The sequence below is a fragment of the Pleionea sp. WD8-19 genome (assembly GCF_055326765.1).
On record NZ_JBUZOU010000001.1, the window covers coordinates 115,344 to 173,014 of the forward strand.

The 57,671-nt window shown below is 43.5% G+C and carries 48 protein-coding genes (1 of these 48 only partly in view); 20 read left to right on the forward strand and 28 right to left on the reverse strand.

The window, feature by feature from the left end; all coding sequences use genetic code 11:
• Together dxs and glsB are read left to right on the forward strand one after the other, a co-directional pair.
• Nucleotides 1-413 carry the end of a 1-deoxy-D-xylulose-5-phosphate synthase gene (gene dxs, locus ACTUJY_RS00450; RefSeq protein WP_463614062.1) on the forward strand. 1,453 nt of this gene lie to the left of the window's left edge, so only the last 413 of its 1,866 coding nucleotides appear in the window; its start codon lies beyond the left edge, outside the window; the stop codon is at nt 411-413.
• Nucleotides 414-432: 19 nt separating this feature from the next.
• Nucleotides 433-1,353 carry a glutaminase B gene (gene glsB, locus ACTUJY_RS00455; RefSeq protein ID WP_463614063.1) on the forward strand — a complete coding sequence of 307 codons (921 nt, stop codon included), beginning with the start codon at nt 433-435 and terminating at the stop codon, nt 1,351-1,353.
• An 8-nt stretch (nt 1,354-1,361) separates the two neighbouring features.
• Here glsB and ACTUJY_RS00460 read toward each other — a convergent pair whose 3' ends face one another.
• The 10 genes from ACTUJY_RS00460 to glyA form a co-directional block, all read right to left on the reverse strand.
• Entirely contained in the window at nt 1,362-2,039 is a 678-nt protein-coding gene (locus tag ACTUJY_RS00460) for a retropepsin-like aspartic protease family protein (protein ID WP_463614064.1), read from the reverse strand.
• A complete protein-coding gene (locus ACTUJY_RS00465; RefSeq protein WP_463614065.1) occupies nt 2,006-2,506 on the reverse strand; it encodes a phosphatidylglycerophosphatase A family protein in 501 nt (166 codons plus the stop codon). Before ACTUJY_RS00465 ends, ACTUJY_RS00460 begins: the two co-directional genes overlap by 34 nt.
• Nucleotides 2,507-2,517: 11 nt before the next feature.
• The gene (gene thiL / locus ACTUJY_RS00470; protein ID WP_463614066.1) at nt 2,518-3,489 is read right to left on the reverse strand and encodes a thiamine-phosphate kinase; all 972 of its coding nucleotides are present in this window, start codon (nt 3,487-3,489) and stop codon (nt 2,518-2,520) included.
• A gap of 34 nt (nt 3,490-3,523) precedes the next feature.
• Nucleotides 3,524-3,955 (reverse strand): transcription antitermination factor NusB, encoded by a 432-nt coding sequence (gene nusB, locus ACTUJY_RS00475; RefSeq protein WP_463614067.1) that lies wholly within the window; start codon nt 3,953-3,955, stop codon nt 3,524-3,526.
• Entirely contained in the window at nt 3,955-4,419 is a 465-nt protein-coding gene (gene ribH, locus ACTUJY_RS00480; RefSeq protein WP_463614068.1) for a 6,7-dimethyl-8-ribityllumazine synthase, read from the reverse strand. The genes nusB and ribH overlap by 1 nt, the downstream gene beginning before the upstream one ends.
• A gap of 97 nt (nt 4,420-4,516) precedes the next feature.
• Nucleotides 4,517-5,635, reverse strand: coding sequence for a bifunctional 3,4-dihydroxy-2-butanone-4-phosphate synthase/GTP cyclohydrolase II (gene ribBA, locus ACTUJY_RS00485; protein WP_463614069.1), 1,119 nt, complete (start codon nt 5,633-5,635; stop codon nt 4,517-4,519).
• Nucleotides 5,636-5,701: 66 nt separating this feature from the next.
• Nucleotides 5,702-6,355: a riboflavin synthase gene (locus tag ACTUJY_RS00490; RefSeq protein ID WP_463614070.1), complete on the reverse strand. Its 654-nt coding sequence runs from the start codon at nt 6,353-6,355 to the stop codon at nt 5,702-5,704.
• Between the two features lie 106 nt (nt 6,356-6,461).
• Complete coding sequence (ribD, locus tag ACTUJY_RS00495) at nt 6,462-7,571, reverse strand: bifunctional diaminohydroxyphosphoribosylaminopyrimidine deaminase/5-amino-6-(5-phosphoribosylamino)uracil reductase RibD (protein ID WP_463614071.1); 1,110 nt, start codon at nt 7,569-7,571, stop codon at nt 6,462-6,464.
• 12 nt (nt 7,572-7,583) lie between these two features.
• Complete coding sequence (gene nrdR / locus ACTUJY_RS00500) at nt 7,584-8,048, reverse strand: transcriptional regulator NrdR (RefSeq protein ID WP_463614072.1); 465 nt, start codon at nt 8,046-8,048, stop codon at nt 7,584-7,586.
• Between the two features lie 82 nt (nt 8,049-8,130).
• A complete protein-coding gene (gene glyA / locus ACTUJY_RS00505; protein WP_463614500.1) occupies nt 8,131-9,384 on the reverse strand; it encodes a serine hydroxymethyltransferase in 1,254 nt (417 codons plus the stop codon).
• A gap of 223 nt (nt 9,385-9,607) precedes the next feature.
• Between glyA and ACTUJY_RS00510 the strand changes: the two genes are divergently transcribed.
• Nucleotides 9,608-10,333, forward strand: coding sequence for a DUF6901 family protein (locus ACTUJY_RS00510; protein WP_463614073.1), 726 nt, complete (start codon nt 9,608-9,610; stop codon nt 10,331-10,333).
• A gap of 38 nt (nt 10,334-10,371) precedes the next feature.
• On the opposite strand, the gene ACTUJY_RS00515 is transcribed toward ACTUJY_RS00510, so the two are convergent.
• From ACTUJY_RS00515 to ACTUJY_RS00530, 4 genes are all read right to left on the reverse strand, one after another.
• Nucleotides 10,372-11,148 (reverse strand): alpha/beta hydrolase family protein, encoded by a 777-nt coding sequence (locus ACTUJY_RS00515; RefSeq protein WP_463614501.1) that lies wholly within the window; start codon nt 11,146-11,148, stop codon nt 10,372-10,374.
• A 1,193-nt stretch (nt 11,149-12,341) separates the two neighbouring features.
• Nucleotides 12,342-12,950 (reverse strand): transglycosylase SLT domain-containing protein, encoded by a 609-nt coding sequence (locus ACTUJY_RS00520; protein ID WP_463614074.1) that lies wholly within the window; start codon nt 12,948-12,950, stop codon nt 12,342-12,344.
• A 163-nt stretch (nt 12,951-13,113) separates the two neighbouring features.
• Nucleotides 13,114-14,445, reverse strand: a complete 1,332-nt coding sequence (pepQ, locus tag ACTUJY_RS00525; RefSeq protein ID WP_463614075.1) for a Xaa-Pro dipeptidase — start codon at nt 14,443-14,445, stop codon at nt 13,114-13,116.
• Between the two features lie 12 nt (nt 14,446-14,457).
• The gene (locus ACTUJY_RS00530) at nt 14,458-15,717 is read right to left on the reverse strand and encodes an NAD(P)/FAD-dependent oxidoreductase (RefSeq protein ID WP_463614502.1); all 1,260 of its coding nucleotides are present in this window, start codon (nt 15,715-15,717) and stop codon (nt 14,458-14,460) included.
• Nucleotides 15,718-15,832: 115 nt separating this feature from the next.
• Between ACTUJY_RS00530 and ACTUJY_RS00535 the strand changes: the two genes are divergently transcribed.
• From ACTUJY_RS00535 to ACTUJY_RS00550, 4 genes are all read left to right on the forward strand, one after another.
• On the forward strand, nt 15,833-16,744 hold the full coding sequence (locus ACTUJY_RS00535) for a dihydrodipicolinate synthase family protein (RefSeq protein ID WP_463614076.1): 912 nt from the start codon (nt 15,833-15,835) through the stop codon (nt 16,742-16,744).
• Between the two features lie 78 nt (nt 16,745-16,822).
• Nucleotides 16,823-17,827 carry a 4-hydroxyproline epimerase gene (locus ACTUJY_RS00540; RefSeq protein ID WP_463614077.1) on the forward strand — a complete coding sequence of 335 codons (1,005 nt, stop codon included), beginning with the start codon at nt 16,823-16,825 and terminating at the stop codon, nt 17,825-17,827.
• A 19-nt stretch (nt 17,828-17,846) separates the two neighbouring features.
• The gene (locus ACTUJY_RS00545; protein ID WP_463614078.1) at nt 17,847-19,352 is read left to right on the forward strand and encodes an aldehyde dehydrogenase (NADP(+)); all 1,506 of its coding nucleotides are present in this window, start codon (nt 17,847-17,849) and stop codon (nt 19,350-19,352) included.
• 173 nt (nt 19,353-19,525) lie between these two features.
• Nucleotides 19,526-20,191, forward strand: a complete 666-nt coding sequence (locus ACTUJY_RS00550; protein WP_463614079.1) for a GntR family transcriptional regulator — start codon at nt 19,526-19,528, stop codon at nt 20,189-20,191.
• A gap of 136 nt (nt 20,192-20,327) precedes the next feature.
• Here the strand turns inward: ACTUJY_RS00550 and ACTUJY_RS00555 are convergent, their stop codons facing one another.
• The 5 genes from ACTUJY_RS00555 to ACTUJY_RS00575 form a co-directional block, all read right to left on the reverse strand.
• Complete coding sequence (locus ACTUJY_RS00555; RefSeq protein WP_463614080.1) at nt 20,328-28,424, reverse strand: calcium-binding protein; 8,097 nt, start codon at nt 28,422-28,424, stop codon at nt 20,328-20,330.
• Between the two features lie 9 nt (nt 28,425-28,433).
• Entirely contained in the window at nt 28,434-29,132 is a 699-nt protein-coding gene (locus ACTUJY_RS00560) for a hypothetical protein (protein WP_463614081.1), read from the reverse strand.
• A 260-nt stretch (nt 29,133-29,392) separates the two neighbouring features.
• The gene (locus ACTUJY_RS00565; RefSeq protein ID WP_463614082.1) at nt 29,393-29,815 is read right to left on the reverse strand and encodes a hypothetical protein; all 423 of its coding nucleotides are present in this window, start codon (nt 29,813-29,815) and stop codon (nt 29,393-29,395) included.
• A gap of 68 nt (nt 29,816-29,883) precedes the next feature.
• Nucleotides 29,884-30,474 carry a hypothetical protein gene (locus ACTUJY_RS00570; protein WP_463614083.1) on the reverse strand — a complete coding sequence of 197 codons (591 nt, stop codon included), beginning with the start codon at nt 30,472-30,474 and terminating at the stop codon, nt 29,884-29,886.
• Nucleotides 30,471-32,594 carry a type I secretion system permease/ATPase gene (locus ACTUJY_RS00575; protein ID WP_463614084.1) on the reverse strand — a complete coding sequence of 708 codons (2,124 nt, stop codon included), beginning with the start codon at nt 32,592-32,594 and terminating at the stop codon, nt 30,471-30,473. The genes ACTUJY_RS00570 and ACTUJY_RS00575 overlap by 4 nt, the downstream gene beginning before the upstream one ends.
• Nucleotides 32,595-32,907: 313 nt before the next feature.
• On the opposite strand from ACTUJY_RS00575, the gene ACTUJY_RS00580 reads away from it, so the two are divergent.
• Together ACTUJY_RS00580 and ACTUJY_RS00585 are read left to right on the forward strand one after the other, a co-directional pair.
• Nucleotides 32,908-34,911: a methyl-accepting chemotaxis protein gene (locus ACTUJY_RS00580; protein WP_463614085.1), complete on the forward strand. Its 2,004-nt coding sequence runs from the start codon at nt 32,908-32,910 to the stop codon at nt 34,909-34,911.
• Between the two features lie 631 nt (nt 34,912-35,542).
• A complete protein-coding gene (locus ACTUJY_RS00585; RefSeq protein WP_463614086.1) occupies nt 35,543-37,963 on the forward strand; it encodes a ligand-binding sensor domain-containing diguanylate cyclase in 2,421 nt (806 codons plus the stop codon).
• 27 nt (nt 37,964-37,990) lie between these two features.
• Here ACTUJY_RS00585 and ACTUJY_RS00590 read toward each other — a convergent pair whose 3' ends face one another.
• Entirely contained in the window at nt 37,991-38,884 is an 894-nt protein-coding gene (locus ACTUJY_RS00590) for a cation diffusion facilitator family transporter (protein WP_463614087.1), read from the reverse strand.
• Between the two features lie 269 nt (nt 38,885-39,153).
• On the reverse strand, nt 39,154-40,833 hold the full coding sequence (locus tag ACTUJY_RS00595) for a peptidylprolyl isomerase (RefSeq protein WP_463614088.1): 1,680 nt from the start codon (nt 40,831-40,833) through the stop codon (nt 39,154-39,156).
• Nucleotides 40,834-40,926: 93 nt separating this feature from the next.
• Between ACTUJY_RS00595 and ettA the strand changes: the two genes are divergently transcribed.
• A complete protein-coding gene (ettA, locus tag ACTUJY_RS00600) occupies nt 40,927-42,597 on the forward strand; it encodes an energy-dependent translational throttle protein EttA (RefSeq protein ID WP_463614089.1) in 1,671 nt (556 codons plus the stop codon).
• A 32-nt stretch (nt 42,598-42,629) separates the two neighbouring features.
• Entirely contained in the window at nt 42,630-43,085 is a 456-nt protein-coding gene (locus ACTUJY_RS00605; RefSeq protein ID WP_463614090.1) for a hypothetical protein, read from the forward strand.
• A gap of 48 nt (nt 43,086-43,133) precedes the next feature.
• Here the strand turns inward: ACTUJY_RS00605 and ACTUJY_RS00610 are convergent, their stop codons facing one another.
• The 6 genes from ACTUJY_RS00610 to ACTUJY_RS00635 all read right to left on the reverse strand — a co-directional run bounded on the left by ACTUJY_RS00610 (nt 43,134) and on the right by ACTUJY_RS00635 (nt 49,852).
• Nucleotides 43,134-44,162 carry a LacI family DNA-binding transcriptional regulator gene (locus ACTUJY_RS00610; protein WP_463614091.1) on the reverse strand — a complete coding sequence of 343 codons (1,029 nt, stop codon included), beginning with the start codon at nt 44,160-44,162 and terminating at the stop codon, nt 43,134-43,136.
• Nucleotides 44,163-44,424: 262 nt separating this feature from the next.
• Nucleotides 44,425-45,291 (reverse strand): GGDEF domain-containing protein, encoded by an 867-nt coding sequence (locus ACTUJY_RS00615; RefSeq protein ID WP_463614092.1) that lies wholly within the window; start codon nt 45,289-45,291, stop codon nt 44,425-44,427.
• Between the two features lie 282 nt (nt 45,292-45,573).
• Nucleotides 45,574-46,869, reverse strand: coding sequence for a DUF945 family protein (locus tag ACTUJY_RS00620; RefSeq protein WP_463614093.1), 1,296 nt, complete (start codon nt 46,867-46,869; stop codon nt 45,574-45,576).
• 80 nt (nt 46,870-46,949) lie between these two features.
• Entirely contained in the window at nt 46,950-48,239 is a 1,290-nt protein-coding gene (gene pepB / locus ACTUJY_RS00625) for an aminopeptidase PepB (protein ID WP_463614094.1), read from the reverse strand.
• Between the two features lie 96 nt (nt 48,240-48,335).
• Nucleotides 48,336-48,920, reverse strand: coding sequence for a GTP cyclohydrolase II (ribA, locus tag ACTUJY_RS00630; RefSeq protein ID WP_463614095.1), 585 nt, complete (start codon nt 48,918-48,920; stop codon nt 48,336-48,338).
• 122 nt (nt 48,921-49,042) lie between these two features.
• Nucleotides 49,043-49,852 (reverse strand): alpha/beta hydrolase, encoded by an 810-nt coding sequence (locus ACTUJY_RS00635; RefSeq protein ID WP_463614096.1) that lies wholly within the window; start codon nt 49,850-49,852, stop codon nt 49,043-49,045.
• 37 nt (nt 49,853-49,889) lie between these two features.
• On the opposite strand from ACTUJY_RS00635, the gene ACTUJY_RS00640 reads away from it, so the two are divergent.
• From ACTUJY_RS00640 to panC, 9 genes are all read left to right on the forward strand, one after another.
• A complete protein-coding gene (locus tag ACTUJY_RS00640) occupies nt 49,890-50,219 on the forward strand; it encodes a Rieske (2Fe-2S) protein (protein ID WP_463614097.1) in 330 nt (109 codons plus the stop codon).
• 40 nt (nt 50,220-50,259) lie between these two features.
• Nucleotides 50,260-50,967, forward strand: a complete 708-nt coding sequence (gene sfsA / locus ACTUJY_RS00645) for a DNA/RNA nuclease SfsA (protein WP_463614098.1) — start codon at nt 50,260-50,262, stop codon at nt 50,965-50,967.
• A 194-nt stretch (nt 50,968-51,161) separates the two neighbouring features.
• The gene (gene dksA, locus ACTUJY_RS00650; RefSeq protein ID WP_463614099.1) at nt 51,162-51,614 is read left to right on the forward strand and encodes an RNA polymerase-binding protein DksA; all 453 of its coding nucleotides are present in this window, start codon (nt 51,162-51,164) and stop codon (nt 51,612-51,614) included.
• A gap of 82 nt (nt 51,615-51,696) precedes the next feature.
• Nucleotides 51,697-52,596, forward strand: a complete 900-nt coding sequence (gluQRS, locus tag ACTUJY_RS00655) for a tRNA glutamyl-Q(34) synthetase GluQRS (RefSeq protein ID WP_463614100.1) — start codon at nt 51,697-51,699, stop codon at nt 52,594-52,596.
• An 85-nt stretch (nt 52,597-52,681) separates the two neighbouring features.
• Nucleotides 52,682-54,055: a polynucleotide adenylyltransferase PcnB gene (gene pcnB, locus ACTUJY_RS00660; protein ID WP_463614101.1), complete on the forward strand. Its 1,374-nt coding sequence runs from the start codon at nt 52,682-52,684 to the stop codon at nt 54,053-54,055.
• Nucleotides 54,052-54,540: a 2-amino-4-hydroxy-6-hydroxymethyldihydropteridine diphosphokinase gene (gene folK, locus ACTUJY_RS00665; protein WP_463614102.1), complete on the forward strand. Its 489-nt coding sequence runs from the start codon at nt 54,052-54,054 to the stop codon at nt 54,538-54,540. The genes pcnB and folK overlap by 4 nt, the downstream gene beginning before the upstream one ends.
• Nucleotides 54,537-55,190, forward strand: a complete 654-nt coding sequence (locus ACTUJY_RS00670; RefSeq protein WP_463614103.1) for a deoxynucleoside kinase — start codon at nt 54,537-54,539, stop codon at nt 55,188-55,190. The genes folK and ACTUJY_RS00670 overlap by 4 nt, the downstream gene beginning before the upstream one ends.
• Nucleotides 55,191-55,217: 27 nt before the next feature.
• Nucleotides 55,218-56,015 carry a 3-methyl-2-oxobutanoate hydroxymethyltransferase gene (panB, locus tag ACTUJY_RS00675; RefSeq protein WP_463614104.1) on the forward strand — a complete coding sequence of 266 codons (798 nt, stop codon included), beginning with the start codon at nt 55,218-55,220 and terminating at the stop codon, nt 56,013-56,015.
• A 179-nt stretch (nt 56,016-56,194) separates the two neighbouring features.
• Nucleotides 56,195-57,046, forward strand: coding sequence for a pantoate--beta-alanine ligase (panC, locus tag ACTUJY_RS00680; protein WP_463614105.1), 852 nt, complete (start codon nt 56,195-56,197; stop codon nt 57,044-57,046).
• Between the two features lie 57 nt (nt 57,047-57,103).
• On the opposite strand, the gene ACTUJY_RS00685 is transcribed toward panC, so the two are convergent.
• Nucleotides 57,104-57,589 carry a c-type cytochrome gene (locus ACTUJY_RS00685; protein ID WP_463614106.1) on the reverse strand — a complete coding sequence of 162 codons (486 nt, stop codon included), beginning with the start codon at nt 57,587-57,589 and terminating at the stop codon, nt 57,104-57,106.
• Nucleotides 57,590-57,671 lie beyond the last annotated feature (82 nt).

Here is a 57,671-nt window from a genome sequence, read left to right on the forward strand (position 1 = left end):
CCCCAGAGTTATCGCCAATTGAAATTGGTAAAGCCCGCGTGATCCGAAACGGTAAAAACGTTGCACTACTTAATTTTGGCGCCATGTTGGCAGAAGCGCACAAAGTTGCGGAAACGTTAAATGCCACATTGGTCGATATGCGCTTTATCAAACCGTTAGACGAAGCACTCATCCAACAGCTTTGCGAACACCATCCATTCCTAATCACTCTGGAAGAAAATGCCTTTATGGGCGGTGCAGGAAGTGCAGTGAATGAATTTATCGTTAATAATCAACTGAACGTAAAAGTGAAAAACTTTGGCATTCCGGATCGATTTATTGAACACGGCGATCCAAAGGATCTGCTACAGCGAGCAGGATTAAGCGTGGAAGATCTGGAAAACGCCATTACCGCATTTATCCGACTCGAATAAAAGTCATCGAGGTGACCTATTGGACGTTGACCAACTGAAGGAATTGCTGCAACACATAGCCAACGACGCTAAACACTTTCGCGGGAAAGGGAAAGTCGCCGACTATATTCCAGCCTTGGCTCAGGTTAACCCAAAACAATTTGGCATCGCCGTTTGCGACTTGAATGGTAATGTTGCCCAAGCCGGTGATGCTAAAGTGCCCTTTTCCATTCAAAGTATCAGTAAACTCTTTACGTTGATACAAGCTCTACAAATTTACGACACTCAATTGTGGCCAAGAGTCGGCCGAGAGCCTTCCGGCTACCGGTTTAATTCACTCATTCAGCTTGAAACCGAACAAGGCATTCCGCGAAACCCCTTCATTAATGCCGGCGCTTTATTGATCTGTGATTTGCTGGAGTCTCGTTATTCGGCACCAAACTTTCAACTGCTAACGTTTTTACGGCAGTTGGCGTTAAATCCCCAAATTAAAGTCAACGATCAGGTGGCGCGCTCGGAGTTGCTTCACAGTGCTCGTAACGCCGCCATGGCTTACTTGATGAAAGCGTACAGCAATTTCGATAACCCAGTGGATAAAGTGCTGGAAAGTTATTGTCATCACTGCGCTATTGAAATGAGCTGTTTGGATCTGGCAAAAGCCACTGTTTTTTTAGCCAATAAAGGCGTCGACCTTAATGGCCATGCTCAGTTAACGGAACAACAAAGCAAACGCGTTAATGCGTTGCTGGCCACCTGTGGACTTTACGATGAAGCCGGAGACTTTGCTTATCGTGTGGGTTTACCGGGAAAAAGTGGCGTGGGTGGAGGAATCGTCGCGATCTATCCTGGCCATTATTCCATCTGTGTCTGGTCGCCGGAGCTGAACGAAGCGGGAAATTCCGTGGCTGGTATTGCGGCTCTGGAACAATTTACTCATTGTGTAGGCAGTTCGATTTTTTAAAGCTTTGATCAAAACCGACTACCAATCACCATCCTATTGCCGTCCTGCTCTACCTTAAATTTCCCTAAAAACGACATCCCAAGCAGCACCTTATCGGGTTGAGCACCAACCAATACAGCGGCTTCCACATTGTTCAACTCCAAATCGCCCACTCGAACATGGTCGAGCAAAATACGATAGGCTTTTACCACTCCGGAAGCGGTCGTCACATGAATCACCTGGCCTTTTCCTCGATAAGGAAGGCCTATGCGCTCCGCGGTAGTGTGATTCATGGCAATGCTGGTCGCCCCTGTGTCTACCAAAAAGTGGACCGCAATGTTATTGATTGTGCCTTGCACGCGAAACATGCCGTCTGGCTGACGGATAAGGTTCAGTGCTTTTTTTGATTTTGTAGCATCCGGCGAACTCGACTCGACACTAAAAGCCACCGGCGCAGAGGAACCCATGGTTAAAATTTGCGTTTTTCCTCGATACTCAACAATGGCTTCTTTTGAGTTTGCCGACTTTAATAAAACTCCCTCAGGAGAACGCTTTCCGACTTTTAATGTTCGCTGAGTTCCATTTATGTTGACTATAGCGGTGTTCTTGAATAACCCCATCACGTGGAGGGATAAGTCTTCAGCATTTAAAGCCGAAGCAAGACAGAAAAAGGTTAAAAATATTGAGCAATATTTAAGTAGTGCCATAACAATCCGCCAACAATGGCTGCCATTACTCCAGCGATAATATCATCCAACATAATTCCCAATCCGCCTTTCACCGACTTGTCGGCCAAGCTGATTGGCCATGGTTTAACAATATCAAAAAAACGGAACAGGACAAATCCAACAACCAACGCTCGCCAGTCTTTGACCAAAGGTAACATGGCTATCAAATACCCAACGATTTCATCCCAAACAATACCGGGATGATCGTGCCGATGCATGGCACGTGCGGTTTCTCCACACAAATAAATTCCAATCAATGACATGAAAACAATAACGCCGACCAACAATGCGGGATGCCAGTCGGCAATGAACCAATACAATGGCAAAGCGACCAAAGTACCAAACGTACCGGGCGCTTTGGGCATTAATCCAGAGCCAAAACCAAACGCCAGCAAATACACGGGGTGAAATAAAATTTGTTTGGCGGTAAGTGGGTTACTGGTCATGTTAATCCAATTTATGCTGCTGCGAAGTGGTCAAAGCCACCTTTGTTCAGTGCCATAGCTTCCCCATTTCGTAACACGCGGACATCGTGTTTCCCAGTAATGCGTCCAATGATATAGCAAGCCACACCCACCGACTCCAACGCCGATTGTGCCTTACGTAAGTTATCTTCTGCTACAGTAAAGCACAGCTCGTAGTCATCACCACCGGTAAGCGCACTTTCTAACACACGCTGTTCGTTAGTGACCTTTTTTGCCGCTTCCGAAATTGGAAGTTGTTCAGTATTAATTACGGCTCCAACGCCGCTGGCTTTACAGATATGCCCAAGGTCAGCCACCAGTCCATCGGAAATATCGATCGCTGCAGAAGCTCTGCCACGTAACGCGATCCCCGCCGCCACTCGCGCTTTCGGACGATAATACCGCGCCAATAAATGATCACGGATCTCACCGTTTGCGGCTAGCCTTTGTTCAGCGACTTGCAGCCCAAGGCTGGCATCGCCCAAAGGTCCGGTCACACAAACCAAATCGCCGGCTTTCGCGCCTTTGCGTCGTAAGGCGACATTAGAGGGTACAAACCCATGAACCTGCAACGTTAATGACAACGGGCCTTTCGTCGTATCGCCGCCGACAACCTGTAAACCATAATGATTCAACAATTCATGAAAACTATCACTGAACGACTGCAGCCAGCCCAAGTCCACTTTAGGAATGGACAGCGAGAGCGTAACCCATGCTGGCTCCGCACCCATCGCCGCAAGATCGCTGAGATTGACTGCCATCGCTTTCGCCGCAACATCGGCAGCAGCTGTATCGTGCAAAAAGTGCACACCTTCCACAAGGGTGTCCATTGATACAGCCAACGATTGGCCTTCCGGAACATTTAAAATGGCACAGTCGTCGCCAATCCCTAGTACCACGTCTTTTCGTTGCGGATTGTCACGCACAAAAAAACGTTCAATTAAATTGAACTCTGAAAAGGACATAAATACTCTTTAAATTCAGATTTCGAGTAAGCGCTTAAGCGCGCACTTCCAGCGGTCGCAGAATTTTGGCGACTTTGTCTAACACGCCATTGACATATTTATGACCATCTTCTGCACCAAATACCTTGGCAAGTTCCAAGGCTTCGTTAATCACTACTCGATAAGGGACATCTTGACGCTCAGCAAGTTCCCATACCGATAAACGTAAAATGGCACGCTCAACAGGATCGACCTGCTCAATATCACGATCGATATGTGGTGCTATTTCCGCATCCACTTCGTCAAGGGTCGTTAACGTGCCACGGATCAACTCCAGGAAATAAGGCACTTCGACCTTATTCGGATTAATGGTTTCAATGAATTGGTTTTCGATGTCCGCCAGTTCATTGCCCGACATTTGCCATTGGTAGATGGCCTGAACCGCGTAATGACGAGCTTTCCGTCGATGCGAGGGTTTTAACGCCATTAACTCATGCTCTCAAATAAATTAACCATTTCCAGGGCAGTTAACGCCGCTTCACCGCCCTTGTTTCCGGCCTTAGTGCCAGCACGTTCAATTGCCTGTTCGATACTATCTACGGTTAACACGCCAAAAGATACCGGTACGTCAAAGTTTAAAGACACTTGAGCCAACCCTTTGGTACATTCACCCGCAACATAATCGAAGTGAGGTGTGCCGCCACGGATTACGGCACCCAACGCAATAATTGCCTGGTAGTGTTTTTTCGCTGCAATGCGTTGCGCAGCAATGGGCATTTCAAATGCTCCAGGTACGCGATAAATTTCGATATCTTTTTCATCAACACCGTGACGTTTCAAAGTATCCAACGCACCTTCAAGTAGGCTCTCAACGATAAAACTATTAAATCGTGCGACCAAAATGGCGTACTTCGCTTTACCGGCAACTAATTGACCTTCGAATGTTTTCATGCTGCTTCCTGACTTTGTAGGATGGGTACCAACCCATCAAACGAATACAACGATGGGTTAAACACCCATCCTACCGAAATGTTTAAGCGCTTAATGCTTAAAAGCTGTCTTCTATATATTCCACCACTTCCAGCTTAAAACCAGACAGTGCGTGATACTTTTTCTCGGGGCTGAGCAGGCGCATTTGGTGTACGCCGAGATCCGCCAATATTTGAGATCCGACACCTACGTTACGTAACGCCGCACTGCTGTCGTTACGCGGTGACTCGATACCTTGATCTTCTTGTTGATAGCGATTTAAACGAGCCAATAGAGCATCATTCGACTCCTGGTTATCGATCACAACAATGACTCCATCACCCTGTTGAGCGATGTATTCTATGGCGCGATTGAGCGTCCAGCTGGATAATTTTCCACGCTGTTTCTGCAACAGGTCGGTTAATACATTTGCCACATGCACCCGCACTAAAGTTGGTTTATCAGACTTTACCTCTCCTTTTACTAAGGCAAAGTGTACCCCTTGGTCGATGGAGTCACGGTAAGTGTGCAGTTCAAAGTCTCCGTAGGGCGTTGGCCAGTGACATTGGCTAATTTTATCGACCGTTTTTTCATTCAACGTTCGATATTCAATAAGATCGGCAATCGTGCCCATTTTAATGTCATGTTGTTTGGCAAAAACCTCAAGATCCGGCCGGCGCGCCATGGTACCGTCTTCATTTAAGATTTCAACTATTACTGCGCTCGGCTCCAAACCAGCCAATCGCGAGAGATCGCAGCCCGCTTCGGTATGACCGGCTCGATTGAGCACGCCTCCGGGCTGTGCCATTAAAGGGAAGATATGTCCGGGTTGAACCAAATCAGATGGTTTGGCGTCTTTGGCGACTGCCGCTTGAACGGTACGAGCACGATCGGCTGCCGATATGCCGGTAGTAACACCTTCTGCCGCTTCAATCGAAGTTGTAAATGCCGTTGAAAACTGGCCGCCATTTTGCTGCACCATCAATGACAGATTAAGCTGCTCACAGCGTTCCCGAGTTAAGGTCAAACAAATAAGACCACGACCATATCGTGCCATAAAGTTGATGTCTTCCGGACGAACCATACTGGCAGCCATAATCAGATCGCCTTCGTTCTCGCGATCTTCATCGTCCATCAGGATCACCATTTTGCCCTGGCGGATGTCTTCTACCAGTTCAGGAATACTGCTTAAAGCCATGAATAGTTCCCGTATTTTCAGGAGTTTGGGCGTCAAAAAGGGTAATTATACCCGAGATTAATGCTTTTATTTAATAAATCCATGTTTCGACAACAATTCCTCTGTTACGCCCGATGTCGGCGATGCGTCGGAATAGTGCAGCAGGCGTTCGAGATAACGGGCGATTTGATCCACTTCTAGATTCACTTGAACCCCAGGTTGATAGCTGTCCATGATGGTTTCCTGTAAGGTGTGAGGTACGATATTGAGTTCAAACTCATCACCCTCCACTTTATTCACGGTTAGGCTGATCCCATCGACCGTGATCGACCCTTTGTGAGCGATATAGCGAGCGAGCTCATGTGGTGCTGTCACCACAAAACGCACCGAGCGTGCATCTTGCCAGCGACTTTTTATTTTACCGATCCCATCCACATGACCACTGACCAGATGACCGCCTAATCTCGACGTAGGAGTGAGCGCTTTTTCAAGGTTCAAGCGTTGCCCAGGTTGGTAATTTTTAAATCCTGTTAAGGCAATGGTTTCGCCGGACACATCAGCAATAAAATGATCGCTTCCAAATGCCACAGCGGTCAGGCATACACCGTTACAGGCGATGGAATCGCCCAAGGCAACATCCGACATATCGAGTTTGCCGGTGTCAATGGTGAGTCGCTTATCGCCGTTGCGTTCTTCGATGGATTTAATTTCGCCAATGGCTTCAATAATGCCTGTAAACATAACGTTATCCTACAAACTCTAACCCTTAAGGAACGCTCTTTAGATGCGTTAATTGAGTGTTGAACCGATCCGGATCGCTTTTAAAACGTTCCTACATAAAAATGAATCACTCGAATCGATAAGTGAAGCGCGCATCATCACCAATCATGCGACAATCAAGCAACTTCAAGTTGATGGTCTGCTCCATAGTATCCAGTGGCAACAATGCCAACGGACGACCACTGCTGCCCATTAACTTAGGAGCCATATAGACAATCAGTTCGTCCACCAGATTGGCTTTAATAAATTCCCCGGCCAGTTGACTGCCCGCTTCAACCAACACTTCATTACATTCATGAACCGCACATTGGGTAAGTAGTGGCCGCAACAATTCTGCGCCTCTGCCAGGAAAAACTTTACGTTCGATATGCGAAGGCAATCGTTGGTGATACTCGCGCTCACCCACCCACCAAATCGGCGATTCAATTTGAAAATATTTTTGCGACAAATTACACAGCGCTCGCCGATCAATAACGACACGAAGCGGTTGACGAAAACGAATGCGCTGATCGCTGGAAAGCGGCTCCGATAATTCATTCAGCCGAACATTCATTGAGGGATCATCCAGTGCCACCGTGCCAGAACCGGTAACAATGGCGTCATGCCGCGCTCGTAACTTTTGCACATCGCAACGTGCGGCAGCGCCTGTGATCCACTGGCTTTCACCCGAATCCATCGCCGTGCGACCATCCACACTGATCGCCATTTTCAATCGCACCCACGGACATTGCTCTGTCATGCGCTTGATAAAGCCAGGGTTCATTTCTCGCGCCTGTTGTTCCATTAACCCGAACTTCACTTCGATCCCGGCCTGTTGCAATAACGCAAAACCGCCACCATCTACTCTTGGGTTGGGATCACGCATAGCGCATACCACTTTTGCGACTCCGGCATCCACCAGCGCCTGAGCACAAGGTCCGGTTTTACCGGTATGCGCACAGGGCTCCAACGTCACATAAGCAGTCGCGCCGCGCGCTTTGCCGCCGGCTTGCTGCAACGCATTGACTTCGGCATGAGCTTCTCCAAAACACTGGTGAAAACCTTCTCCAACAATTTGATCGTCAAGCGTTATGACACAACCTACACGCGGATTAGGCCGCGCCAGATAATAACCGCGCTCTGCCAAACGCAAAGCCCGGGCCATCATCTGTGCATCAAACGCGCTAAATACGGACATAAAAAGGAAAGTTTAAGATCCCGTCTGGGAGGATTTCAGCTTATTGATTTCTTCACTGAACTCTTTGACGTCTTGAAATCGGCGGTAAACAGAAGCAAAACGCACATAAGCCACCTGGTCCAGCTCACGCAGCGCTTCCATAACCAGCTCACCCAGCATTTTAGCTTCAACTTCACGCTCACCAGTCGCTCTTAGGTGGGACTTTATTTGGTTAATGGCGGCTTCTACTGCCTCAACACTGACGGGTCGTTTCTCGACCGCGCGCATAATGCCAGCGCGTAGCTTGTCTTCGTCGAAAGGTTGACGAGAACCATCACTTTTTACCAAGCGTGGCATCACCAGTTCTGCCACCTCAAAAGTAGTAAAGCGTTCACCACAAGCCGAACATTCACGTCGCCGACGCACCTGCCCACCATCACTTACCAGTCGCGAGTCGATGACTTTGGTATCCGAGTGAGAACAAAACGGACAGTACATATACCACCTCAAGGTCAACAGAAGTCTTCGCAGTTGAAGCTTGGGTCAACAAGTAAAAACTCACCGACCCAAAGACTTTCAACTACTTTTGATAAACCGGAAACCGCGCGGTTAGTTCGGCTACTTTAGCTTTTACCGACTCGATCACCGACTCATTTTCAATGTCGTCGAGAATATCACAGATCCAACCGGCAAGCATGGTGGCTTCTGCTTCTTTAAAACCACGAGTGGTGATAGCAGGCGTTCCCATTCGCAATCCACTGGTAACAAACGGCGAACGCGGTTCGTTCGGTACGGTGTTTTTATTTACGGTAATAAACGCTTTGCCAAGTGCCGCTTCGGCATCTTTTCCGGTGATGTCTTTATCGATTAAATCAACCAGAAACAAGTGATTATCTGTTCCACCGGAAACGATTTTATAACCGCGTTCCATGATCACTTTCACCATGGCTTTTGAGTTTTTAACAACTTGCTGCTGAGTTTGTTTGAATTCTTCACCCAGCGCTTCTTTAAACGCCACCGCTTTTGCCGCGATGACGTGCATTAACGGACCACCTTGTCCACCTGGAAAAACCGCTGAATTAAATTTCTTTTCCAGTTCAGGATTTGCACGAGCCAAAATAATACCACCGCGTGGCCCAGCCAGCGTTTTATGAGTGGTTGACGTTACCACATCAGCGTGAGGTACCGGATTCGGATACAAACCTGCTGCAACCAATCCTGCCACGTGCGCCATATCCACCATTAAATAAGCACCAACTTTATCGGCAATCTCGCGGAAACGAGCCCAGTCGACAGTTCGAGAATAAGCGGAAAATCCAGCAACGATCATTTTTGGCTTGTGCTCAATCGCTAGCGCTTCAACTTGATCGTAATCAATGTAGCCTTCAGCATTAACTGGGTACTGAACCGATTTATACAGCTTGCCCGAAAAATTTACGGGTGAGCCGTGAGTCAAGTGTCCGCCATCGGAAAGACTCATTCCCAATACTGTATCGCCAGGCTTGATCAAGGCCATATAAACGGCCGCATTCGCTTGAGAGCCGGAATGAGGCTGCACATTGGCGTAGTCAGCACCAAACAGTTGTTTCACACGCTCAATCGCTAACTCTTCTGCCACATCAACATATTCACAACCTCCATAATATCGCTTATGAGGATAACCTTCGGCGTACTTGTTGGTCAGAACCGAACCTTGAGCGGTCATCACACGACTGCTGGTGTAATTTTCAGAAGCAATTAATTCAATGTGGGCTTCCTGACGCGCACGTTCGTCTTCAATAGCTTTCCAGATCTCGGGATCGTAATCGGCAAGGGAGGATGGATTTTGTAACATGCTCATTAAACGACTCTCTCAAAATATTGGTAGAAATGGGTTATAAATTTTGCGCGTATTTTACCCAAAGCGGCGGCCTATGTCGTGTGCTTATTCGAATTTATTAGGAGCTATGACCATTGGATTGTCTTTTGAAATTGAGAACTTCAACCTTTAATTATCCCATAAATGATGAATAAATAAGCTAAGATAAAAATAAGTCATTCACTGGAGATACAATCTGATGGGCAGCTACAATATCATTTATCGTTTTCAATTGGCTGATAACGATGTCGAAACTGTAGGGTTGCAGCTCGACGAAGATTCGCTCGCGCTCAAAGACGAGTCAAAAGTACAGTCTCCTGACTGGACCAAACTCCGTTATAACCAATGCCCCAATTGCCCGCTAAAACCTAACGAATCACCTTATTGTCCCGTTGCCAAACAACTATCACGCTATACCCCTTTATTCGACAAAGTACAGTCATTCGATAAAGTAAAACTGGCGGTTAAAACCCCGCAGCGTATGACAACTCAAAACACTACCGCACAAAGAGCGATCAGTGGTTTTATTGGTTTGGTCATGGCCACCAGTGGTTGCCCTCATACCGCTTATTTTCGCCCTATGGCAAGATTCCATTTGCCGCTTTCCAGTGAACACGAAACCATTTATCGCGCTGTTTCCATGTATTTACTAGCGCAATATTTTCGTGAAAAAAACAATCAAGAACCGGATTGGAACTTAAAAGGATTGAAAAAAATTTATAAAGAGATGTCGATCGTCAACCAAGGTATTGGCGCTCGTTTACGAGAAGCGACCAAAACCGACTCTTCACTCAATGCTATTGTCAACTTGGATATGTACACCAAAGTGATACCGGATATGATTGAAGAGTCTTTGTTCGAAGTACAAAGTTGGTTTGCAATGTATCTGGATCAAGATACAGAAATGTTGGATTTAAAGTTTTAATGGTAGCTACCAAAAAATTGGTAGCTACTTGTCACAAACTATCGAAGGTGCTTATCTAAAAACTCTAATGTCCTTTGATAAAACTCTTCTCGATTTTCAGGATTAAAAAAACCATGTCCCTCTTTTTCCTTAAAAAGCCACTCAAAAGGCTTATTTCGTTCTTCAAGTGCCTTTTTAAGTAAAAATGCTTGCTCAGGCGGAACACGCTTATCTTCCCCCCCATGAACTATTAATACGGGTACTTTTAAATTATCAATATAGGTTAGAGGAGACTCTTTCTTGAGTAATAGCTCAGAATTTCCATACACTTCTCTCGCACGAGCTGCAAGCGAGTCTATTTCAGAATAATCAGCACTGTCTTCTTGCTCTACTGCGTCATATACCCCTGAAGCGGCTATACTGCATTGGAAAAGCTCAGGCTCTAACAAAGGCGACATCAACGCGGAATATCCACCAAAGCTCCACCCCATAATACACGCTTTATTATCAGAGACTTCTGGTAATGAAAGTGCCCACTTCGTGCCATCTATAATATCATGTTGTATCAACGAGCTTCTTTTTTGATAAGCGACTTCTCTATAACTCAGGCCATATCCACCTGACCCTCGAAAATTAACTTGTAAAACAGCATACCCTCGACTAGCCAGTAGCTGAGCTTCGGGGTCAAACCACCAGTAATCTCTGAATCCATAGGGCCCACCATGAACTAAAGTTACCAGAGGAGCTTTACCTTTTACTTTATTTGGAACGGTTAAATAACCATAAATCGTTTCACCATCTCTTGCTGTAAACTCAATGGGTTTACGCTTGGACATAAGACTCGGGTCAATCCACTTTTTGCGACTTAATAAGTACTGTGCAGAGTTATTATCATTATTAAATATATAGAAATCGCCTGGATTGGTATCACTTTGAATCGATACAATGAGCTCTGATAAGTCATTTTTCCTTGAAGTTATACTTAGTCCGTGTCCCGCAAATGCATTTACAAGTTTCGCATGTAACTTTGAAAATTCGTTTTCAGGATCTAAATAATGATACTCAATACCACCAGGCATCATCTCAACACCAACTATGGTTTGCGAGATGGGTTCCTTAATAAACTTTAAAATATCTGCTTTTTCATGATGAAATAGTTTGGTAATTGTTTTGTTTTTAAAATTGTATTCAAAAAGACCTTCCGTCTTTCCATTTATATAAGAAGTTAGGTAAAGTTTCGTATTATCACTATTAACGGATATCGGCGTAAAAGCACTTAACTCACTCTTCGAATCAACCTCATCCCATGCATTATCTTTAAACAGAAACTTACGACGCTTTCCTTTAGTATCCGTACCACTGGCAATTACTGGAACACCTTCACGACTTAGAATAACGTCCATATTCCCAAATGGCGTTCGAGTTATCACTTGTTTTTTACCCGTGTATATATTGAGCTTTACTATTTTCAATGGCGAGTCATAGCTGTTATCCATGCTTCGCGAAGTTATTATGATGTGTTTTGAGTCGTCAGGTAATAAATGAAGAATTTCTCCAAACGCCCTTTCAGGCCCTGCTCCTTTATTAAGTCGAGTTCCGGTTTGGGCCCCTCCTCCTTGATATCCAAAAACGATTTTTCTCTTTGAACCATCAAAGTTTCCAGCATATATTTGACCATACGTTACCGGTGTTTCAGATATGCCTCTTTTTATATATCGTGTAAAAACCAGTCGCTCATTGTTAGCCCAAAAATATTCATCGACATGCTCATTTTCGCCAAACTGAAATGCGAATATCGACTCCATATTTTTTCTTTGAATGACGACTAATATCGTTTTATTTTCATATGGCGCTGCGGCTGCAAAGTACTTTCCATCTGGAGAAATTTTTATATCTCTATATTCCACATCCTTAGCAAAATAACTCAAAGGTAACGGTTCAGCTGCCATACAATTTGCGAATAGCAAGCTCCCCAATAACAATAAACGCAAAAACATATTAACTCCCAATTAAATAAATGTTCATACAATTAAAACCATCCGTCAATTGCATCATCCAACTCTTCTTTACAGCTTTTTAGTTGTTGATTAAAGCTTGCCGCACGATTTTTAACTTTGTTAGCCACTTTTAAAAGCCAGCTTTTGCTCTTATAACTACCGCGTTTAAACCCACCTTGACCTTCATGATAAGCTAGATACTGATTGTATGCGTCCCACTTGGAAATATTTAAACGTCGTTGCGTATTATTGGTGTACCACCCAATAAAATGTATCGCATCTTCAAAGTCATCCCGATCAGCACCACTGTCGAAGTCTTCTTGAAACTCGCCCCAAACTTCATCTTTCGCCTGCGCAAATCCATAAGCCGAAGATTTGTACCCCCAAGGAATAAAACCAAGAAGGTAATCTCGCGGTGCTCGTACATTATGTTGAAAACGAGATTCCTGATGCATGATCGCCATCATCACCCAAATCGGTGTACCCCATTCTTCAGAAGCCTCTACGGCGTATTCATACCAATCAGTCTCGCCGCGAAAGATTTCACAAATATTCTCGGTGTTTGATGGTCGATAGGTGCTGCAAGAAACCAGCAGCAAACAGCCCAACAGCATCCCAAAGACAGGCAGCGACTTGTTCATAAATCAATCGAAATGAGTTAAATTAGCGCCTATGCTACCTAAATCGATACAACGATGCAAAGCTCGACTGTGTGAGTTGCGAGAAAACTCTGAGGCTGCATTCACCCGTTCAAGTATAAGCGGATTTGAAACCTGCCCCTACGTGCACTTTGTTCGAAACTCGTCACTCGAAACTTTCTTTTCTGGCAAATGCCTCGCGCGTTAAATTGTTCACTCCGTTGTCAGTAACCAACACACAATCTTCAACTCGCACGCCACCATATGGTTTTAACTGCTCAACTTTTTGCCAGTTCACTAATGCAGCGTTTTCACTGGCTTTTAGCTTATTTAACAATTGCTCGATTTGATACAGCCCCGGCTCAATGGTAAAGACCTGACCAACCGCTATTGGCCTTAACAGTCTTAAGTAAGGGTACTGTTTTGGTTGTTCGATCGGGGTACCATTTTCATCAGACATCTTTCCAGCAACATCATGTACTTGCGCACCAATGAAATGACCGAGTCCATGAGGAAAAAAGTAGGAAGTAATTCCTTTTTCCAATTGCTGTTCAATCGTGGCATCGACAATATTGAAACGTCGCAACAAATCGGCAATTTTTGCGTGCATGGAAATATGTAGGTCAATAAAGGACATACCAGGTTTTATCTCGTCAATTAACTTTTGCTGCTCAATATCCAAAGCACTGATGAGTTCTGAAAACTCCCCTGCTTTTCTTGAGCAACTGCGAGTAATATCCGAAGCATAACCGTGTACGTTGGCGCCTGCATCAACCAATAAAGACTGGTGTTGCTGTCCATTTGTTGTGCAGCGGTAATCGTCGTAATGCAAAACAGCCGTATTGCTATCGCAAGCTATGATGTTGTGATACGGTAAATGCGCTTCACGACAATTAAGACTTTTTAAATAGGCATGATGTATTTCTAACTCACTGCAACCGTTTAGGAAAGCATCGCGTGCAGCCAGATGAGCCTTTGCCGCTAAGCCATTAGCAAGCCGCATCGATTCAATTTCATAAGTCGTTTTTTCCGCACGATGATATGACAAATAGTGCATTACGGACGCTTCATTGAAGCGATGGATGCCTGCATTATCAACCAAAGGAGTGGGATCGCCAAAAAAAGTAGCGCTGGAATAACGCTTTAATATTTTTTGAAACTCAGAAACCTCCCGAACTACGTGAATATCGAAGCTATCAACCCAAAATCCTTCCGGATCACCAGCTACGGCATGCCAATAATCTTCCGGCTGATAATACAATAGCTTCGGTTTGTCGACACCGTTAGTAATAACAAAACAATAGGGGTTGGGTTCCGGACACCAGAGCTTAAACCAATGGTTGACTACAAAGTTATAGCTCCAGTCATCTTGAAAAACGTTTACCGGCGCTCCAGAAAAAATAATCAAATGATCCGCCTCTGTTTTTTCCAAAGCGCACGCAACTCGATGTTGTTGAACTGAAAGATGTTCTTCAAATAATAATCGCCAATTTTGCATGTTAAACCTCCTCTAATGAAAACGATCGATCCGATAAGGTGAGATATCCAGATCACACTCACCCTGTATTATCAGTTGCGTTACAGATTGCGCAGTAATAGCGGCTTGAGTTAACCCCAAATGTTGATGCCCAAATGCGAAAAACAGATGTTTATGGCGAGGTGCCGACCCAAGAACGGGTAATGAATCGGGTAAAGATGGTCGACAACCCATCCAAGGTGCACCGGTTTTTACATCCGGCTCTATTTGCGCGATGGCTCGAGCATGCTGCAGTAACATCGTCGCTCGTTGATAGTTGGGTTTCTTTTTTAGACCAGCCAATTCCACCGTGCCAGCCAAGCGTAAGCCACCTAGCATTGGCGTCATAATAAAACTGCGCTCAAAAGACGCGACCGGTGCATTAAAATAATCGTCAAGGTCTGGCAGCATTAAATGATAACCGCGCTCAGTTTCAAGTGGCACTTGATAACCCAGCTGCGATGATAATTGATGACTCCAAGCACCCGCAGCGATCAACAGTTGTGTCGTATGATAAATGTGACTGCCGGACAGTTCATAACCATTAGAATGCGAACGGACAGTGTGAATGTGATCCGTTATTAACGTGCCACCTTGCTCTTTAAAATGTTGCAACAAGTGCTGCATTAATCGTTGCGGTGACAAAGTGAAACCCGTTTGAGGATAATAAATCGCAAAATTAACTGAATTAGAAATGTTCGATTCTTGCTCTCTCATTTCAGACCCTGACAGGGCATTGGTTTCTATCCCATAGGGTTTTAATGCCTGTTGCTGTTGGTAAACTTGATTGCCTTTATTCTTATTTTCAAAAACCAAATAATGTCCGTTTCGCCGAATAAAGTTTTGTCCTCGCGTATGGTTTAATAGGTTTTGCCAACTCGAAATCGCACGCGAATTCAATTGATGCAATGCTTCACGATTCGCCCCCGCTTTTGTTGCAGAAGCGTTTTTAACAAACCGAATGAGCCAAGGCAGTAACCGATAAAAATAAGTGGGTGAAATGGTTAGCGGCCCTTTAGGATCAAGTAGCATTTTCGGTAACCGAGATAAAATCGACCAATTCGCTAAAGGATTGACTTGCTCTATTGCAAAGTGCCCTGCATTGCCATAAGAACAATTGCTCAACGCCCTTTTTGCTTCCGATGAAGAATCAATGATGGTCACCTGCATGCCCTGTCGCTGCAACTCAATCGCACTGCATAACCCGATGACACCACAGCCAATAATGGTGATTTTCTGACTGTCTTGACCCACACTCAAATCGCATCCTCCGAATTAAAGAAAACTTTTCTTGAATTTTTATTTGTATACAATATACAATCAACTCATCATCGATTCAATCATATATCTGTTCAAGTTGGAGACTTTAATGAAAATCAACTGGCAAGGGGTTTTCCCAGCTATCACAACCCAATTTAATGACGATCAATCGCTGAATATTGAATCCACCTGCTCGATGGTTGAGCAACTGATTAAAGACGGTGTACACGGGATCATAGCGATCGGTACCGTGGGTGAAAATTATTCCTTATCGGCTAATGAAAAGCGTGAATTGCTTAAAGCCATTGCTCAAACAATCAATGGTCGTGTCACTTTGCTCACCGGAGTGGCAGAAATCACAACGGCTGAAGCCAAAACGTTTGTCAAAGATGCGGAGCAATTAGGCGTAGATGGGTTAATGGTGTTACCTGGGCTGGTATATCACAGCGATCAGCGCGAAGCGGTTGAACACTTTAAGGCCATCGCTAAGGCCACCACTCTCCCCATCATGATTTACAATAATCCGGTGAGTTATGGTGTGGATTTAGGAATCGATAGTATGCGCCAACTTTCCGAAATTAAGAACATTGTCGCAATTAAAGAATCCACTACTGACACTCGCCGAATCAGTGAGTTATATCGCGCATTTGTCGATCGTTTCACAGTGTTTTGCGGTGTTGATGATATCGCGCTTGAGAGCTTATTGTTGGGTGCAACCGGTTGGATTTCAGGACTCACCAATGTGTTTCCTAAAGAATCCGTTGCCCTGTTTAACTTTGCACAAGCCGGTGAACTGACAAAAGCACGCGAACTCTACCGCTGGTTTATGCCACTACTACGACTCGATACCATTCCTAAGCTGGTGCAGTGCATTAAATACGCAGAACAATTAATGGATCGTGGCTCAGAAATGGTGCGCGCACCTCGGTTACCTTTGGTCGGTAGCGAACGAGATTATGTCGAAACCTTAATCAAACAAGCATTGGAAAGTCGTCCGAAAATTGAAAGTTTAAACAACTAAATTTGGAGTAAAAATCCATCCAATAAAAGATGGTAGTCCCCTATTCTCAAACTCAATAAAGCGGAAAAAGGATCGGCCATGCATAAATCAACCTTCCACTGCATCGATGCCCATACCTGTGGCAATCCTGTACGACTTGTCGTTTCCGGAGCACCGCATCTTACCGGGCAAACGATGAGCGAAAAGCGCCAGCAGTTTATTCGAGATTACGACTGGATCCGTAAAGCTTTGATGTTTGAACCGCGGGGCCACGATATGATGTCGGGCGCTTTCCTTTACCCGCCATTATCGGTAGACAGCGACGCATCAATTCTTTTTATCGAAACCAGCGGCTGTTTACCCATGTGCGGCCATGGAACAATTGGAACGGTCACTGCCGCCATCGAAATGGGTTTTCTTAATCCGCGAGAACCGGGAAAGTTGCGTTTGGATGTGCCGGCCGGGCAAATTCAATTGGAATACCAACAATCAGCTAACGGAAAAGTAGACTGGGTAAAAATTTTCAACATTGCATCGTTTCTTATGCATCGAGATATTGAAGTGGAAGTGCCGGAGCTCGGCCTTTTAACCATTGACGTAGCATACGGAGGTAACTTTTACGCCATTGTCGAGCCGCAACAAAATTACCCCGGCCTGGATACCTTTGGTGCAAGCAATATTTTACGTTGGAGCCCTGTGCTTCGCAAAGTAATCAACGAGCAATTGGAATGCGTACACCCGCAAGATAAAACCGTTAACGGTGTTTCGCATCTGCTCTGGACGGGCGCTCCGAAAAACCCGGAGTCGTCTGCCGCCAACGCCGTATTTTATGGTGAAAAAGCCATCGATCGCTCTCCTTGCGGAACAGGGACCAGTGCGCGCATGGCGCAACTTTTTGCTAAAGGGCGCTTAAAACCAGGCGTCGACTTTATTCACGAAAGCATTATTGGCAGCCAGTTTATCGGCCGCATTGAGCGAACGGCCAACGTCGGTTCGTTCAAAGCCATCTTGCCCAGTATTCGCGGTTGGGCGCGCGTTACGGGCAATAATACGATTTATGTAGATCCTGCCGATCCTTACTGCGAAGGCTTTAGTGTGATCTGATTAAGACGGAGAAGTCATTATGAACCAGGCAATAACCACCCCGAATTATTTCACTGCTTTTGATCCCGTAAAAGGCACCCCGTTGGAAGCTCGCTATCGTGAATCGGATGTAACCGATGTTGACCGTGCTTGCAATAATGCAGAAAAAAGCTTTGTTACTTATCGCCACATCAACTTCGAAAAACGCGCACAGTTTTTGATAACTATCGCAGACCAAATTATGCAATTAGGCGATGAGTTGTTGGAGGTTTGCCACCGAGAAACAGCTTTACCTAAGACCAGATTGGAAGGCGAACGAGCTCGCACCGTCAATCAGTTAAAATTTTTAGCAGACTTCATCACCTGCCCCGATTTTGCCCGTCCTATCATTGATAGAGCCGATCCACAACGTACGCCATTAGCCAAACCCGAATGCCGACAAATGCAATTACCTCTTGGTCCTGTCGCCGTGTTTGGCGCCAGTAATTTTCCTTTGGCTTTTTCCACTGCCGGAGGCGACACTGCATCGGCACTCGCTGCGGGCTGCAGCGTCGTTTACAAAGGACACCCTGCGCATCCAGGCACTTGCGAACTGATCGCGTGCGCCATTAACAAGGCCGTTGAACTTTGCGACATGCCACAACATACTTTCCAATTGCTGCAAGGAACGACGAAAGAATTAAGTTCTGCGTTAGTCACGCATCCTTTGATCCAAGCCGTTGGGTTTACCGGCTCACACCAAGTTGGACGGTTGTTGTTTAATCAGACAATGCAACGATCTCATCCGATTCCTTTTTACGGTGAACTGGGCAGCGTTAATCCAGTGTTTGTTTTACCATCGGCACTGACTCAAAATACTACTCAACTGGCGCAAAGTTACGTCAACTCATTAACCTTGGGTGTTGGGCAATTTTGCACCAACCCTGGTGTCATCATCGGCCTAAAAAGTAAACCATGGGAAACATTTAAACAGGAAGTGATTCTGGCAGTTCAACAAACAGACGCCGGCGTAATGCTGACGCCAGCCATCGCCCAAAATTACAAAAAGTTGAGTGAAACTCCGGCAGATCACCACGTGCTAAAGCACCTAGCCGGCGGCCAAACACTCACCGACTCGCCATTATCGGTTAATGCGAAGCTATGGCAAATCGACTATTCACAGTTAAGCGATTACCCAGATTGGCAGCAGGAAGTGTTTGGTCCTTTTGGCTTAATGATTGACTGCGACACGGTGGATCAAATGCTCGAATTAACGTTGCTTCTAGAAGGTCAACTCACTGCCTCTATCTTTGGCAATGAACAAGAAATCAATGAACATCAATTGTTAATCCATCGATTAAGTCGCAAAGTGGGACGCCTGATTTTTAACGGCTTTCCTACAGGAGTTGAAGTATCACACGCAATGCAGCATGGCGGCCCCTACCCAGCCAGTACCGATAGCCGGAGCACCTCGGTTGGAACCCAGGCCATATACCGCTTTATGCGTCCTATTTGTTTTCAAGATGCACCAAAATCGGTATTGCCAAGCCCACTTCAAGATCACTAACCGATAAATTCGAGTTGTAAAACTTCTACTTACCCATCAGGTAATGTTTGATGGTTTTCAGCTCAAAATTAACGGCTCGCAACTCGAAACTGAATGACCGATTTTTGTCTGTGCTGTAAATTCCCGGAACAAAGGTTATAATGCCGGCGTTCCGGGCTTTTTCCAGAGGATCTATGAGCATTCAATATAAAACAAGAACACAGGTAGTGGTCGAAGCGATCCGAGAAATGATCCTTAACGGCAAAATCAAAGGGGGTCAGCCGTTACGACAAAGTGCGTTAGCCGAACAGTTACAAGTCAGCCGCATTCCGGTGCGTGAAGCACTGTTACAGTTAGAAGCCGAAGGGCTGGTCAAATTTGAAGCGCATAAAGGCGCCATCGCTACCGAGCTTTCCGCTCGCGAATGCCGCGAGTTGTTCGAGTTACGCGCATTACTTGAATCTGAAGTTTTGAAAGAAGCCATTAACCTGCAAACCGAAAACGACTGGGACCATGCACAAAGCAAACTCGACGAGCTGGACTCGCTGCTCGATAGCGGCAGCTCCATCGAAAAATGGAGTGAGCTTAACTTCGAGTTCCACAATGCGCTTTACCAGGCATCCGATCGCAAACTCACATTAGAAGTTATACGATCACTCAACACCAACTCCGATCGTTACATTCGGCTGCAGTTGTTACTCACCGATGGAATTCCACAAGCAGAAAGTGAACATCGCCAATTATTGGAACTGTGTCGACAAAAAGACAAACGCGGTGCAACCAAATTGTTGAAAAGCCATATTGAAGATGCCGGTAACGCGATTGCGAGCTTGATTGAAAAGCAGTTGAGCGAAGCTTGATAGTATCTTTAATTTTAAAATCAAAAAACTATCAAGCAACCTGAGTTTCTATTTATGTAAAATACTTATCTTTGAGTAGCCTTACATTGAAGCATGATGAGTCTTTTCAATCATGCTTCAATGTGTCGACATGTCGTTATAACATAGTCAACCACTCAAGATCGGATTTTGCCTCACTTTCTGGCTTCATAGTATCAATTGCTGCCGACTTTTCAATCAATGATTTTTCGTGAACAATCATTGATAACGCCGCATCAATATCTGACAAATCCAGTACCTTAATATCAATATTTGGCTCAGTTGGCAGACTTGAAGGTGATGTGAAAATTTCAGTGATGTCAACCGAAAGGTCCGAGTCGTTCATCGACAACATTTTACTTGCTTGAGCTCGCGATTCAATCGCACTAGCAGGTATTCCACTTCCTCCAGACGGTTGAATATAGTCCACTCGATATTCATCACCTAAAAACCAGTTTTCAATAGTTACAGTGTCAGTTGAGTTGTTTATGGATATTAACAGGCTATCGCCTTCTCGCGAAAAGCTCAAACGCTCTTCTGTAATATCACCAGTAAAAATCAACCAGTCGACACCATTTTCACCAACACTATTGTTAATAATGTCTTGACCGGAATTAGGACGAAAGACGTAAATGTCATCACCACTTCCACCGATCAAAAGATCATTACCAGCATCACCGCCCAACTGGTCGGCGCCTTCGCCCCCGAATTGAATATCATCATTTTCTCCACCATCCAGATAATCATCACCAGCGCCACCCGATAAATAGTCATTGCCACCTAAACCGAACAGTTGATCGTTACCTGCCAATCCTTCAAGAAAATCACGCTCATGGCTGCGATACAACTGTTCTGCACTTTCAGTTCCTGTTACACGATGGGTATAGTCATCGGGGTTGGGTTCCTGCCATTCGTTAATATTGCCTACTGGCACTTCATTTCCATCTGAATTATCGGTGTCAGAAGAGTCTCCATTAGAAGGATCAGACTCGCTGATCATCTCATTAATCTGATTGGCAGAAATTCCACCAGAGCCCGCCGGTTGGATAAAATCAACTTGGTTTTCAGCACTTAAGAACCAGTCCTTGATTGTCACTTGATCTTCAGAATTGGAAATAAGAATGACAAGATCATTACCAACTCGGGTATAAGTTAAACGATCACTAGTGATATCTCCGGTAAAAATTAACCAATCCACACCATCATCACCGATCGAGTTATCAATAACATCTTGACCTGATCCCGGACGAAATACATAGATGTCATCACCACTACCGCCGATTAACAGATCATTTCCAGCATCACCTCCAAGCTGATCGTTTCCTGCACCGCCAATTTGAATGTCATCACCAGCTCCGCCATCAAGGTAGTCATTCCCATCGCCTCCATTCAAGTGATCGTTTCCGCCTAGTCCATATAACTGATCATCACCACCTAGACCGTCAATAAAGTCATGATCATTGGAGCGATAAAGTTGTTCAGAGTTATCGGTACCGATCACATGGTTATCGTAATCGGAAGGGCTAGAATTACCAGTATCCGAGCTACCTCCTGATGACGTGTCACCGTCATCAACATCGATCTGGGGTTGAGTCACTTCAACGGAGATTTTTGCTGATTCATTAGCTAATAACTGACCATCAGATACTTCGTATTCAATTACTGCAGTGCCAACAAAACCGTCTGCAGGTGTAAAGTTTAACTCATTTGCCTCCGTGTCCAATTGCAGCGTACCATTTTCGACCCATGGCAATTGAGTGATCGTTAACGAATCACCATTTAAATCTTTATCATTTGCCACAATGTCTTCAATACTTAGCGTTAAACTTTTTCCCGACTCTACCTGGTAGCCGTTATCATCGACTCCTACTGGCGCTACGTTGAAGCGCGAGGGAATAATATTTTCTAATTGAGTTTTACTAAATATCTGACCTTCTATTACCAATGAAATATTATGGTTTAATGTAAAAGGATATTGATCTGAAACTATAGCGTTTTCGATAAAGATACGATCACTTTCGGAGAATTGAATTGTCAAATGATTTAAATCAGATGAGATTTCATATTGGAGTTCACTCTCTTTTAAGTTCAGTGGTAAATTTAGCTCTAAAGACTCAATTCCTCTCCAGCTTCTCTTTATAGCATCAATGCCATCACCCATGTTGAAGAAAAGTCGAGAGTTACCCGCCACATTGATAACATCATTACCAGTTCCACTATAGATCGAATTATCACCTAAACCAGTACTGATGAAATCGTCGCCTGCACCGGCTCTTACAATATCATTACCGCTACCGACATCTATATAATCATTTTTAACAGAACCATAGATTACATCATTTCCCTGAGTACCCGAAATGTCCTTGTTGTATCCGTTGCGAGAACTATCAATAACTTTTCCGTACTCAAAATTACTTAGCTCAAGCACTCGGCGATCCAGCGTTGGCCAGTTTTCCAAATCGATATACGCACCAGAAGTCGTTACTTGCGTCAAATCAACCATAGAGCTGTCAGAAAACTCTAACGATATTTTGTCATTTACTTCACTAGAATAAATGTACTTTCCGTAAAATGAATCAGCAATAATAAAGTTTTCATCACCAGTGCTAACCACCAAATGGTCACCAAAACGATAATAGGAAACTAAAGAAGCATCAACAGTATTGTCTAACTTTATTCTATCTTGACCTTCGACGGATGTTTTCCAAATAATATCATTGCCATGTCCTTTGGAAAACTCAAACACATTAAGCCCCGAATCTCCGCGTAAACTATCATTGCCGATACCTCCATTGAGCAAGTCATTACCTTCTCCACCTAATAAAGTATCGTTTCCTTCGCTGCCAAAAAGTTGGTCATGCCCACGATTTCCCGCAAGATAATCATTACCTATTAGTCCATCAATAACAACATCATTATATGTTAACTGCCAAACACTGTTGTCTGAATCGTCAATAATGTATTCAACTTTGTTTCGGATCAGCTCTCTGTTCCAACGCGTACCGTCAGCAAAAACAAATTCATCCACCGGGTTACGAATCGTATCACCACCAGTACTAAAAAAATGTTCAATGATAATTTCGTCGCTCACATAACCGTAACGCACGTGCAAATGACGAGAGTCATCAGGAGAGCGCACCAGTTTTACATTTTCCGGTGAAATATCTTTACCAAACTTAATTGAGTCAAAATGACTGAATTGTTCACTATCAGTCTCCGGGGTGCGGATAATATCCCGTCCATCACCAATATTAAATTCGAATACATCGTTATCGTGACCGCCGTGCAAGATATCGTCGCCTCTTCCTCCATCGAGACGATCGTTTCCAGCAGTTCCTCGAATCTCATCATTGCCACCCATACCGCGTATGTAATCATCTTCATCCGTGCCATCAATAGTTTCATCTGCACCAGTACCTATATATCCCTTCGACTCATCAACAATTAGATTAAATTGAGTGGTCGCTATATAGCCTTGCGGATCTTTTGCAATTAAAACAATCTCCAAATCACTTACATCTTCCAGTCCTGGAGTGCCAGACAAGGTTCGAGACGCTGCATCGTAAGATAACCACAAAGGCAGTGAACTACCGTCTGATAATCGGAACTCAAACGTTAAAGGATCGTTATTTGGATCAGAAAACAACGTTTCAGAAACAGTAACAGAAAAAGCTTGACCAAGATCAACACTTTGATCGGCAAGACTTTCATTTAACTGAGGTGAACGATTGCCTTCAATACGACTTTCCATATCCAATGCAAAAAGGACCGTGCCATCGGCAAACTCGAATGATTCGATTTTGTAACTTTCCGACTCAAACCAACGAGAAATTAGAAGTGCATCGGCATTATCCGTTGCGTCATTAGGCGTCGCATCGATAGTGATCAACAAACCAGTTGGCTTTTCAAAGATACGCAGCATTTCGCTGGTAATGCCTTCACCAAATATTACTTTATCAGTACCTGACTCATCGAAAATGATGTCTTGCCCGTCTCCCAATTCAAACCGGTAATTATCGTTACCTGCGCCACCCGCAATTTGATCGTTACCGGTACCGGCATAAATACTATCGTCTCCTGCACCGGCATTGATACTATCATTGCCACCTTCAGTTGCGATCGTATCATTGTCAGCAGAAGCATTTATCGTATCTCGATAACTTGACCCAGTAAAAGTTGAAGAAACATCTTTCACATTTCTTAAGTCTACTGACTCGTTATTAAAATTAATCGTATTTAGGTAGGCGTCCTGATTGGCATTGTACCAATTATAAAAGCGAACTTGTTGATAAGGTTGTCCATTGATGGTTACGGTTTCTACAGAGAACATATAACCGGCACCAGACAATGCTTGAGTATCTATCCAGTCATCTGCGGATCCGCTGTAGCGCATCACTAAGGAATTATCTTCGCGTAAATAAGTGATTTCAGAAGAGTCAGCATTCACATTCGCTTCCGTTGTACCACTGCCCCAACCTGATCGGGTATCATCGGGAACAAGGTCGGAAAGCAGTCGACTTAAACTAACATTTCCACCATTCACAAATTCCAAACGCGAAATACTGCCAATACTGGAGTCTTGAATGAAAACTTGATCGCCTGCACCATAGTTAATGGTGACACCATTAGCGATTTCTTTAACTTCGATATTGCCATAGCTGACACCAGCGCCAAACCGAATTGTATTAGCTCCAGAAGCGTCCGAGATACCGGTAAAACCATCACCGATATTGACAATGTAAGTGTCGTTGCCGTCGCCACCAAAAAGTGTGTCGTGCCCGCTTCCTCCAGAAAGCGTATCGTTACCTGCATCACCGTGAACCAGGTCATCACCACTGCCACCCGAAACGCTATCGTTGCCACTGCCACCCCACAATTTATCGTCGCCGGCGCCGCCGATTAGTACGTCGTTACCAATATCGCCTACCAGCTCATCGTTACCGGTACCGCCATCCAAAAAGTCATTCCCTTTTTCACCAAAGAGTTTGTCGTTATCAGCTTTACCGTAGAGTTGATCGTCATCATCGCCACCTTGCAATTCGTCATCACCGGCACCACCGTCGAGATAATCTTTCCCTTTATTACCACCTATAACATCGTTGCCTTCGTCTCCAAAAACACGATCATCTCCACCGTTAGCATCAATACGGTCATTGCCTTTACCACCTCGAATGGTGTCTTTCCCATGAAGAGATTCGGGCAAGTCTTCTGAGTCTCCCCAAATTTCATCGTCATCATCGCCGCCATATAAGGTATCGTCACCACCATAACCAAATATTTTGTCGGCACCTTTACCACCGTCGACAATGTCATTACCGTGATACTCTCTCTCAGTTTCTTGCTTGATTTCGTCGTTTTCTAAATCGTAAGTTCCATCACCGTAGAGTTTATCGTTACCATCACCACCGTAAAGAATGTCACTACCAGCACCGCCAAGTACCCAGTCGTTTCCTTCACCCGCACTCACAGTATCATCTCCGGCATATCTTTTCGCGTTTTCCAGATGAGGCTTCAAGTTCCAGCCTAAAGTCGTTCCCTGTTCCTCATAATATTTCGCTTCCAAAGCACCATCGGCCAAAATATGATCATCACCTTCTCCTCCTTCGATCCGGTCGTTATGTGCTCCTCCATAAATGCGATCTGCTCCAGGACCACCAGCTAAATAATCTTTTCCACGACGACCATGCAGCTCATCATCACCTTCGCCACCGATTAGAGTATCATTATCTTCCTTGTACTCTTCATCGGCGTTGTACTCTTCGAAAGATGCATATTGTGAATCTGATGGCCAGACATCATAATTCACCTCTGCAACCCAGTTATCATCACCGTATAAATAATCGTTACCGCTTCCTCCTTCAAGATGATCTTTTCCTTCGCCACCATGAAGCACATCATTACCGCCATTAGCTTGTATAAAATCATCTTCTTTACCACCAAATATTTCTTCAATTACATCGCCGGCACTACCAATAATGCGATCTTTTCCATCGCTACCAGCAATACTCATTCGATAGGATGTATCATTGACTATATGTTGTGATTCGGTGATTGGATCTCCAGTGTAAGGACGTAAAAAAGCAGGGTAAACTGGTCGTACAAAATTCACATCGCCATTTGCATCATCTTGTGCGATCCGCTCAGCAAGATATTCAAGATTTTCCGGGATTTCACCTTCACTGGTTATGAAATCTCTTATCGACACTTGCCGGGTAGTTTCATCCGTTGGCTCGTCCGTTTCGGTAGGCAAGTTTATACCGAGGTTTCCGTTTTCAAAGTCGCGGATGGTAACGCTGGAAACAACTTTATCATCTTCTTCAAATTCCAGAGTCAGTGTGTTATCTATTAACGAGTAGGTGATGTTCTCGTCTTCATCGTAATAAACCTGCACATCATCACTTTTCTTTTTTGCGCCAGATCCGTCGATAATACTTCCGTTATACTTGATGGTTCCATCGCTATCTCCAAGTGTAACAGCGTTTACTTTTTCGATAACATCATGGCCAGATTCGCTATCGAAAATATATGTATCGTTACCTGCACCTCCATCAAGAATATCATTTCCTTTGCCGCCTTCTAGCTCGTCGTCTCCATTGCCTCCGATAAGTATGTCTGAGCCGTCTTTGCCTTTTAGAATGTCGTTGTCGTTGCCTCCGTCGAGGAAGTCTTCATGATCCGCCCCATTTAAAATATCATCTCCGCTTAATCCATAAGCTCTAAGACTTTTAAAACTAGTACTAATAGAGTTATTTTCATCATTTCCAACTTTAATTACTAAGTCTCCCAGCAAATGAAAACTATCCTGGTTAAGAAGAAGTTCATTGTTACCCTCTATAGATAAAGCAGTATTGCCTATACCGTTAACATAGGAAAATGTTGAATCTCTAGTTCTTGTATCAAGCTTTGCCGTTAATATTCGTGATATATCTAGAACTGCATCAGGACTGTATTCCGATAAGTCAATATCACCGTAATCGAAATCACCTACTAGTGCAAATGGTAACCCTTTATTCGCAGAGTAAATAATAGATTTTTGGTAGTTCTCACCTTGAGAGTATACATCTATTATTTCATCAACACTTTTTGAAGCAAGATCAACAACTACAGCTCTTTCCGAAGTGTTTGAAATCAACTCTAATGAACGTGAAATGCCAGTCCATAAATCAGGGGACGTACTTCCTCCCAGTAATGAATTCAAGCCATTCACAAGCGCTTCCAAGCTATGCCTTTCAATTTTACTTGCTCCGTCAAGCATTGACGAAAATTGACTTAGAGTAAAGCTCTGATCGATTTTTTCAAACAACCATGCAACGGCGAGTGAATCCGATAAACCAACAGAAGAATGATCTGTTCCAGGCATTCCATATTCAATGTTTACAGCATCCCGTTCTCCATATTGAGTAAAGGTTGACGTGCTGGTAACTATTTCTAACCCATCAACAGCAAAAACATTACGAGCTTCTGAAAAATTTGCATACGAACTTACCCCTCCTAGCTTTTCATAAAACTCATCTTCCCTCATTTCAGTTATTGCACCCGGATTTACGTAAATATAAGACAATAGACCTGCTTCACCAGCACTATTATAACCGTAATAATGATTAGCTAGTTCAGGAAAAAGTCGTCCGAAAGCAACAGCTAGATTTCCTCCTAAGCTATGACCTGTTGCATTGAGTCTTTGACTGAATATGTGACTTAGTCCTAAGCCATCATTTTTTAGTGAACTTTCAACCGTTTCGTTAATTACGGTAACAGGTCCACCCATAGGGATACGGTTAACGCTACGAGTATAGTAATCATAATATTGACCTGCGGGAGTTTTAAGTCGGCTAATGAAGTTTTTTAAATCCACCACCTGATTTTTTGGAACGCCGAATCTTACAATACCATCAATATCAGCATCGAGTATGTCATCTGTAAGTCCAGCAGTTCCTCTGGTAGCTAAAATATATTCTGATGAAGACTCCGCATTGAAGTCTCCATTATTCTTTAACTTAAAGATAGTTGCCGAAAACCCTGATTCGGTATCAGGTTGATGATACTCAACCTCAAAGTTTTTTTTAAAAAAGTCAATTTTTTTACGACTAGTATTCCAATCACTATTAGCAAGCAAAGAAGCCTCTGCCTGACTTTCCGTATTACTCCCAAAGTTAAAATCAACATAAGTTGCAACCGACAAAATAGAGTGGATAAACTCTTTTTCTATAATGCCCATATATTTCTCCTAGTTAAAAACTACTTTTCTTAAAAATGAATCTATACCTGACGAATCAATATTCAAACTACACCGGCCAAAATTATAAGGTAGTAAATATGATATTAATGAATTTTGGCTCATATTATGATTCACTGAAGTCCCTCCTGCGATATTTCCATGCTTTTCCAAGTCGTATATATAGTTTTCAGTAATAGTAAACCCAAATTTATCATACCGCTTGGACCACTGAACAAATCTTATACTCCTTATAACTTCTTGATAATCAATAGATAAAAGTTCATTTTTGTAATATGGAAAAACTTCCAGCTCAACTTTTTTCTCTTTAATCATACTTGGATGGAAGTCACGAACACTTTCCTTTAGCCCCACTAAATATTTAAACCCATCTTTACCAAAATAACCAAAACTCTCCTTCCCTTCTGAATTCAACTTATAAGAACTAGCCCATAACTTTGTATCAACAAAAAAAACTTCAGGCTTATTAACCTTACTCTTTGGATAAAAGAGTATATTCTGACTACATTGGTAGTTATAAATACCCAAATGCACCAAATAAATATAGAATGGGAAAGCGCAAAGCACTGCCGTCATAATTAAGCGTTTTAATGAATAAAATTTCTCATTCTTTTCAAAAAAGGCTCCAGAAAAAGCCCACAACCCTATAAATAAAAATCCATAAAAACCAAGTACCAATATACCTATCATACGAGCTCCTAACTCATTAGTTCTTAATAATGCAACCTAAAATTAAGAATATCTTTCAAATACCAAGTTAAGGTAATCAGACAAACTATTTCTAACGTCAATGCTGCTCTAAAAACATTCGTGTAATAAGGATAAATTACAATAAATGCCAAATATAAATATTTTGCACAAGAGACTGGATCATTGGGGGGGGCAGCAACGACGATTTCTAGAATTATCGAACTTGCTCGACCGCGTATCCCAATGAACGCTTTAACTTATTAAAAAGCCTTTGGTTGAAGGCTTAAAAAAAATCGCAAACAACCAACAAAAAGCAGTATTTTACAAATAACAAGGAAAGCCACACTATATTGAGCCAAAACAAAAGATGCGCCTCCACCTTGAATCATAGAAGTAAATATATGCAATACATTCGGTAACAGAATCCCTAAACTCCCGACCAACATCAGATACTTTCCTTCATTATTTTCAGGCAGACGGTTAAATAATGATGACTTTTTATAAAAAACAAAGACAATAATAGCTAGCAAAATATAGTTTATCAGGTACATTAACCCTAAATACAAAGGAGGGTTTCCTTTTAATATCCCGCTATGCATTCCTCCTAGCATCAACTTAGGGACAACTCCCGTTGGTAAAAATAAGGAAAAAAACATCATCATAGAAAAAAATGTAGACTTCATAAAATCAATCTCATTTACAAATTAAACTTAAATTACTGATCTGAAATTAATATCACATTTTATTAACACTACTGCTCACGAGCACTCTCCAAAACAGTTTTCTTTATCGGCGACAAAATAAAATCAATAATTCGTCGCTCGCCAACTTTTGTTTCTGCCGTAACGGTCATACCTTCGACCAACTCAACCGTTTCTCCTTCTACCTGTATGTCATTCGACTTCAATACCACATTGCCGGTAAACAGGTATTGTTTGGTATGCTGAGTAGATGTATCGAACTTGATGGATTTCAATTCACCTTGTAACAAGCCATAACGAGTAAAGCGATAAGCATCTACTTTTAGCGTTACCGGTAATTCAGGCTTTAAAAATCCAATATCTTTGTTTTGGTAGCTTACTATCGCCTTAAATGGAATCTGATTTTCTTCGTTCGGTTTAGGAGGTAGCCGAACCAAATACCCCTGACCAACGACGACAATATCCACTTTACCAACACATGCCCAGGCAACAGCGCTGAAGAATAAAATAACGATACTCCAGGTGACCCATTTTGCGGCTTTATTAGGTGGCGTTTCTGTGACTTCTAATACAGCAGGTAAAAACTCGTACAGTTCTTTACTAGAAAAACCCTGTTTGGCATCTGTATTTGCTATATTCATGCTGTTTGGTATCCATACAATTTGGCGTAATAGCCTTGCTCTGCCATAAGTTTGTGATGATCACCTTGTTCTATTAGCGACCCCCTATCGAGTACATAAATCTTATCGGCATTTCGAATGGTGGATAAGCGATGCGCAATCATTATTACCGTGCGACCTTTACAAATATCTTTTAAGTTATCCTGAATGATGCGTTCCGATTCGTAGTCCAGCGCACTGGTAGCTTCATCAAAAATTAAAATATCGGGATTGGTAAGTAGCGCTCGGGCAATCGCAATTCGTTGCCGCTGGCCACCCGAAAGATTACGCCCGTATTCACCAACCATGGCGTCATAACCATTTGCCAAACCAATAATAAACTCATGGGCTCCTGCTAATTTTGCTGCTTCGGTTATTCGATCCATAGATGCCGTAGGATCACCAAAAGCAATATTTTCTTTGATGGATTTATTAAAGAGAAAGTTTTCTTGCAAAACAACACCAATCTTTCGTCGTAAATAAGCAGGATCGATAACGGCTAAATCGACACCGCCAACTGTGATCTTTCCCTTTTCTGGTAAATAAAGCTTTTGAATCAGTTTAGTAAGAGTGCTTTTACCAGAACCAGAACGACCTACAATTCCTACTACGGTTCCGCTATTAATGGTTAAGTCAATGCCTTCCAATACACGCGGTGTGTCGGCCTGATATCGAAAACTCAAGTCTTTAAACTCTATATCCCCTTTCAAGTTGACTCCGGTTGCTTGCGCACTAGTCAACGTAGGCTCTTTTGGTGAGTTTAATATGTCACCAAGCCGATCGATGGATACTCGAGCCTGTTGAAAATCCTGCCATACCTGAACCAAGCGAAGAATTGGTCCAGATACTCGGCCTGCAAACATATTAAATGCAATCAATTGCCCCATGCTGATTTGCTGCTCAATCACCAATCGTGCACCGATCCATAGTATTAACAATGTAGTTAACTTATTGATAAAACCTGCGGTCTGATTTGCTATATTTCCAAGGTTTGTCGTTTTGAAAGAAGAAACAACATACCGTGCAAGTTGTTCCTCCCATTGGCGTTTCACTTTGGGCTCTAAGGCCAGAGACTTTATAGTCTCTATTCCATTAACACTTTCCGTTAAAAATGCTTGATTCGCTGCACCGTACTTAAACTTTTCATCCAAACGCCGTTTTAATATAGGGGTGATCACCGCACTCAATATCACATACAAAGGGATCATTAAGGCAACGATTGTAAATAAAGTAGTACTGTAGTAATACATGATGGCAAAAAAGACAAAGCTAAATAGCAAATCGATTACCAGAGTTAAAGAAGTACCGGTAATAAAATTTCGAATACTGTCCAACTCTTTAACTCTCGCGACAATATTACCTACCTGGCGCGACTCAAAAAACGCAATAGGTAGCTTTACCAAATGACTAAATAATTTACTGCCCAACTCTACATCGACTCGATTAGTCGTATGTGAAAAGAGGTAGGTTCGAAGCCCAGTTAGAACGATTTCAAAAATTGAGACGATCAATAAGCCGATGCAGAGCACATCAAGCGTAGTTATGCTCCTATGAACCAATACTTTATCAATCACCACCTGAAAAAATAAAGGAGAAGCAAGAGCTAATACCTGAATGGTAAAAGAGGCAATAAGTACCTGAGTTAGCAGCTTTTTATACTTAGCCAGAGAAGGAATAAACCAGGAGATATCAAACTTTTCTTTTAAGCTTTCGAGCGATAACTGGCGTTTAAATAAAATAGTTCGGCCAGAGTAAAGCTGCTCAAATTCAGAATGAGTGAATGCTTTAACAGAAGACTCTCCATATTGTTGAATTATAATTTGGTCGTCAGTACATCGAACAAGGATGACATACTCACCGGAATCTAATAATCCAACACAGGGAAACAATTCGTTTCGAAAATCTTTTAGTGTCAAAGACTTAACACTAGCTTTTAATCCAGCTTGTTTACTTAATTGGAGTATCTCATTTTGCCCTATCGAACGAATGGAAATACCATGTTCTTCAGCGGTACACTCTACGGAGGTACTTATATCGAAATATTTAAATATCACCGCTAAGCAATAAGCGGGAGATAAACCACTGTCTATTCGTGCGTCCATAAAATAACGATCTTAATCCAGTACTTCAAAAACGGAGCGCGATAATACATAACGAGATAAAAAACATTTAGGGAATTATTCACATTTTCGAGCCATATAACTACTTTTGAGATACTTCGCACGCTTTTTAAATTTCGCTTAAGCACCGTAATGAATAAAAACCATAATCTAATAGTTTCCATCACTTCCACGGTTTACCTTTAAAACCGATAGAAATGACCTATGATTAAGCTAAAACATTGAGTTAAATTAACCACTTACTCGCAAATTACTGGTAGTACAACGTCAATACCAGGCAATTTTGAGGCGAAGAATGAAAATTACCGTTGGAAAAAAGCTCGGCGGTGGGTTTTTCCTAATTACCGTTATGCTTCTGATAGCTGGAGGTATTGGCTTTAATGGTGCCGTTAAACTCGGTGAAAATATTGACTATATCGCTCAAGATGCCCTACCAACCGCACAAGGCAGCAATACTCTATCGTTAGCAATTCAAAAACAAACGGCCTTAACGAATGCTGCAACGGCTACCGCTGAAGTTTCTAGTTCAGAACTCTTAGAGTCCATAAACCATGAAAAACAAAAAGCCGAAAAAGTTCTTCAAATTGTTAGGCTGTCAAAACTCATCTTAAAAAAAGACGCGAAAAAGCTCGAAGACAATTACGAAAATTATATCTCGATGCAGAATCAACTGCTCAGCAGCCACCAACAATATTCCAACGCCTATCAAAAAACACTGGAAGGATTTACAACATTCGACGCCTTTATGAATCGTTTATCCGATTACATCAACTCCCTTTTTTTACTTGAAAACATCGACCAGGGTACTAAGTGGGAACTCGCAAAATCATTTTTTAGGGCTAATGTTGCACTAAAAACACGCTTTTATTATTTACAGCGATTACTCGGTGGTGAAAATAACGAGATTACCCAACAAGGACTTCGTACTTCATGGATCAATTTAGATGATGAAACAGAGCAACTGATAGACGTTGAACCTATGGAAGAAGAAGTCGATTCCGGTGTCTATGAAGGACAAGTTTGGGCCGATGTCATGTCGGAGCTCGTTGGAAATCATAAATCGCTTTTTGATGCGCTCTTAACAAGTTTTGAGCATTTTAATAATATCAAACAAAATTATGAGCAAGCGGAGAGTAGCTTACTGGAGGTCAGCCAGTCTATTTCACAAAAAATCGAGCAGGCCGTCAGCGAGCAAACTCAATCAGCAACAGAAACCAAGCGTAACGTTTACAGTACCATTATCGTTTCCATCATTATCGGAGTTACAATCGCTGTGTTTGCGACCGCTTTTGTTTTGATGACCGTTGTCAAACCTATCGTATATGCCGGCCAACGGATGGAAAATATTGCAGTTGGTGAAGGCGATTTAACGGTTCAACTGCCTGTTAAAGGAAATGATGAAATCACAGCGCTTGGTAAGCATTTCAATGTTTTTGTTGGAAAAATAAAAGCGTTAATCGAAACGATGGTCAATTCCGCAGGTGAACTTTCTAAGTCCGCCAGCACACTGGCAACCGTATCGCACAAAACCAGTAACGCTGCTGAACAGCAAAAATCGGGGAGCGAACAAATTGCAACCGCGTTGTACCAACTGGCGGCTACAGCAAAAGAAGTTTCCAAAAATACCAATGATGCAGAATCCATAGCAACACATGCAAATTCTCGAGTACATCAATGTCAAGTTGCAGTTGAGGAAAATAAAGGAGCCATCAATGCTTTATCCAACGATATTTTTCAAGCAGAACAAGTGATCCATCAGCTTGTGAAAGAAAGCCAGTCTGTAGCCAATATTCTTAATGTGATAAAAGGCATCGCAGAGCAAACTAACTTACTTGCATTAAACGCAGCGATTGAATCGGCTCGAGCAGGTGAGCAAGGGCGAGGGTTTGCGGTTGTCGCTGACGAAGTAAGAACATTAGCGCAACGAACACAGCAATCAACGACTGAAATACAGCAGGTTATTGAGAGTTTACAAGGTCAATCAAATGATGCGGTAACCGTGATGTCATCGAGTCGAGAAAGAGCCGAAGAAAGCGTCAACAAAGCGAATCACATTTACGATTTATTAAAGGAAGTGACTCAAGAAGTTAACAAAGTAGCTAATATGAATACACAAATTTCTGTTGCCGCCGACGAACAAGAGTCTGTAACAGAAAAAGTTACTCAACAAGTTAGTGAAATTAGTCATTTATCGGAACAAACAGCCCATGATGCTAATGAAACGTTACAAACCAGCCAACGAGTAACACAATTGGTGAACGAAATTAAAGCACTCACATCAACGTTTAAACTCATCTAAACCGCCTAAGGAGCTGATCCATCTCCATTGATTAATCACATCTATGCGCTATCGATTCAATATAATTTGATACTTCAATAGGAACCGTTTAGTACGAACAATGAGTTACAGGATTAAATTTTTGTTGAGTAATGAATAGGTTATTGAGTCTCTGATTTAAGCATTAATTAAATAATAGCGTAATCTTAAGCTTTAGATAGAATCAGGATTTCTATTCGTAGAATAAGCTATAATAGCCAAGTTAAACTATGGATTTAAAATGGCAAATACGCTCGCTATAGATACTGTAAACAGAGGTGACGGTTTACCGACTCATCAAATACACTCGCTTTGTTTCGCGGAGCGCCAAATATGGTTAGCAACACCTAATGGACTCGCAATTTATAACGGCGAATCCATAAATGTTCTCAATCAAGAGCAAGGTTTACTCACTCATGGGCTTCGTTCTGTTCGAGTTATCAATGAGTCTGTTATCATTTGTTCGGATCGAGGTATTGACTGGCTCAATATCAAATCGCAAAAAGTTACAGCCTCAATAGACACAACCTCAATAGGATTAGGTTGGTGCGACTCAATTGCACAATGCGAACCAGATAGCTATTTAGTCGCTTGCGCAAATGGTTTGGTTAAATTGCATTTTGAATCCAATAATAGTCCAAGCATTGAAAAGTTAATTGAGTCGGAACAAACATCCCATGTAACACAGCTAAGCTCAGAAAATATCATTTTTCATAGCTCCTCTGAAGAGCTTTGGAGTTATAACCAGCATAAGTTGAAACCACTCCAAATAAAAGAGGCTAGCGATTTTGGTTCGTTCATCAATATTACGCAGTCAGGTTCTGAGTTTATTATTTTATTTGAACTTGGCTTTATACTACTCGATAATAACTCGATCGTTCAAAAATCAGTCTACCTACCCAAAAACATCGAATCCCCTTATGCCATCATTCATATGAATAATGATGATTATCTACTCGCTTTATCCGATAAATTAATAGGACTAACCGTCGTTAACAATCAAATTCAGCATATAAGTACTGTTCTACAGGATATTAGAGTAAACCATATGGTTAAAGATCAAGAGAACCATATTTGGTTAGCAACGGAGCAATCGGGTTTAGTTAAAATATCCGCAATTAACAACTCCATCCAATACATTACAAGCAATAAAAACAACTCTATATTGAGTGTTAACCAATCAAAAACGGGGATATTAGTTGGAGGAAACCGTAAAAGTTTTTACATCTCACATAAAAACAACAAAGTCACTAAAATTCCGACTCTTAATAATTATTCTGTCTGGGATTTACAATATTACAAGGAATTAAATTATGTTGCAGCCACCCAAAAAGGTGTATTGTTATTTAGCTCTATTCGAGACACAAAAGTGCGACTCATTTCCCCGTCTAATTGCGGCCCAGCTCGATGCCTTTACTATATAAAACCAATGCTTTTTTTTGGAACAGTATCTGGATTATACATTTTCGATGCAAGCCTAAATACCTGTCGGGAGATATTGGACAGCGAAAACATATCATTAGGATACGTCTACACATTACGAGTAAAAGACAATGGTACTTTATTTGTTTGCACACTGGGTAGAGGTTTATGGCTACTGAGTATTGACTCTTTAGCGGTTAAGCCAGCTATTACAAACACCACATACCATAATGTGTACGACGTATATTCAATAGGCAAAAATCACATAATTATTGCAACCAACAATTGCATCATCGAACAAAAAAACGGAACATTGAACACTGTATACCAAAGTGAAAGCAGTGTCGCAGCTTGGAGCTGTTGTATGCTCGATAACTCCACCTTACTTCTTGGTGCGCCAAATGGACTGATTATTTACAATGTAAAACATAAAAGTTCAATCACAATCGATCGCATTCCAGTAGATACTTTTTGGGAATTTACAACCAGCCGAAGCTTACTGACTACTGATAAAAATATTGTTTGGTGTGGGTTAAACGACTCACTAACCAGAGTGGATATCCAGCAGCTACTGTCATCGTTACCCAGCATTCATCCCGAAGTGGTTGCTATTAGTTGCAATCAAGCGCATTCATGGGAAAAAAGAGAGCTAAAGCTCACTGAAGGCGAGTGGCTACTTCAAATTACACTGTGCAGCTTTTGGTACTGGACAAAAAAAATGTTTAAATACCAATATCGCCTTATCGGCTTAACTCGCAAATGGACCAGTGTTAATGGGAGTAAAATCATCCTTACCACATTACCTCCTGGCGACTATATTTTAGAAGTTAGAGTAAGCGGTCCCTTCGTCAAAAGCTCCAAAGCTCAGCAGGTTTTATCCATAGTGGTTTCAGCCGGCTCTGCGATTGCTAAAGTTACTCAAAAAGCCAAAAGATCGATCGTACAAACTTTTAACACCATTATCCAAACAAAAGAGCTATTAAAAGTAAAGCGAAGATTCAATGCTCTTGAAGCACTCGTTGAACAAAGAACACAACAATTATCGGTTGCGAATAATAAATTAATGGAAGCAAATAAAGCATTGAAGCACCTCTCGATAAAAGACCCGCTCACCTCCGTTTTTAATCGTCGTCATTTTATTGAAGAGCTTGACAAAGAAATCCGCCGTGCGATGCGTCAAGAAAGCAGTATTGGTTTACTCATGATTGACGTTGACCATTTTAAGCTTTTTAATGATAATTATGGCCACTTAGAAGGCGATGAGTGTTTAAAAGCAGTCGCAAGTGCACTCGTCTCTTGCTGTCATAGAAGTGGCGAATTCGTTGCTCGTTATGGTGGAGAAGAGTTCATTATTACTATTACAGAGACATCACCAAACGAATTGAAAAAAATTGCAGATAACTGTGTAAACGCCATTCGAAACCTTAACATTGAACATAAATCCTCAACGACTGACAAAAATGTGACCATCAGTGTTGGCTACAGTACTCTACTTCCTGAATATCACAACGATAAAAACGAATGGATGGCTTACCGACAAAATCTGATAGCTAAGGCAGATGAAAATTTATACCAAGCAAAGAGTAGTGGTAGAAATAGATCGTTTGGATAAGATTTCAGAAAACGACATCGTTATCAGTTACTTTTTCTCTAACGTACTGCTACAATAATCCATTTCAAACTGTACCGTTGCATGTGTGATATTGAACTCTTTTTCGAGCGTTGAATGAACTCTTTTGAGTAAATCATCGAGCTTATCCAACGAATCGACTTTAATATGCAAAGTCATTAACACTTCTTCATTGTTTAAGCTCCACGTGTGTACGTGGTGTACGTTTTCTACTTGCGAAAATTTTTTTTCTAAATGTTCTTTAACTTCGGAAACATCAATATGTTGCGGCACACCTTCTAATAATATATGTACAGAGTCTTTAATCAATAATACGCCACTTCTTAGCACAAGAGCCGCAACAACCAATGAAAGTGCAGGATCGATCCAAAGCCAACCTAAAAAATAGATAACAACTCCGGCAACTATAGCTGCAACCGAACCCAGCAAATCACTCAGTACATGTACTAACGCCCCCCGTATGTTTAAATTATGGTGTTCACCCGAATGCAGCATTTTAAATGCAACGATATTGACGATTAAGCCAATGCTTGCAATCAGCAACATTAAAGGAGCGTCAATATCGCGTGGCGATTGAAATCGTTCTAAGGCTTCGAACAGGATCCAAAGCACGATAAGACAAAGAAAAATGCCATTCAAAAAAGCCGCTATGACTTGATAACGTTGATGACCGTACGAGTGTTCATCATCTGGAGGTTTTCTTCCTGCAATGAAAGCGGCCCATGCCATACCTAAAGCCGCAGCATCGGTGAGCATATGGCCGGCATCCGCTAACAGCGCCAAGCTTCCAGAAAGCCATCCACCAACAGCTTCCACCAACATAAAAGTAAAAATGATCATAAAAGACCACTTGAGTACCTTTTCATTGTGTCGGCGCTGATTTGTATGTGCGTGTATTTTCATTTAAGTTCTAAGTTCTAAGTTCTAAGTTCTAAGTTCTAAGTTCTAAGTTCTAAGTTCTAAGTTCTAAGTTCTAAGTTCTAAGTTCTAAGTTCTAAGTTCTAAGTTCTAAGTTCTAAGTTCTAAGTTCTAAAAAGGATGTTGTCCACACTCTGCCATGTCAACTTTACTTCTGATTTTCTTACTACTTATCACTTATTGCTTATTACTTAGTACTTAGTGCTTAGTGCTTAGTGCTTAGTGCTTAGTGCTTAGTGCTTCGCATTTAGCATTCAGTAGGTATCAAAAACCAGTGCATCAACAATCCAATCTCCCATTTGAATACGTTGAGCATACTCCCAACCTTTGGTCACTTTCCCAAATACAGTATAGCGTCGATCCAGATGAAGATTGGGCGCGAGGTTAATAAAAAATTGCGCACCACCTGTGTCTTTACCGGTAGTCGCCACGCCAACCGTACCAGGTTGATGCGAAATTAAATTTAATTCTTCTCGGATTGCATAACCGACGCTGCCAGAACCATCAGCATGTCTCTCTCCACCCTGCGCTACGAAATTTGGGATCACTCGTGAAAAAACACTGCCATGGTAATAACCGTCACGAATGAGCTGAACAAAATTATGTGCGGTGAAAATCGCTTGGTCGTTTAAAGTTATTTCAAACTCTCCTCGATTGGTTGTTACACGAATTCGCATCCCTATTGCTTTTACCGCTGTATCAAAATCAGGAGAAGGTATTGGAATAGCTTTTGATTCCTTGTTCGATTGTATACTGGGGCTATCCATGAGTTGACGAATGACGTAAGGATCATTATCTGCGGTGAGTTGTTTCATTAGGTCTTTATTAGACTTATTTGACTTCCGTAATAATGAGAGTGCTTTTACTTTTAACCAACGAGACTTTTCTACCGTGATTGTTTCAATCAAGCTTTCAATTTTATCCGGGTGAAATTCTGCAAGATGATCCAATGCAATACCCGTGAGCCAATCATTGTTACGTTCTGAAACCGAGTACAACGCTCGCGCTTTTATTTTACCATTAGCCTTCGGTAATAAACTTTCAAGCGCAACGGCAGCTACTGCACCTTCACTTTCCAAAAACACGCTAAGCATCGGATCAGCAATCAAATTGTTATCGGCAAAGTCGGCTAATGCTCTTAACGATGCTACGACCAAGGGTTGCTCTTCGCTCGATAACAGAGGTAATAACGATAGCGAATGTCGTCGATCCGTTCGGCGAGACCAAGTTTTAATTAACAGTGCTTTTGCCCGAATGTGTTTTGCGTCATCAATAGTGTTGATTAAAGCTCGTTCAGAATAAAAAGCGTCTACGCCAGAAAGCCTTGATAACGCAAAAGCCGCTTGTACCGATGAAAAATTGTCTTCAGTTGAAAGTTTTAACAATGAAGGATAATTGACTTCTGCTTTCAAAGACGCACTGTCATGCCAGGTAAACAGTAATCCGATGGCTTGTGCCGCATATCCCGACGTTGGAGCATGAGCTAACGCGTTATTTAACACAATTAATGCTCCTTCTCCTCCCAAATTGCCAATAGCCAATAAAATTTCTTGCTGAACGGTAATATGCGTTTCTTTTTGCAACGCTAATATTAATTGGGGGAGCTGCTTCGGGTCTTCAGCAATACCTAAGGCCATAGCTGCAGTTCGACGCACTTCGAACTTTGGATCGTTTAAATATTCTACAATTATGGCGGCCGCTTTATCGCCCCCGATTCTCCCCAAACTTAATACCGCTGCACGACGATCAGCAAAAGATTCAGATTTTAAAGCAGGCACGAATTTTTCTAACTCAATCTCGCGTTGATCCGCCAATTGATAGACATTTGACGTTAAAAAGGAAAGATTTTCATTTCGGCACCCTGTTAAGGCCAAGGTCGAAATCAATATCACCCAACCAAGTTGAGATAATGTTGTTGTTTTTCTTGAGCTCAAAGCTTGGCCCTCTATATTTTGTTCAACCACTGACAGATTATCGCCAGAGCTGCTAAAATTAGCGCAATTTTTTTGACTGGTGAAAAAACAAATATGGCACAGTTTATTTATACCATGAATCGGGTGAGCAAGGTGGTGCCCCCGAACAAAACCATTATTAAAGACATTTCCCTTTCTTTTTTTCCCGGCGCAAAAATCGGCGTGCTCGGGCTTAACGGCGCTGGTAAGTCCACCGTTCTGCGCATCATGGCAGGCGTCGATACCGAATTCGATGGTGAAGCACGGCCACAACCGGGCATTAATATCGGCTATTTACCGCAAGAACCTCAGCTAGACGAAAGCAAAGATGTACGCGGCAACGTTGAAGAAGGTTTGGGCGAGGTAAAAATCTGGCTCAAACGCTTTGAGGAAGTCAGCAATGCCTTTGGCGAACCCGATGCCGACTTTGATGCCTTACTTGCGGAACAAGCCGAGTTACAGGATAAAATTGAAGCCGCTAATGGTTGGGAGATTGATCGCACACTGGATCGCGCAGCCGACGCGTTACGTTTGCCGCCTTGGAATGCAGAAGTAAAGCATTTATCCGGTGGTGAAAAGCGACGGGTTGCTTTGTGTAAATTACTCCTGTCGAAGCCCGATATGTTATTACTCGACGAACCCACCAACCACCTCGACGCCGAATCTGTTGCTTGGCTGGAGCGCTTTCTGCACGACTTTACCGGTACCGTGGTCGCCGTAACCCATGATCGTTACTTCCTCGATAATGCGGCCGGTTGGATATTGGAACTTGATCGCGGTCATGGCATTCCATGGGAAGGAAACTACTCTTCCTGGTTAGAGCAAAAGCAAAACCGTCTGGAGATGGAAGAGAAGCAGGAAACGGCGCATCGTAAAGCCATGAAAGAAGAGCTTGAGTGGGTGCGCTCGAACGCGAAAGGGCGTCAAGCGAAAAGCAAAGCGCGTATGCAGCGCTTTGAAGAGCTGTCATCACAAGAGTTCCAAAAACGAAATGAAACACGCGAACTTTATATTCCACCCGGTCCACGACTAGGTAGCCATGTTATTGAAGCGCAAAATGTACAAAAGAACTTTGGCGATAAAGTACTGTACAGCGATCTTAACTTCCGCTTGCCACAAGGGGGCATCGTCGGCATCATCGGACCAAATGGTGCGGGTAAATCCACACTCTTCAAAATGTTGATGGGCTTAGAAAAACCAGATGCCGGTGAAATCAGTATTGGTGAAACCGTTGAGCTTGCCTATGTCGATCAATCGCGAGATGCTCTCGACGGCAATAAAACCGTGTGGGAAGAAATTTCGGATGGTTCCGACAATATTACGGTTGGCAACTACACGGTGCCTTCACGAGCTTACGTTGGCCGGTTTAACTTTAAAGGATCGGATCAACAAAAATTCATCAAAGATCTCTCAGGCGGTGAGCGCAACCGGGTACATCTTGCAAAACTGCTACGTTCTGGCGGCAATGTACTATTACTGGATGAACCGACCAATGACCTGGATGTAGAGACATTGAGAGCGCTGGAAGATGCGTTGTTGGCATTCCCCGGTTGTGCTGTGGTAATCTCGCATGACCGCTGGTTCCTGGATCGCATTGCAACGCACATTCTGGCTTTTGAAGGAAACAGTGAAACGGTATGGTTTGAAGGAAACTATGCTGAGTACGAAGCCGATCGCAAACGACGGTTGGGTGCTGATGCCGATCAACCACATCGTATCAAATACAAAAAGATGGGTAATGACTGATTACAATAACGAAAACTGACAGGAGACGTTAAATGGAAATGTCCGAACAACAAATCATGGCTATCATGGCTGGTATGGGTACCGTTTTTTTTGTCATACTCGGTGTCATACTTGTCATTTATATACTGTTTTTGGTCAGCTTATACAAAGCGCTGGAAAATGCAGGCGAGGAAAATCGCGCAATGCAACCGGGGTTAGTGTTTTTGAATTTGATCCCGATTTTTAACTGGGGGTGGATGATCTACACAGTGATTAAAGTTGCCGAAGCCATAACACGTAAGCATCAAGCCCATGGGGTGGAAGATAATGGTGAGGGAGCAAAAACCATTGGCCTTGTGTTCGCCATTGCCAATGTTTGCCAGATTATTCCTGTCGTTAATATTATTGCTTTCTTTGTTGCACTCATTTGTTGGATCATCTACTGGGTGAAAATTTCAGGTTATAACTCAGTCATGCCCAACTTACCGCAATCGGAAAGTGCAGCTTAATAACTTTTTAATAAAGCCATCTGTTGTCATTTCAGGTGGCTTTCCTAGTTAGCCCTTTACCGCTGCGGTTGAGTCTCTCACTACTAATTCCGGGCAAAAACGAACACTTTGTTCAGTAGAGTCTTTTTTCGATTTATTCTGCAATTTATCAATTAATAAGGCCGCAGCAGTCTGAGCGATCGTTTCGTTCGGTTGATGTGCAGTCGTTAATTTAGGCCAAGTTTGACGCGAGAAAGGACTGTCTTCAAACCCGACAATGGACAGTTGTTGTGGGATCTCCACGCCAGCCAACCGCGCTGCAAATAAAGCACCCGCCGCCATTTCGTCATTACTGGCGAAAATCGCCGACGGTGGCTTTTTACGTGCTAACAATTTTTTTGCACCTGCTACCCCCGAGTCGAACGAATACTCACCTTCGATTATCAACGACTTACTCATACGAATTCCGTTTTCTTCCAGTGCATCTTGATAACCTGCCAACCGTTCGCCAGTCGATTTATGTTCTTGTCCACCGCATAAAAAGCCGATACGAGAATGCCCGAGTTCAATCAAATGTTGAGTAATATGATAGGACGCAGTTCGGTCATCGACTAATACGCAATTGATGTTTTGCTTATCGACTTTTGAGCCGGAAACAATGCGCACAAATTGAATATCCAACTTATTTAGCGCTTTTTCGACAGTTGGCATTTCCGAATAAGGCGGTGTTAACACCAGTCCAGCGATCCGAGAATGTTTAACTAGCGATGAAATTTCTTCGATAAATTTATTTTCCGAAGGCTGACAGGGATGGATCAGCAATTCGTATCCGCGTTTGCGACACTCCGACAATATCCCTTTTTGCATATCTATCACGTAATAAGCATTGGGATTGCTGTATACGAAACCAATAATATACGACCGGGTGCTGGCAAGGTTACGCGCGGCCTGATTGGGTTGGTAATTCAGGTCTTTTACTGCTTCCATCACTTTATTGAAAGTATCTTGCCGTACAGATGGTTCTTTATTGATCACCCGCGATACCGTTTTCATAGAAACACCAGCTCGCTTGGCAACGTCATTAATGGTTACACTCATAAAATAATTTCAGTTCTTGTTATTTAATTATTGGTACTCATGTACAACACACAAAAGCCAGCTCAAGATAAGAAAATTGAGTTACTAACGCAGAGTTCGTTTTATTTGGCCGTCAATGAAACGTTTCCTATTTGCAACAGCAAAAAGTCACTTCTGGTTTAGCAAAATTTAAGCAATTATCGAAAATGTTATCCATTGGATACTTATCTCCAATTCGTCTTACCCGCCATTAAATCACGATACGGTTCATTTGTCAGCGTTGTCATGTTTCAACCGGCGGCTGGTAAAGTGTTACGCGATCCCGACCATTTTGCTTACTGAGATATAATGCGTCATCTGCCCTATTTATGCAGGTATGAACATCCCAATTTCCACGCTCAATATCACACACTCCCAGAGATACCGTCACTAATAACGGCTGCTGCTGTTCACCAAAATAAATGATGGGTGACGCCCGCAGCACTGTTCTTATTTTTTCAGCCAACTGTAGGGCTCCATCAGCATCGGTTTCCGGTAATAAAACAATAAACTCTTCACCCCCCCAACGTGCTAGACGGTCTTGCGCCCGAATCAACCGCTTGGTCAAGTTTGCGACATTCACCAACACATCATCGCCACAGTCGTGGCCAAAATTGTCATTAATCGATTTAAAATAGTCGATATCAAACAATATAACGCTAAATCCGATTCCACTTCGATTGGCTCGAGCAAATTCACTTTGAGTAACTTCATTAAAAGCGCGCCGATTAAATAACGAAGTTAAAGGATCGATTCGTGCAATAGCGGTCATCTCTTCCAACGCTTTATCTAATGCTTGCTTGTTGTCCGCAATTTCACGTTGGGCTTTTTGTAACAAACGAAATCGATCCAAAACCAGATACAGTGCGACTATAAACAACACTGCCATTACAGCGATATAGAATCGCTCTTTATTTTCATTAGCTCCACTGCTCAATTGAACAGGTTCATCTGTTTCGGTTGACACTGAATTCACGTCAAATAAGACATTGCTTTGCTGAAAGTCCGCAACTTGGAGCCAATCAACCACAGCCCAGTGCATCTGCTGAAAAGGAGCTTCGTCTATCGGTAACCTTTTACAAACATCCGTTTCGGCTATATCCAGCGACATAACCAACCAAAATTGAATGAAACAGCTCAATAAACAATTCATTGATGCGGTGTACCGCTCCAGATGCTCTACTTGTTTCAACAGCAAAAACAAAAATATGAATGGTGGAGAAACACGAACGTTTGAGACTATCTCAATACTATAGGATATTTGAAGACTTTCTGCGGCACTCGACTAAGATCAGGTTAAAATCAGGCCGTATTAGGTACTATGGTTTTATTGATTCGCAATTAAAAAAGGGGAGTGGTCACTCCCCTTTCAATGACATCAAGTAAGAAGCACTTACATACTAGGCATGCCTTGCATGGGTTGTCCATTTAACATCGGCATCCCATTCTGGAACGTAGCGTTTACTTTTAACTTACCATCTTCCTTCACCAAATAATTCATTTGTGCCCATTGTTCGATCATCGGCGTCATTCCTTTTTTAGCAAAATAAGCTTCAGGCGCTTCAGCATCAAATACCGCACTTAATGCCGCCATAATCGCCATCGGGTTTTGTGGATCCATTTTGTCTTTGTCGACATTTACATCTAATGCTGCAGTGATCAAACCATCTTCTGTGAGTACCTGTGTATTTTTGATCTGCATACTCGGCCCTTTTTGCACCAGTTGCATCATCATATTCATCAACTGCATGTTATAAGCCGAAACATCTTGGCCATCGATGGCCGCTTGCTGCATTTTTTGGCTAACATCTCCGATTTGTTGCAATAGAGCAATATCGAGGCCATTAAAGTACATGTTAACTCGATTGTCGGTGTACTTTTCACCAGCAAGGTTAAATCGATCTGAGCTCATTTCGATCGCCATATTCATTGCGTTTTCGTCTTCTACACTCGCCACACCTTTAATGATCAGGTTGTCCATTTTGAAAAACTGACCGCCCTGATTAAACGCCACCTCTTCAACACTGTAAGTGCCTTCGCCTTGATAAATAGCGGTACCGTCCATAATGTTGCCAGACACACGCGTTTGATCGAAATCGAGCTTAACCCCGTTGATTGACAACCCTTCTTGCGTGCTGGTTTCGGTTACCGTCATACCAGGCCATACGCCTTGACCGGCAATTTTTTCGAAAGAGATATCCGTATTGAAGTGCACTTCGGCCGGTGAAATGTTCACCTGTGTATTTTGCTCACTAAAATCAAGCCCTTTAAAGAGAAGGTCACCCACTACGGCACCTGAAAAATGGGATAACACATGGATATCAAATAAATCATCAGCATCAATGTTTTGTGGAATATCTTTTTTCAACTTTTCACCAGGAATAACTTCAGCATTGATAAAATACCAACCCAATTTTATGCCTTGATCGGTAAACAGCAGTGGCCCATACGACTGCTGTTGTTTAATTTGAAACAACACATCCGGTTGATTTTTTAATTGAATATCAAGAACAGCGGTCGCTGATAAAAAACCCTTCTCTTCGTGGCTTAATACCGCGTCAAGCTGAGGATTTTTTTGCAACTCTTTTAGCTCTTTATTAAAAACCTCTTGTGATTGGCTTTTAACAAACAACACCAGCCCTACATACACTGCGGCCAATACCACAATACCAATGATGAGTTTTTTCATGAGTTTCCCTTGAATGGTTATGAGAGTAATTTAAAAATTTTTGAAGTTCGCTAGCTCCAGTCTCCACTGGAGCGAATACCTTACGCTTCAAGCAATGCCCGAGCGATCGTTCGAATCCCCTTTCCGGTTCCTCCAGCAGACAAGCCGCCAGCATCACTACCCAGCATACAAGCCGCCAGGTCGAGATGTACCCAACGCCGCCCTTGAGATACAAAACGCGATAAAAAGCCGGCAGCATTACTAGCACCACCAGGGCCGCCACCTTTCACCGGACGACTGTTGGCCGTATCCGCGTAACTGGAAGGTGTTGTTGCAACGTGAAAAGGCTCCAAAGGCAGTGGCCAATGTTGCTCATTTTCTTGTTCTGAATAACGCAATATATCCTTTGATAACTGCTTATCGAATGCAAACACCGCATTATAATGCTCACCGAGCGCGGTAACTGCGGCACCGGTCAAGGTTGCCGCATCTATGATGAGTTCAGCACCCGATTCGCTGGCCAGGATCAAGCCATCAGCCAATACCAGGCGCCCTTCGGCATCGGTGTTTAAAACTTCCACCGTTACGCCATTACGATACGTAAGAATATCACCCAGTTTATAAGCGTGTCCGCTGATCAAGTTTTCTGCACAACACAAGTACAGTTTGACACGCTTATTCAATCCACGTTGAATGGCCAGTGCAAGTGCTCCAGTCACCGTTGCTGCACCGCCCATATCACCTTTCATGTACAACATGGACTCACTCGCTTTGATGCTATAGCCACCGCTATCAAAGGTAATGCCTTTTCCAACCAAAGCCGCTATGGGTGCCGCGTCACCCCATCCATTGGGCTGAAAGTCGAGCTCCAACAGGGCCGGTGGACGATCACTGCCTCGACCGACACCATGAATACCCACCAGGCCTTGTTGCTCCAGTTCTTCACCGCTGATGATTTTAAAGCTGACATTTTCCGGAGCCAAACTCGAAATATATTCCGCAGTCTCTTGTGCCAACACCATGGGTGACAGATCTTCTGGAGTACGGTTGACCTGGGTACGAGTCCAATAGCTGGAAGTAATCAAAGATTGCAACTCTTTATCTTCTTTCTCTCCTAAACTAAGCCACTCGACTTCCGGGATAAATTTGGGAGAAAAAGCTGCCTGAGCAAAAGCAAACTGGGCTTCCAGATCCCACTGTTCACCTTCCAGTTTGAAGCGTTCAAACCCCAGTGCGAGCATTTGCCGGGCTCCAATACGAATTTGTTCTTGACTCATATGAGGCGTGATATGAATGGTCGCTCGGTTTTCATTAATTGACAGATTGGATTTGGCGTTCCACGCGCCCGCAGCTGACTTAGAAGAAAGCTGTACAATCAGTTGATCAGTCATGGAAATTCCTTTGTGGTTGGTTTTGTTCGATTTTGGTGATTTGCGACCCGGAAGGCAAGACGAATTTCCGGATCGAAGACTGGACTGGAACAGCGCTTAAAATAAATGCCCCAATTTGCCATGTTTAGTTGACAGGTATTTCTCATTGTGCGGATTTTTACCGTATTTCATAGGCACACGTTTCACCACTTTAATGCCGGCTTTTTCTAGTGCAGCAACTTTACGTGGATTATTCGTCATAAGTTGAATACGCGATACATTAAGCGCCTGCAATGTTTGCCCGGCGAGCGTAAAGTCACGCGCATCCGCAGCAAAGCCAAGCGACTCATTGGCTTCAACCGTATCCATCCCCTGATCCTGTAGCGCATAGGCTCGGATTTTGTTAACCAAACCAATGCCACGTCCTTCCTGACGAAGATAAAGCAATACACCGCGACCGGCTTCGGCAATTTTCTGCAGAGCGGCTTCAAGCTGCGGACCGCAATCACAGCGCATGGAAAACAAGGCATCACCGGTTAAACATTCGGAGTGAATTCGCACCAATACGGGCTCATCGCCGGTGAGATCGCCCATAGTCAGTGCGACATGCTCTTTGTGAGTTTCAGGGTCTTCCAGCGCGTGAATTTCAAACTCACCCCAGGCAGTGGGTAATTTCGCTTTAGCGGCATCAATTAATGGCATAGTCTTTCCAGATTATCGGAACATCCGCTGTTTCCGCAACATCTCAAGTGTCCTACTTGACCAGACAAGGATAAATACGTTTACCGTAGGTATTTTACATCAAAGTGTCCTGTTTCCGAACTTTAACTCTTTGGCTTTTGCATTGCGGCATAATAAAATTCGGTGGCCAGCTGCCAATATTGCTCCCAACTGATGGGGCAGCCATCATGACCCGCTCGCTCCAACACGAACTGTGCATTACGCGCTGTAGAGGCAAGTTTTTTGCCGTGCTCTATCGGGATGACCTGATCCTCAGTGCCATGAATAATTAATGTTGGAATGTTATGTTCAGAGAGTCGTCGCTGCGTATCGAGTGTGTCTTTCAGCAACCAACCCGGTACCCCTTTCTTAGTCACAAAGGGCCGCAAACTGGTAAAAGTCGACATTAACCACAGGCAAGCCAAAGGACGATGGTCGAGCAACAAGGAAATCACCCCACCCCCCATCGAACGTCCTAAACCGATTATTTGCTCGCTATCCACATCACCCCGTGCACAAAGCCAGTCGTACGCGGTGCAAAGCGTTTGCTGAAACGTAAGTTCGCCAGGGTGTCCGTCACTGCGACCATAACCAGGGTACTCCACCAACAAACAATGAAATCCTCGCTTTTGCAACCCTATCAAACGCTCTTCCCAGCCATCAATCACGCCCAGTTGACCATGCGCAACAATAACAGCAGGCGAACACTTACTTTCGCTATGAGCCTTTAACCACCATATTTCAGTTTTTCCCCAAGGGTGTTGCAACCAGAAGCTTTCGGCAACTTTTGGGTTTCCATCGCCCGGAATTCGCAATTGATGTAAAGGGAAAAGCCACCGTCGCTGTAATTGATAAAAAACAGCCCAATACACCGTAACACCGACAAACGGTAATAAAAACAACCACAAATTCAACTAAACTTTTCCTATAAAACATGATTCTTCCTCTATTATGCGTGAACTTTGCCAAGTTAAGGAAATCGATGAAGCAAAAGGATTAATCGTTTCCCTTTCGGAGCCCGACGATGTATTGCTCATTCGACGCGGAGAGCACATTGCCGCCTACGTAAACCGCTGCCCTCATGCAAATGCCCGGCTCAATATGAACAGCGAACGCATCATCTCTATCGATGAATATCATATTTTTTGCTCAGTTCATGGTGCACAATTCCATCCACTTTCAGGAAAGTGCGTGCTTGGCCCTTGCCGTGGAATGTATTTGAAACCACTGCCAATTAAAGTGGAACGGGATCGAGTCTGGCTTTTGACCGAAGACGATTGAGTTCTTATACTCAGCGACTTTTTTACTCAGAAGCGTTCACATGCAATTTCAACCTCCTCTTACTGCAGCAACGTTACAAAAACGGTATAAACGATTTCTCGCCGATGTTGAGTTAGAAAATGGTGAAGCCATCACGGTGCACTGCCCGAACACAGGCTCCATGAAAGCCTGCTGGGAGAAGGGCTGGCGCGTTTGGCTGCACGACTCGCAAAACGCCAAACGCAAGTACCGTTATACTTGGTGTATCACTGAAAACCACGAGGGCGAGCGTATTGGAGTAAATACTCACTTTGCCAATAAACTGGTCGAAGAAGCCATAGCGTCCGGTGTGATCCAAGAAATTGGCGATTACTCCTCACTGCAACGAGAAGTGAAATACGGTGATGAAAACAGTCGTATCGATTTTTTAATCCAACAAAACAAACATCCCCTGTACATCGAAGTGAAAAGCGTCACCCTGAAAGAGTCGGACGGCATGGGTTATTTCCCAGATGCCGTTTCCACACGAGGGCAGAAGCATTTGCGAGAGCTTATTTCAATAGTAACGTCAGGAGCAGGTCGAGCCATGTTGTTGTTCTGCGTTCAGCACAGCGGAATATCAGAGGTCCGAGGTGCAAGCCATATTGATCCTGAATACACATCTTTACTTAAACAAGCACACCAAGCGGGAGTGGAAATAGTCGCTTACGGCACTGAGTTATCACCAAAGTCACTGGCAATTAAGCACCCCATTAAGGTCACTCTTTGAGCGACGAACAGAAATACTCCTTATAACAGACTACACTTGAAAACCGGGATTTTGTCCCCATATGCTATCCGCCGCGAAAAAAGTATGCTATATATCCGCGGCTATGAATCTTGCTGCGTAACGGTGATACACCAACTGGCTTAAAGTAGTGCGCAGTAACGTTGTATTAACCTGATTTTAGCTGGGAGCAGTCAATGGCTCGAAAACCCCAAAAAGCAGCGACGTCGACCACCTTAGGTAACTTAGGGATCGCGCCCTATAAAGAAAAGAAAGGCGAAGAATACATGAACGCCGATCAGCGCGCCCACTTCCGGAATATTCTGGAAACCTGGAAAAAGCAGTTGATGGAAGAAGTAGACCGGACGGTGAACCACATGCAGGACGAAGCGGCTAATTTTCCGGATCCGGTGGATCGCGCCAGCCAAGAAGAAGAGTTCAGCCTAGAACTGCGCACCCGCGATCGCGAGCGTAAGCTACTGAAAAAAATTACCGGCTCCATACAGGACATTGACGACGAAGAATACGGTTACTGCGAGTCTTGCGGTGTAGAGATTGGTATTCGTCGATTGGAAGCCAGACCAACCGCCAACCTCTGTATCGACTGCAAAACTTTGGCAGAAATCAAAGAAAAACAACTGGGTAAATAGCTGTACTGCCAAACCATGGCTGATCCGCAGTTTTCGTTAAATACCATCCGAATAACCTGGGCGCGTGCGCGCCCTTTAATCAATGACCTCTTCTTCTAAAGTTACTTATAGAGGCCGTTTCGCCCCTTCTCCCTCTGGGCGCCTACACTTTGGTTCTCTAGTGGCCGCGGTAGCAAGTTATCTTGATGCTCGAGCACATGACGGAGAGTGGCTGGTGCGCATGGAAGATTTGGATCCACCGCGTGAGCAGCCTGGAGCAGCAACAGAAATTTTGAAAACGTTGGAAGCCTTTGGTCTTTTCTGGGACGGGTCGGTGCTCTTTCAAAGTCAACAAAACACTCTTTATGAAGCACGCATTGCCCAACTACAGCTTCAGCACCGTATCTATGCTTGTCAATGCAGTCGTAAAAGCATCCGAGAGAGCGGTGGCGTTTATCACAACCGGTGTCGCGACAAGCGTATACCTTTCTCCGCTAACATGGCCTTGCGTTTTAAAAACCTTCAGCCGGTTTCCCAATTTAAAGACACGCTTCAAGGTAACATTCAACTGCCCCTCTGTCAGGCTGCAGAAGATTTTATCGTGAAGCGCCGAGATGGGCTGTTTGCCTATCAATTGGCGGTTGTAACCGATGACATTGAGCAAGCGGTCAGTGTGGTTGTACGCGGTGCTGACTTACTTGACTCTACACCGAAACAAATGGCCCTTTATCAGGCATTCGCCGCACCCACACCCGAATACCTACATATTCCATTGGCAATGGGTAGCGATGGTAACAAGCTCAGTAAACAAAACTATGCACCGGCGATACAACCAGCCCAAGCTCAAGCTCATTTGCTCGAAGCTTTAACATTTCTAGGTCAACAGCCACCACCGCAACTGAAAGATGCCGGTTGCGAAGAAATCTTAAATTGGGGCAGACAACACTGGTCTCGCAAGGCCATTCCGGAAAAACAACACATAACTGTACCGACAACGAGTTAGCGCTGTACTGAGGTAAGCGACCGGACCCCAGACTTCCAAAAATAATGCTAACTGGTATGATCCGCTGCTCGATGGTATGAACTGGATGATGATGATAAAAAAGCTCTGGCAAAAATGGTTTACTGGAAAGGGAAATATTAGCCCGCTGGAACCCGTGGTTTTACCGCGCGAAGCTCACGCTATCTCGCGAAAGGAGATCAGTGTCAATGCCCTTAAAGTACTTAACCGCTTACACAAGGCCGAATACGAAGCCTACTTGGTTGGTGGTGGTGTGCGGGACATTTTGCTTGGCTTACACCCGAAAGACTTTGACATCGCCACCAGTGCGACTCCCGAGCAAGTAAAACGTTTATTCCGAAACTGTCGCATCATTGGCCGTCGTTTTAAACTGGCGCACATATTGTTTGGCCATGAAATTATCGAAGTCGCAACCTTTCGCGCACACCATTCCGAAAAAAACCCGCACGGCGAACAACACGCTTCCGGCATGTTGGTACGCGATAACGTATACGGCTCGCTAGAAGAAGATGCACTACGCCGCGACTTCACCATTAACGCACTCTATTATTCGAGTGACGACTATACCTTGAAAGACTTTACGGGTGGTTTGGAAGATTTGAAAAAACGCCAGCTTCGACTGATCGGTGATCCTCTCACTCGTTACAAAGAAGATCCGGTAAGGATGTTACGTGCCATTCGCTTAGCGGTAAAACTGGATCTGGCCATTGAAGACAATACCGCAAAACCGATTATCCCGAATGCCAACTTAATGAGTAATGTATCGGCGGCCAGGCTCTGGGATGAAAGCCATAAATTACTGTTGGCTGGGCATGCTCGTAATACGGTTCATCAACTCCAGCACTATCGCCTGTTTGAGCAGTTGTTTCCAGCAACCGCGCTTTGTTTAAGCAAAGAAAAAGATAACGAACAACGCTTTCAACGTTTTATCGATTCTGCACTTGAAAGTACCGACTTACGTACTCGACAAGAAAAGCCAGTGACACCTGCTTTTTTGTACGCCGTGTTTTTATGGCAACCTTTAAAAGAGCGCGCGGATTTACTTCGTCAGCAAGGCATGAGTGTGAACGATGCCTACCACAAAGCAATGAGTCACGTGATTGGCGAGCAAACGCAGTTTATTTCTATACCCAAGCGATTTGCTCTGGTCATGCGTGATATTTGGGCACTGCAGCCGCGACTGGAAAATCGTACTCACAAATCTTACCGCTTGCTAGAGCACCCGAAATTCCGTGCTGCTTACGACTTTCTCGTTCTACGCGCCAGCGGCAACCCAGATCTCGAGCCTATTGCAAGTTGGTGGACCCGATTTCAAGAAGCCTCAGCCGAAGGCCAACGCAGCATGCTACAAGCGCTTTCAAGCAGCAATAAACCGAAACGAAAGCGTCATTACAACAAACGCCGCAACCCAAAGCGTCAACGCGGCAATAAAGCGTCATGAGTACGGTGACCGCCTATATTGGCATCGGTAGTAATTTACTGGAACCAATAACGCAAACCAAAATGGCTATCGATTTACTGGCTCAAATGAATCATAGCAAGTTACTCAAAGTCTCTTCATTGTACCGCTCAGCTCCCATGGGCCCAGCCAACCAAAACGACTACATCAATGCCGTTACAGCATTGCAAACCACTCTAACGCCACTGGCCCTGCTTGACGCAATGCAGGCCATCGAAAACCAACAAGGTCGCATACGTAAAGCGGAACGTTGGGGACCCCGCACACTCGACCTGGATCTGCTGTTATACGACGATAAAGTCATTGACCTGCCACGATTGCAAGTGCCACACTACGGACTTAAAGTTCGAAACTTTGTCGTGTTACCCCTATTCGAAATCGCCCCTGAACTCATTTTACCAGATGGGCAACCTCTGAACCTACTGGCGGAACAAACTTCAACAACTGGCATCGAGAAATTAACGTGACGCAATTTATTAATAAAAAATTCATTGCCGTTGAAGGACCTATCGGTGTAGGGAAAACCACACTCGCACGCAAATTAGCAGAGTACTATCAGGCCGAACTGTTAACCGAAGGTGAGGAGCTCAACCCTTTTCTGCCCCGCTTTTATCAAGACCCCAAAACCGGCGCATTACCGACGCAACTTCATTTTTTATTTCAACGTGCACAACAGTTAAAAGAGTTGCGCCAGTCGGATATGTTTATATCCAGTTATGTGGCCGATTTTTTAATGGATAAAGATCGCCTGTTTGCACAGGTCACACTCGATAGTGACGAGCTCAGTTTATACAACCAAGTGTACGATAATTTAACCATCGATACACCGCAGCCAGATTTGGTGATTTATTTACAAGCTCCCGTAGATGTATTGATGGATCGCATTCGTAAGCGCGCTCGTCACTACGAAGTACCGATACACAAAGAGTATCTACAGAAAGTTTCCGACGCTTATATGGAATTTTTTCATTATTACCAGAGTTCGCCGCTGTTAATTGTGAATGCTTCCGGTCTTGATCTGGTGGAAAACCAAAACGATTACCAAAAATTACTCGAGCGCATTCATGAAACCAACAGCGGCCGGCATTATTTTAACCCGCGCCCTGAAATTCTCTGAGTAATTTCACCGAAATAAGGAAGCTTTATGAAAAAAGTCACTTTGCACACGCTCAAGCAGTTAAAAAAAGACAGCGAGCCTTTTGCAATGTTAACCGCTTACGATGCCACCTTTGCACGTTTGATGGATCAAGCCGGTGTGGAAGTGATCTTAGTTGGCGATTCCTTGGGTATGGTAATCCAAGGACGAGACTCAACCGTACCCGTTTCAATAGACGATATGTGTTATCACATCGAATGTGTTAAACGCGGCGTTGATCGTGCATTAATACTGGGTGATTTGCCCTACATGAGTTATGCCACTCCAGAACAAACTTACCACAATGCCACCCTGCTCATGCAAAGCGGTGCCAATATGGTGAAACTGGAAGGCGGCGCCTGGCTGACTGAAACTATCGTCGGCCTGACTGAACGCGGCATTCCAGTTTGTGCGCATTTGGGTTTAACTCCGCAATCGGTTGATGCACTTGGTGGTTTTAAAGTGCAAGGCCGCGATGAAACTGCAGCGAAAAAGCTGATTGAAGATGCGAAAACGTTAGAAAATGCCGGTGCCAGTTTACTGGTCCTCGAATGTGTTCCATCGGAACTCGCAAAAACAGTAACGAAAATGCTTTCGATTCCGGTGGTTGGTATTGGTGCGGGTCCCAATTGCGATGCGCAAGTTTTGGTATTGCACGATATGCTAGGGCTTAACACTCAATTTAAGCCTAAGTTTGTGAAAAATTTTATGGCTGAAGTGCACGGTAATATTAAAGCGGCCATTGAGCTTTATGTAAATGAAGTGAAGCAACGAAGCTTTCCGGGACAAGAGCATACGTTTAAATAAACGAGTTGCGAGTTGCGAGTTGCGAGTTGCGAGTTGCGAGTTGCGAGTTGCGAGTTGCGAGTTGCGAGTTGCGAGTTGCGAGTTGCGAGTTGCGGAAAATATTGAAGGACAATCGATAGCTCGTCAATCGTAAAATATACGTCCACTTTTCACCCAATATGACCCAAACTTATTACGTTATGAAAATTATTCAACAAAAATCTGAAATGCAAAGCGAAATGTTGGCGTTAAAAAAGCGAGGCAAAACCATCGCTTTTGTTCCTACTATGGGTAACTTGCATCGCGGGCATCTTTCGCTTGTCGAACAAGCAAAGCAGCAGTCTGACGTTGTCGTTGTCAGCATTTTTGTAAACCCAATGCAGTTTGGTCCAAACGAAGATTTTGACGCTTACCCGCGCACGTTTGAACAAGATAAAACACAACTGGAAGCATTAAATGTCGATTTTATTTTTTTACCCACAAGCGAAGACATTTACCCGCGAGGAAAGGAACAACACACACGCGTACTTGCGCTTGATGAATTAACCAACAAGCTTTGTGGCGCCAGCCGTCCCACACACTTTGCCGGAGTCACCACAGTGGTCAATACGCTGTTTAATATTGTACAACCCGATGTCGCAATTTTTGGAAAAAAAGATTATCAACAGTTGATGATCATTAAGAGAATGACGGATGATCTTTGCATGCCCATTAAAATTTTGGGCGGCGATATTGTTCGCGAAGAAAATGGTCTGGCGATGAGCTCACGCAATGGTTACTTATCGGATCAACAAAAAGATCACGCCTCACATTTGCGAGCGACTATCATCGCGACTCAAAAACAAATAGAAGCCGGTGACAAAAACTTTGCCTCTTTGCAGAAAAATGCCATTCAGCAATTAACCCATGATGGCTTTAAAGTCGACTACTTCGATATTGTTCGACAGCAAGATTTGCAGCCAGCGCAACGTGAAGATAAAAACCTACTTATTGCCGCGGCAGCCTGGTTAGGCCAGCCAAGGTTAATTGACAATCAAGAAGTCAATTTATAGCGAAACAGACAATAAAAAAGGCGCAGATGCGCCTTTTTTATTGATACCAATTCAATTTTACTTTGCACTACCTATCATATGCTCAATAGCGGCTTTTAGTTCGTCATCAGAACAGTTCATGCAACCGCCTTTTGGTGGCATACCATTCGCTGTACCTGCAATTGCAGTCTTTAACAAATCATCTACCCCACGCTCCGCCAAAGTCACCCAAACATCAGAACCAAAAGCTGGGGCATTAGGCAGTGCGCCACTGTGACAAGCTGAGCAATTTTGAGCGTAAACTTGATCACCACTACGTGGGCCAGTACTGACAGGTGCAGGGGGCGGTTCAGCGGTAGGCACATCATCCCCCTCTACAAATATTTTACCCACTGGCGCGGTACGCTTAGCAATATTTTCTTTGCTAAACACCATTTTCTTTTTCAGTTCGTTATACGCCTTATCGGTTGTCTCTTCTTCTTTGTTATCTGCCGCCATCACACTCCCAAACGTGAATACCGCAGTGGCTAATACTACTAACCCTTTGTTTTTAAAGAAATTCATGCTTAGCATCCTCAATCGCCCCAAAAGCCTGAAGCCGAGTTCATGGAAAAATCAGCGGGTATTATAGCGAGATTTAAGGACA

What these genes read in the sequence shown, in the direction of transcription:
- ACTUJY_RS00615 (WP_463614092.1), bottom strand. Translation starts at nt 45,291, where the DNA reads ATGTCGCTGGATATAGCCGAAACGGATGTTTGTAAAAGGTTACCGATA.
- gluQRS (WP_463614100.1), top strand. Translation starts at nt 51,697, where the DNA reads ATGACCTCTTCTTCTAAAGTTACTTATAGAGGCCGTTTCGCCCCTTCT.
- ACTUJY_RS00575 (WP_463614084.1), bottom strand. Translation starts at nt 32,594, where the DNA reads ATGGACGCACGAATAGACAGTGGTTTATCTCCCGCTTATTGCTTAGCG.
- glyA (WP_463614500.1), bottom strand. Translation starts at nt 9,384, where the DNA reads ATGTTACAAAATCCATCCTCCCTTGCCGATTACGATCCCGAGATCTGG.
- ACTUJY_RS00570 (WP_463614083.1), bottom strand. Translation starts at nt 30,474, where the DNA reads ATGAATATAGCAAATACAGATGCCAAACAGGGTTTTTCTAGTAAAGAA.
- ACTUJY_RS00560 (WP_463614081.1), bottom strand. Translation starts at nt 29,132, where the DNA reads ATGATAGGTATATTGGTACTTGGTTTTTATGGATTTTTATTTATAGGG.
- ACTUJY_RS00565 (WP_463614082.1), bottom strand. Translation starts at nt 29,815, where the DNA reads ATGAAGTCTACATTTTTTTCTATGATGATGTTTTTTTCCTTATTTTTA.
- ACTUJY_RS00580 (WP_463614085.1), top strand. Translation starts at nt 32,908, where the DNA reads ATGAAAATTACCGTTGGAAAAAAGCTCGGCGGTGGGTTTTTCCTAATT.
- pepB (WP_463614094.1), bottom strand. Translation starts at nt 48,239, where the DNA reads ATGACTGATCAACTGATTGTACAGCTTTCTTCTAAGTCAGCTGCGGGC.
- panC (WP_463614105.1), top strand. Translation starts at nt 56,195, where the DNA reads ATGAAAATTATTCAACAAAAATCTGAAATGCAAAGCGAAATGTTGGCG.
- ACTUJY_RS00540 (WP_463614077.1), top strand. Translation starts at nt 16,823, where the DNA reads ATGCATAAATCAACCTTCCACTGCATCGATGCCCATACCTGTGGCAAT.
- ACTUJY_RS00555 (WP_463614080.1), bottom strand. Translation starts at nt 28,424, where the DNA reads ATGGGCATTATAGAAAAAGAGTTTATCCACTCTATTTTGTCGGTTGCA.
- ACTUJY_RS00550 (WP_463614079.1), top strand. Translation starts at nt 19,526, where the DNA reads ATGAGCATTCAATATAAAACAAGAACACAGGTAGTGGTCGAAGCGATC.
- ACTUJY_RS00610 (WP_463614091.1), bottom strand. Translation starts at nt 44,162, where the DNA reads ATGAGTGTAACCATTAATGACGTTGCCAAGCGAGCTGGTGTTTCTATG.
- ACTUJY_RS00535 (WP_463614076.1), top strand. Translation starts at nt 15,833, where the DNA reads ATGAAAATCAACTGGCAAGGGGTTTTCCCAGCTATCACAACCCAATTT.
- panB (WP_463614104.1), top strand. Translation starts at nt 55,218, where the DNA reads ATGAAAAAAGTCACTTTGCACACGCTCAAGCAGTTAAAAAAAGACAGC.
- sfsA (WP_463614098.1), top strand. Translation starts at nt 50,260, where the DNA reads ATGCAATTTCAACCTCCTCTTACTGCAGCAACGTTACAAAAACGGTAT.
- ACTUJY_RS00620 (WP_463614093.1), bottom strand. Translation starts at nt 46,869, where the DNA reads ATGAAAAAACTCATCATTGGTATTGTGGTATTGGCCGCAGTGTATGTA.
- dksA (WP_463614099.1), top strand. Translation starts at nt 51,162, where the DNA reads ATGGCTCGAAAACCCCAAAAAGCAGCGACGTCGACCACCTTAGGTAAC.
- folK (WP_463614102.1), top strand. Translation starts at nt 54,052, where the DNA reads ATGAGTACGGTGACCGCCTATATTGGCATCGGTAGTAATTTACTGGAA.
- ribH (WP_463614068.1), bottom strand. Translation starts at nt 4,419, where the DNA reads ATGAAAACATTCGAAGGTCAATTAGTTGCCGGTAAAGCGAAGTACGCC.
- pepQ (WP_463614075.1), bottom strand. Translation starts at nt 14,445, where the DNA reads ATGCAAAATTGGCGATTATTATTTGAAGAACATCTTTCAGTTCAACAA.
- thiL (WP_463614066.1), bottom strand. Translation starts at nt 3,489, where the DNA reads ATGTCCTTTTCAGAGTTCAATTTAATTGAACGTTTTTTTGTGCGTGAC.
- ACTUJY_RS00515 (WP_463614501.1), bottom strand. Translation starts at nt 11,148, where the DNA reads ATGTCCAAGCGTAAACCCATTGAGTTTACAGCAAGAGATGGTGAAACG.
- nusB (WP_463614067.1), bottom strand. Translation starts at nt 3,955, where the DNA reads ATGGCGTTAAAACCCTCGCATCGACGGAAAGCTCGTCATTACGCGGTT.
- ribD (WP_463614071.1), bottom strand. Translation starts at nt 7,571, where the DNA reads ATGTCCGTATTTAGCGCGTTTGATGCACAGATGATGGCCCGGGCTTTG.
- ACTUJY_RS00460 (WP_463614064.1), bottom strand. Translation starts at nt 2,039, where the DNA reads ATGGCACTACTTAAATATTGCTCAATATTTTTAACCTTTTTCTGTCTT.
- ACTUJY_RS00490 (WP_463614070.1), bottom strand. Translation starts at nt 6,355, where the DNA reads ATGTTTACAGGCATTATTGAAGCCATTGGCGAAATTAAATCCATCGAA.
- ACTUJY_RS00510 (WP_463614073.1), top strand. Translation starts at nt 9,608, where the DNA reads ATGGGCAGCTACAATATCATTTATCGTTTTCAATTGGCTGATAACGAT.
- ACTUJY_RS00685 (WP_463614106.1), bottom strand. Translation starts at nt 57,589, where the DNA reads ATGAATTTCTTTAAAAACAAAGGGTTAGTAGTATTAGCCACTGCGGTA.
- ACTUJY_RS00545 (WP_463614078.1), top strand. Translation starts at nt 17,847, where the DNA reads ATGAACCAGGCAATAACCACCCCGAATTATTTCACTGCTTTTGATCCC.
- ACTUJY_RS00520 (WP_463614074.1), bottom strand. Translation starts at nt 12,950, where the DNA reads ATGAACAAGTCGCTGCCTGTCTTTGGGATGCTGTTGGGCTGTTTGCTG.
- pcnB (WP_463614101.1), top strand. Translation starts at nt 52,682, where the DNA reads ATGATGATGATAAAAAAGCTCTGGCAAAAATGGTTTACTGGAAAGGGA.
- ettA (WP_463614089.1), top strand. Translation starts at nt 40,927, where the DNA reads ATGGCACAGTTTATTTATACCATGAATCGGGTGAGCAAGGTGGTGCCC.
- nrdR (WP_463614072.1), bottom strand. Translation starts at nt 8,048, where the DNA reads ATGTACTGTCCGTTTTGTTCTCACTCGGATACCAAAGTCATCGACTCG.
- ACTUJY_RS00605 (WP_463614090.1), top strand. Translation starts at nt 42,630, where the DNA reads ATGGAAATGTCCGAACAACAAATCATGGCTATCATGGCTGGTATGGGT.
- ribBA (WP_463614069.1), bottom strand. Translation starts at nt 5,635, where the DNA reads ATGGCTTTAAGCAGTATTCCTGAACTGGTAGAAGACATCCGCCAGGGC.
- ribA (WP_463614095.1), bottom strand. Translation starts at nt 48,920, where the DNA reads ATGCCATTAATTGATGCCGCTAAAGCGAAATTACCCACTGCCTGGGGT.
- ACTUJY_RS00590 (WP_463614087.1), bottom strand. Translation starts at nt 38,884, where the DNA reads ATGAAAATACACGCACATACAAATCAGCGCCGACACAATGAAAAGGTA.
- ACTUJY_RS00640 (WP_463614097.1), top strand. Translation starts at nt 49,890, where the DNA reads ATGCGTGAACTTTGCCAAGTTAAGGAAATCGATGAAGCAAAAGGATTA.
- ACTUJY_RS00465 (WP_463614065.1), bottom strand. Translation starts at nt 2,506, where the DNA reads ATGACCAGTAACCCACTTACCGCCAAACAAATTTTATTTCACCCCGTG.